A 57,671-nucleotide genomic window follows, 5' to 3' on the forward strand; every position below is an offset into this window, starting at 1 on the left:
ATTTTTCGTCCGAGGACGTCAAGAATCCGTATCTTCGAGTGCCCACACAGATTGTCTGATAAATTGTTAAAGAGCAGTGCCGCTTCGCTTTTTCTCAGCGGCGCGGGGTGTGCATATTACGCTTTCCCGCTTCAGAGTCAAGCGTTTATTTTCGCTTTTCTCCGTGAGGTTCTGGTCTGAACCCCGCTGACCCGGCGGCCTGTGTGCCGTTGTTCCGTGTCAGTGGTGGCGCATTATAGGGAGTTATTTCTGCCTGACAAGAGGAAATTTAAAATAATTTCTCAAGTGCCTGGTATTTACCCAAAACGCCATTAAACCGGCAGTTTTTCGAGCGTTTCAAAGCCATAACGCTGTAAAACGGGTAATAATTGTTCAGCTCCTAGCGTCATTGCCATGCAATAAGCAATATTGGCATCGGTTGATTTCGCATCCGGCGCTTCATGTTCCAACAGCCAGGCTGTACGACGCGCTATCGCCGCGCCGGAATCCACTAACCGCGTCCCTTCGGGCAGGACTTGCAAAAGCTCGTCCCGTAATAGAGGGAAATGCGTACACCCCAGAACGACCGTGTCAGGCGGCTCCGGCATTCGTAGCCATGGGCGTAATATGCGGCGCAGCTCTTCCAGCGATACCGAGTCGCCATGTAGTTTAGCTTCCGCCAGTTCCACCAGTTCTGCCGACCCCAACATCGCTATCTGACATTCATTAGCGAAGCGCGCAATCAGCTCGTGAGTATAAGGACGTTTGACCGTGGCTCTCGTCGCCAGTAGCCCGACGACGCCATTGGCGGTCAGCCGCGCCGCTGGTTTAATCGCAGGCACAACGCCCACCACCGGGAAGGCAAACTTTTCACGTAATGCGGGAAGTGAGACCGTACTGGCGGTATTACAGGCAATCACCGCCAGTGAAAGGGGATAGCGCTGCTGTACCGCAGTCACAATCTCGACAACGCGCTCGACGATAAACGTTTCACTCTTTTCCCCGTAGGGGAAAGCCACGTTATCGAAAGCATATATATAGTGGAGATCCGGCAGGAGCCGCCGAATCTCATCATAGACCGACAATCCACCGACGCCGGAATCAAATACCAGCACGGTGGGACGTGGTTCAGAAGGTGTAGCTGCCAGACAAGGTGTATTCTCGTCCTGCAGTTTGGTAGCCATAAACTGTCTCGTAATCTTTGTCGAACAGGTTGGCTATTTTACCACGAACTGTCAGATGTGAGGTGACCGGATATGCAACCGTAAGATCCCATAAACTGACGCCGCCCATTTTTACTGTCCGGTATGGGTAAGCGGAGTAGTCCGAATCATAGCGGGAACCAAGGTATTGATATGTCACCCCCCAGTCAAAATCGTAAACGTCCCAGTCAAGTTGATATTTTGCCATCTGTTTGGAACGCCGCGGTAATGGCGTATCGGTAATCGCATTACGCGCATCAACGTAATCGTAACTGACCGTATGCGTTAACGGTCCGGTATCGAAATTCGCCGTCGCCTCAATACCTTTAATGCGCGCCTTACCTTCGTTGTAATATTTTTGCAGATGATCGTCATAATCGATCATGTCATTAATATCGTTACGATAACCTGAAATACGCCAGCTGACGCCAGCGGTTAGCCCTTCAAATGCGCCTTCCCACTGTTTACTCTTTTCAGGATTCAGGTTCGGATTACCGTAATAACCATACAGTTGGCCCAAATTAGGCGCTTTGTAGGAGGTTCCGTAGGAGGCAATAAAGCGATAACCTTCTATAAACTCCCATCCCGCGCTGGTTTGCCATGTACCATGACGACCAAACTGGGAGTTGTCATCACTGCGCGCCGCCGCTTCCAGAGTGAAGTCACCCAACTGTTGTAATCCTGTCAGGTAAACCCCGGTATTACGCTGGTCATATCCCTCGGGCACATAGCCGGTACCTGGCGTGGTAGTCTGTTTCTGCCAGTCTACGCCCGCCCCAACATTACCGTGCCCCACGACCACACTGTTGGTCCATTGAACATTGTACTGTTTCATCTCATCCAGCGTGGCGGAGGTATCATACCGGCCATAGTGCGGATCATAGTTGTAATCTTTACTGTGGCTATAGCTTGAAACCAGCTGAGACTGAATACGTTCGCCATTAAAGCGCAGCCCGGCGTCCCAGCTTTGGCTATAAAGTTTGCGTGTATCAATCAGCGGCGAGCCCGGCGAGTAATAGGCGTCGTAATCGGTACGGTTATCGTAGCCATAACCACGCACGAATCCGCTCCAGCGATCAGAAAAGGTATGCTCTAACGCGCCATAAAGCGTTTTACTCAAAAAGCCGTCCCGGTCAGGCTGCGCCTGCATCCCGGTACCGCCTTTCGCTACCACGTCAAACCCTTTGGTGTATTCGTAATCGCCGATCAACGTCGCCCGCGTGTTTTCGCCAAGTTGCTGTTGCGTCGAGATGTCGTAATTCTGGTAGCTATTGCTTCCCCATCCAGCGGTTAATTCTGTGCCTGGGTTATCGCGCGTCGTAATGATATTCACTACGCCGCCGATAGCATCGGAACCATAAATAGCGGAGCGCGGACCGCGAATATATTCAATGCGCTGTACCAGCGACACCGGGAACTGGCTGAGATCGGCGGACCCGCTCACGCCTGCTAAATTCAGACGCACGCCGTCAATCAATACCAGTACATGGCTGGAGTTGGTGCCGCGAATGAAAATGGAGGAGTTTTGTCCGGCGCCGCCGCTCTGCGCAATATCGACGCCAGGCAAACGGCGCAGAACATCATTTACGGAGGTCGATTGCCAGCGTTCAATATCCTGACGCGTCACGATGGTAACGGGCGCCAGAACCGCGCTGCGCGGCTGCTGAAAACGGTTGGCGGTGACAACCAGGGTATCCGGGCTAGTGTCCTGCGCCCAAGCGGAAAAGGCCGTGACGGAAAACGCCGTCAGCAGCGTAGCTTTTTTAATCATTGTAAAGCATCCACAATATAAGAAGGATGCCGCAGGCTTCATCGATAGTACGCGATGATGAAAAACCAGATGCGACGTTAGCCGGCAGGTCTTCGGGCTTGGAGGGTTATCCGTTGGCTGGATAGCAGAAATGATGACTTCCCGCCGGAGGCAGTGTCTGCTTACGCTCTCATCTCACCTTTCCTTACCGCTGCGCGTCAGCTCCAGATTTTCACTGGATTCCCTATTAACTCACAGGACCGGCCCACGGATGCTACCGTCTGTCACAACACCCTGTCCAGACCGCGCATCACAAATCAGAAATCATCAATAGCTGGACATCCACTGAGCAATCCCTACAATCCCCGCGTACTTTTATTATTCAGGATGCGATATGACCCCCGAACATCTTCCGACAGAACAGTATGAGGCGCAGCTAGCCGAAAAAGTGGCGCGCTTGCAGAGTATGATGGCGCCGTTTTCTGACCTGGTTCCGGAAGTATTTCGCTCGCCGGTCAGTCACTATCGTATGCGTGCGGAATTTCGCCTGTGGCATGACGGCGATGACCTGTACCACATTATGTTTGATCAGCAGACCAAAAGCCGGATTCGCGTTGACACCTTCCCGGCGGCCAGCCAACTGATTAATACCTTAATGAAGGCGATGATTGCCGGCGTGCGCGATAATCATGCACTGCGGCATAAGCTGTTCCAGATGGATTATCTCACGACCTTGAGCAACCAGGCGGTAGTGTCGTTGCTGTACCATAAGAAGCTGGACGAAGAGTGGCGTGAAGCTGCCACTGCGTTACGCGATGCTTTACGCGCGCAAGGTCTGAACGTACACCTGATTGGCCGGGCCACTAAAACCAAAATCGAATTGGATCAGGATTATATTGATGAGCGTCTGCCTGTGGCAGGTAAAGAGATGATCTACCGCCAGGTCGAAAACAGCTTTACGCAGCCAAACGCCGCCATGAATATTCAGATGTTAGAGTGGGCGCTGGAGGTGACGAAAGACTCAAAAGGCGATCTGCTTGAGTTGTATTGCGGCAACGGCAATTTTTCTTTAGCGCTGGCGCGCAATTTTAACCGCGTGCTGGCAACCGAAATCGCCAAACCGTCCGTCGCTGCCGCACAGTACAATATTGCCGCTAATCATATTGATAATGTGCAAATTATTCGCATGGCGGCGGAAGAGTTTACCCAGGCGATGAATGGCGTTCGTGAGTTTAACCGCCTGCAGGGGATCGACCTGAAGGGCTATCAGTGCGAAACCATTTTTGTCGATCCGCCGCGCAGCGGTCTGGACAGCGAAACGGAAAAAATGGTGCAGGCTTATCCACGTATTCTGTACATTTCCTGCAATCCGGAAACGTTGTGCAAAAACCTGGAAACGTTAAGCCAGACGCACACGGTGTCTCGCCTGGCGCTATTCGATCAGTTCCCGTATACACATCATATGGAATGCGGGGTATTACTCACCGCAAGGTAAAATGTACGTCGGATGGCCGGTTATACCGCCATCCGGCATTCGCACACTATTCCGCGGTGTCCTCCTTGCGGTTACGCAGTTTAAAGCCAATCCAGAATACCAGAATCACCGACAGCACCGCCGGGAAGAAATTAGAGCCAATATCCGGATATTCTGCACGCACGACGGTGCTATACAGTAAAACGCCAAGAATGAAACAAGCGGCGGCCAACCCCGGCAAACCTACCGGCATAGTACGATTTTGGTAGCGCTGATGCAGGCAATATATCGTCAGCACCAGCGAGATAACCGGGAATACGGAGAACGGCACAATAGCGCTAAACAGCGCTGCGAATGTGCCGTTAATCGATAAGCCAGCGATGAGCGCCAGCAACAGCGTACCTTTATCTTGACCTGACTGTTTCATTACTCGTCCTTCACGTTATTCGGAATGATGTGCTATTTTCTCTTGCTCACGGCGATACCAGTAATACGCCCCTTTCGCAATCATGCGCAGTTGCAATACCAGCCGCTCTTCTAATTGCCGACGCTGTTCAGCGCCGATGTCCAACGCCTCTGCGCCCGCGCTAAAGACAATAGTCACCATCGCTTCGGCCTGGGCTTCAGTAAACGCGCGCGGCATATGGTTTTCGAGTTCCAGATAGTCGGCAAGTTCCGCAATAAAATGCTGAATCTCCCGCGCGACGGCGGCACGAAACGCCGCTGAAGTGCCGGAACGCTCGCGCAACAACAGACGGAAGGCGTTGGGGTTGTTGCCGATAAACTCCATAAATGTGGAGACCGACGTGCGAATGACGCTGCCGCCTTTCGCGATGCGCTGTCGCGCCTGACGCATCAACTGACGCAGCATCAGACCGCTTTCATCCACCATCGTCAGACCGAGTTCATCGACATCGCGAAAATGACGGTAAAACGACGTTGGCGCAATGCCCGCTTCACGCGCCACCTCACGCAAACTCAGGCTGGCGAAACTCCGCTCAGCGCTCAGTTGGCTGAATGCGGCTTCCACCAGCGAACGCCGGGTTTTTTCTTTTTGTTGCGCTCTAACACCCATCACAATGTCTGAATCCTTCCATATGCCTTATTCGGCACTATACCAGAGAATAAAAGTAACGGGTTCACACTGGATTGTGAATGATTGTTTACAGACAGTTTGTGCTCCGGCTTCGCAAAAAAGCACAACGATAATTGGGTTAAAGCTGGGCAAATGTTATCATCGTGTTTATTTTATGTATAAAAACAGGTGAGTAATACCATGCCACATTCCTGGGATTATGATGCAGTCGTCATAGGGTCAGGCCCCGGCGGTGAAGGCGCTGCAATGGGTCTGGTTAAGCAAGGAGCACGCGTCGCGGTGATTGAGCGTTATCATAACGTTGGCGGCGGATGTACCCACTGGGGCACCATCCCATCCAAAGCCCTTCGCCACGCCGTCAGCCGCATTATTGAATTTAATCAAAACCCGCTCTATAGCGACCACTCCCGTCTCCTTCGTTCTTCTTTCGCCGACATCCTTAATCATGCCGATAACGTGATTAATCAACAAACGCGTATGCGTCAGGGGTTTTATGAGCGTAACCACTGTGAAATATTGCAGGGCAACGCCCATTTTATTGACGAACATACCCTGGCGCTGGAATGCCATGACGGCACGGTTGAAACCCTGACGGCAGAAAAATTTGTTATTGCCTGTGGTTCGCGTCCTTACCATCCCAGTGATGTGGATTTCTCGCATCCGCGCATTTATGACAGCGACTCAATCCTGAGTCTCCACCATGAACCGCGCCACGTTATTATTTACGGCGCCGGCGTTATCGGCTGCGAATATGCGTCCATCTTCCGCGGTATGGATGTGAAAGTGGATCTGATCAACACCCGCGATCGCCTGCTGGCCTTTCTCGATCAGGAGATGTCCGACTCTCTCTCTTACCATTTCTGGAATAGCGGCGTGGTTATTCGCCACAATGAAGAGTATGAGAAAATCGAAGGCTGCGATGATGGCGTCATCATGCACCTGAAATCCGGCAAAAAACTGAAGGCTGACTGCCTGCTCTATGCTAATGGCCGTACCGGTAACACCGATTCGCTGGCGCTGGAGAATATTGGTCTGGAAACAGACAGCCGTGGACAGCTCAAAGTCAACAGTATGTACCAGACCGCCCTGCCGCACGTCTATGCGGTGGGCGACGTGATTGGCTATCCCAGTCTGGCCTCCGCCGCTTACGATCAGGGGCGTATTGCAGCGCAGGCGCTGGTGAAAGGCGAAGCGACCGCGCATCTTATCGAAGATATCCCCACCGGGATTTATACCATTCCGGAAATCAGTTCTGTCGGCAAAACCGAGCAGCAGTTAACGGCAATGAAAGTGCCTTACGAAGTGGGCCGCGCGCAGTTTAAGCATCTGGCGCGAGCGCAAATCGTCGGCATGAACGTCGGCACGCTAAAAATTCTCTTCCACCGCGAAACCAAAGAAATTCTGGGGATTCACTGCTTTGGCGAACGCGCCGCCGAAATTATTCATATCGGCCAGGCGATCATGGAGCAGAAAGGTGGCGGTAACACCATCGAATACTTCGTTAACACCACCTTTAACTACCCAACCATGGCGGAAGCTTATCGGGTTGCGGCGTTGAACGGCTTAAACCGCCTGTTTTAACGCCTTGTCGAAATGGCCATCCATTGCGCCACGGATGGCCTCTGCCAGTTGCTCATAACGGCTACGCAGCGGCGATCCCGGGCGATAAACCAGCCCCACGGTACGACGCGGCTCCGGCTTAATGCATGGCAGATAAACCACGCCGTCGCGCTTACGCTCCTGCGGTACGGCCAGCGCCGGGAGTAGTGTAATACCACTGCCCGCCGCCACCATGTTGCGCAGCGTTTCCAGACTGGTCGCCCGGAAATGGGTATCTTCATCCGCTCCCGCTTCAAAACAAAACCCCATCGCCTGATCGCGCAGACAGTGGCCATCTTCCAGCATCAGCAATTTCTCGCCCGCCAGATCGGACATCGGCACGCGATCGCGATTCGCCCACGGATGATCCTCATAAATAGCCAGCATCATGGGCTCATCAAACAGCGGCACTTCGATAAACGCCTCGCTCTCTTTCACCAGCGCCAGAATAGCGCAGTCAAGCTTGCCGCTATCGAGTTGCGCTAACAGCTGATGCGTTTGCGCCTCATGCAGATACATTTCCAGCTTCGGGAAAGTCTGGTGCAACATTGGAATGATAAGCGGCAGCAAATAGGGACCAATCGTTGGGATTAAACCAATATGCAGCGGGCCGGACATCGTCTCGCCTTGTTGGCTTGCCATCTCCTTGAGCACCTTGACCTCACGCAGTACGGTACGCGCCTGATCCACCAGCAGTAAGCCCGCCTGGGTAAACAGCACCTTACGGCTCGTACGCTCCAGCAGCATAACGCCCAGCTCATCTTCCAGCTTACGTATTTGCCCACTAAGGGTTGGCTGGCTGACGTGACAGGAGTCCGCCGCTCGCCGGAAATGGCGATGTTCGGCTAACGCCACCAGATATTCAAGATCACGAATATTCATTATTCATCCTCCGTCGCCACGATAGTTCATGGCGATAGGTAGCATAGCAACGAACGATTATCCCTATCAACCTTTCTGATTAATAATACATCACAGAACGGAGCGGTTTCTCGTTTAACCCTTGAAGACACCGCCCGTTTAGAGGGTATCTCTCGAACCCGAAATAACTAAAGCCAACGTGAACTTTTGCGGACCTCTGGTCCGCTTTTTTTTTTGCGTAAAAAAGCCCGGCGTCGCTGATGCTCGGCCGGGCAGTATTGCCTGATGGCGCTACGCTTATAAGGCCTACAACGCGAGGCGCGCCCTGGCATCGTCGATGGCCTGCGCCACCTGCTGCGGAGAAACGCCGCCTTTTGCCGCCCGTTTATCCAGACACGACTGCAAAGACAATATCGGATACACATCGTCGCCAATCACGCGGCTGAATTTCTGTAAATCGGCCAGCGGCAACGCTTCCAGCGGCTTACCCTGGCGAATGGCTTCTACCACCGCTTCGCCGACAATATGGTGCGCTTCGCGGAACGGCACGCCTTTCGCGACCAGGTAATCCGCCAGCTCCGTGGCGTTGGCATACCCCTGTTGCGCCGCGTCCTGACAACATGGGCGTTTCACCTGAATACCGTCCAGCACCAACGCCGCCATATGCAGGCAGTCAAGCCAGGTATCGAGCGCATCGAACAGCCCTTCTTTGTCTTCCTGCATATCTTTGTTATACGCCAGCGGCAGACCTTTTAAAGTCATCATCATGCCGGTTAGCGCCCCTTGTACGCGACCGCACTTACCGCGAATCAGCTCCAGCGCGTCCGGGTTTTTCTTCTGCGGCATTAACGATGAACCGGAAGTCACGCGGTCAGAAAGCTCTACAAAGCCCGCTTCACCAGAATTAAAGAAAATCAGATCTTCCGCGAAGCGTGACAGATGCACCATGCCGATAGCCGCATCAGAAAGCAGTTCCAGTACGTGGTCACGATCGGACACGCTGTCCAGGCTGTTGCGAGTCGCAGACGTAAAGCCCAGCCAGCCTGCCAATTGTTCACGGTCAATTTCATAGGCCGTGCCCGCCAATGCGCCGCAGCCTAGCGGACTCACGTCCAAACGTTTAAGCGTGTCCTGCAGGCGGCTTTCATCGCGCGCCAGCATTTCGACATACGCGAGACACCAGTGGGCGAAAGTCACTGGCTGCGCGCGTTGCAGATGGGTATATCCCGGCATTACCGCGTCCTGGTTCGCCCGCGCGGTTTCCACCAGCGCGCTCTGTAGCTGGCGGTTAGCGGTAAGCAGTTCCCTCACCGTCTCTTTGCACCACAGTTTCAGGTCCGTCGCCACCTGATCGTTACGGCTGCGTCCGGTGTGCAGCTTTTTACCCAACTGACCCACTTTGTCGATGAGCTTACCTTCCACCCAGCTATGGATATCTTCCGCATCGCTTTGCAGGATTTGCTGCGGATTCGCGCGAACCTCTTCCAGCAACACGTTCAGCGCTTCTTCCAACTGTCGTTGCTCATCGGCAGTCAGTACGCCTACCGTGACCAATGCTTTAGACCAGGCCACAGAACCGACAATATCCTGCTCCGCCAGACGGTAATCGAAGCGCAACGAATCATTGAATTGTTTAAACCGCTGGTCTGCCGCCTGTGTAAAACGCCCACCCCAAAGTGCCATAATAGACTTCCTTAATTCTTCGAATTTCACTGCCGGATGGCGCTACGCTTATCCGGCCTATAATTTCTGTTCACGCAGGCCCGATAAGGCGCAGCCGCCATCGGGCGAACAAATAGTTAAGCCAGAATACGCGTGCCAATCGGCGTGCCGTTAAACAGCGCAGGCAGTTGCTCCGCATGACGCCAGGAAGCGATATCCACCGGGCGCCCCAGCGCCCGCGCAGCATCGAGAGCCGCATTCACTTTCACAATCATCCCGTCGGTAATAATGCCCTGGTCGATAAGCTGCTCGGCTTTGGACGCCGTCATTTCGGCGATACGCTGGCCTTTGCCGTCCAGAATACCGCTCACGTCGGAAAGCAGGATCAGATCGGCCCCCAGCGTCGCCGCCAGCGCGGTTGCCGCCTGATCGGCGTTGACGTTCATCAGTTGGCCGTCGTCTGTTACGCCAATGGAGCTGACCACCGGCAGAAAGCCGTTTTCCAGCAGCATGTTAATCAGCTTCGGCGACCCCGGCTGCGCCAGCCCGACGTGGCCTAACGCTTCATCGAGTTGAGTCACGTTTACGCTGTCGCCATCGCCCAGAAACAGACCAACAGAGGCGATATGGTGTTTCTTCGCCCAGGCCAGCAGAGTTTTGTTAGCGGTTCCCGCCAGCGCGCCGGTAATGATGCCAATCTGATCGGCAGGCGTCACGCGCAGGCCGTCTTTCTTTTTCACGGGCAAATTCAGCCCTTTCATCAGCTCATCCACCACGCAACCGCCGCCATGAACAATCACCAGCGGACGCTGATGGGACTCACGATAGTTGACCAGCGCGGTAAAAAGACGTTCCAGAGCCTCTTCGCTATCCAGTAATACGCCACCCAGCTTGATAATTAATGGATTCATCATTTCACCCTTAAATAAGAGACTGCGTTTCAGCGAAGCCAAAACGAATATTAGCGCACTGTACTGCTTGCGCCGCTGCGCCTTTCAACAAGTTGTCTTCGGCTGCCACCACAATCAGATGTTCGCCCTGGACGGCAAAACCAATATCGCAGAACGGCAGCCCGACGACGTTCTTTAACGCCGGAACGCCTTTGTCATACAGGCGCACCAGCGGTTTGTCGCCATAGGCTTTTTGCAACACGTCGGCGACCTGCGCATGGGTTACTCCCGCTTTCAGGCGGCAGGTAATGGTTTCCAGAATCCCGCGCGGAAAATTCCCCAGATGCGGGGTGAAGATGACCTCCGCGCCCAGATGGACGGCGATTTCCGGCTGATGACGATGCGTAAACACGCCATACGGTTGCAGACTCACTTCACAGAAACTGTTCGAAATTGCCGCTTTGCGCCCCGCGCCGCTCACCCCGCTGGTGGCATTAATTACCGGCCACTGCGTCAGATCCAGAAGCCCGCCGTCAATCAGCGGTTTTAGCGACAACTGCGCTGCGGTTGGATAGCAACCAGGAACCGCAATCAGATTCGCCGTGTTCAGTTTATCGGCATTCCACTCCGCCAGACCGTACACCGCCTGCTCCAGCAGCTCAGGATACTGATGAGTAAATCCGTAATATTTTTCATAGAAGGCGCGATCGTTTACCCGAAACGCGCCGGAAAGATCGAATACGACGCATCCGGCCTGTAAAAACTGCGGTGCCAGATCGTGGCTCACTTCATGCGCTGTCGCCAGGAACACCACATCAACATCTGCGCTAAAGTCACGTACATCCGACATCGGTTGCAATGGCAGGTCGACAATCCCTTTTAACTGCGGATGTAAATCAGAAATTAACTTTCCTGCATCATTGCTTTGCGCTGAGACGGTCAAAGCGGTTATGGTCATATGTGGGTGGCGATTTACGTAGCTTACAAGCTCTGCGCCCGCATAACCGCTAGCGCCTACAATCAGCGTATTCAACATCGGGTTCCTTTATGCTCAACGTTAATGTATTTTTATTCATAATTAATGCATGAATATTGATACTATCATGACCTGAGGTGTGTCAACAATGAAAAACGTTTTACCGCCATTTATCGAGATTTACCGCGCTTTGATTGCCACACCGTCGATAAGCGCAACCGAAGAATCCCTGGATCAAAGTAATGCGTCTTTAATCACTTTGCTTGCAGGCTGGTTCAGCGATCTTGGTTTCAACGTAGAGGTTCAACCGGTTCCAGGAACGCGAAACAAATTTAATATGCTCGCCAGCACCGGACATGGCGCGGGCGGTTTGCTGCTGACCGGCCATACCGACACGGTTCCCTTTGATGACGGACGCTGGACGCGCGACCCGTTCACGCTGACCGAGCATGACAATAAGCTCTATGGCCTGGGCACTGCGGATATGAAAGGCTTCTTCGCTTTTATTCTGGACGCGCTACGTGACGTTGACGTCACAAAGTTGAAAAAGCCGCTCTACATTCTGGCGACCGCCGATGAAGAGACCAGCATGGCGGGGGCGCGTTATTTTTCCGAAACCACGGCATTACGTCCGGACTGCGCGATCATTGGCGAACCGACGTCGTTGCAACCGATACGCGCGCACAAAGGGCATATCTCTAATGTCGTTCGCGTCCTGGGGCAGTCCGGTCATTCCAGCGACCCGGCGCGTGGGGTTAACGCCATTGAACTGATGCACGATGCGATTGGCCATATCATGCAACTGCGTGACTCGCTGAAAGCGCGGTATCACTACGAGGCGTTTACCGTTCCGTATCCAACGCTGAATCTGGGCCATATTCACGGCGGCGATGCCTCAAACCGTATCTGCGCCTGCTGCGAATTGCATATGGATATTCGTCCACTGCCGGGCATGACGTTAAACGACCTTAATGGACTGCTTAACGACGCGCTGGCCCCGGTAAGCGAACGCTGGCCGGGCCGCCTGACGGTGGCGGAATTACATCCGCCGATTCCAGGTTATGAGTGTCCACCGGACCACCAACTGGTTGAAGTAGTAGAAAAACTGTTGGGAACGAAAACCGACGTGGTGAACTACTGTACTGAAGCGCCGTTTATGCAGACATTATGCCCAACGCTGGTGCTTGGTCCGGGCTCAATTAATCAGGCGCATCAGCCGGATGAATATCTCGAAACGCGTTTTATTAAGCCAACCCGGGAATTGATTACCCAGGTAGTACACCATTTTTGCTGGCATTAATGCATATTGCCCGGTGACGTGATGTTTACCGGGCCTACCCCGTCTTGTAGGCCGGATAAGCGCAGCGCCATCCGGCGTCTCTACGCCACATGTTCATAAGCATTTCTTATTTGGCACGATGCGAATTAACTTTAATAAATTACCGCCATTTTTTCGTTTGCTGAACCGATTTCGCAGTAATTGACGCCACGGGTTTTACGTGGCTTTATAAAAGACGGCTAAAAAGCAAAGTCCGAAAAATTTCACGTCACAGCAAGGCGGCAAACGAGCCCATTCCGGAGAGCTGGCATACGGGCGAGCGCAGCCACTGCCGCTGTGGCATGAAAGAGACAGGGCAATTACATTAAAGATGGGGTGTCTGGGGTCATATGAACGAACAATATTCCGCGTTGCGTAGTAATGTCAGTATGCTCGGCAAGGTGCTGGGAGAAACCATCAAGGATGCGCTGGGAGAACACATTCTTGATCGCGTAGAAACAATCCGTAAGCTATCCAAATCTTCACGCGCCGGCAATGAAGCTAATCGCCAGGAGCTGCTCACCACGCTACAAAATTTGTCTAATGACGAGCTGCTGCCAGTTGCGCGCGCGTTTAGTCAGTTCCTGAACCTGGCCAATACTGCCGAGCAATACCACAGCATTTCGCCAAAAGGCGAAGCCGCCAGCAACCCGGAAGTGATTGCCCGTACTCTGCGTAAACTGAAAAACCAACCGGACCTCAACGACGCAACCATCAAAAAAGCGGTAGAGTCGCTGTCTCTGGAGTTGGTGCTAACCGCCCACCCGACAGAAATTACCCGCCGTACGCTTATTCACAAGATGGGTGAAATCAACAACTGTCTGAAACAGCTTGATAATACCGATATCGCCGACTACGAACGCCACCAGGTAATGCGTCGCCTGCGCCAGTTGATTGCCCAATCCTGGCATACGGATGAGATCCGCAAGCAGCGTCCAAGCCCGGTGGATGAAGCCAAATGGGGCTTCGCCGTGGTTGAGAACAGCCTGTGGCAGGGCGTACCTAACTATCTGCGTGAACTGAACGAACAGCTGGAAGAAAATCTCGGCTACAAATTGCCGGTGGATTTTGTGCCGGTACGTTTTACCTCCTGGATGGGCGGCGACCGTGACGGCAACCCGAACGTGACGGCGGATATCACCCGCCACGTGCTCTTGTTAAGCCGCTGGAAAGCCACCGATCTGTTCCTGAAAGACATTCATGTTCTGGTATCAGAACTGTCGATGGTCGACGCCACGCCGGAGCTGCTGGCGTTAGTGGGCGAAGAAGGCGCGTCTGAGCCGTATCGCTACCTGATGAAAAAATTGCGCGCCCGTCTGATGGCGACCCAGTCCTGGCTGGAAGCGCGTCTGAAAGGCGAGAAGCTGCCCAAACCGGCTGGCCTGCTGACGCAAAACGAACAGCTCTGGGAACCTCTGTACGCCTGCTACCAGTCGTTACAGGCCTGCGGCATGGGCATTATCGCCAACGGCGAGTTACTCGACACGCTCCGCCGCGTGAAGTGTTTCGGCGTACCGCTGGTGCGTATTGATATCCGTCAGGAGAGCACCCGCCATACCGAAGCGCTGGGCGAAATTACCCGCTACCTTGGTATTGGCGACTACGAAAGCTGGTCGGAAGCCGACAAGCAGGCCTTCCTGATCCGCGAGCTGAACTCCAAACGTCCGCTGCTGCCGCGTAACTGGGAGCCGAGCAACGATACCCGCGAAGTGCTTGAAACCTGCAAGGTTATTGCCGAAGCGCCAAAAGGATCGATCGCCGCCTACGTAATTTCAATGGCGAAAACGCCGTCTGATGTGCTGGCTGTGCATCTGTTGCTGAAAGAGGCAGGTATCGGCTTTGCCATGCCGGTCGCGCCGCTGTTTGAAACCCTCGACGACCTGAACAATGCCGACGACGTGATGACCCAGTTGTTGAATATCGACTGGTATCGCGGGCTGATTCAGGGTAAGCAGATGGTCATGATCGGCTACTCCGACTCGGCGAAAGACGCCGGCGTTATGGCCGCGTCATGGGCGCAGTATCAGGCGCAGGACGCCCTGATCAAAACTTGTGAAAAAGCTGGCATCGAGCTTACCCTCTTCCACGGCCGCGGCGGCTCTATTGGCCGTGGCGGCGCGCCAGCCCACGCGGCGCTGCTTTCGCAACCGCCAGGCAGTCTGAAAGGCGGTCTGCGCGTGACCGAGCAGGGCGAGATGATCCGCTTCAAATACGGCCTGCCGGAAGTCACCGTCAGCAGCCTGTCGCTCTACACCAGCGCAATTCTGGAAGCAAACCTGCTGCCGCCGCCGGAACCGAAAGACAGCTGGCGTCATATTATGGATGAGCTTTCCGTCATCTCCTGTGAAACCTACCGCGGTTACGTGCGCGAAAATAAAGACTTTGTACCGTACTTCCGCTCCGCGACGCCGGAACAAGAGCTGGGCAAATTGCCGCTCGGCTCACGTCCGGCGAAACGTCGTCCAACTGGCGGCGTCGAATCGCTGCGCGCGATTCCGTGGATCTTCGCCTGGACGCAAAACCGCCTGATGCTGCCAGCCTGGCTGGGCGCGGGTACTGCGCTGCAAAAAGTGGTGGAAGACGGTAAACAAAGCGAACTGGAAGCCATGTGCCGCGACTGGCCGTTCTTCTCCACGCGTCTTGGGATGCTGGAAATGGTATTCTCGAAAGCCGACCTGTGGCTGGCCGACTATTACGATCAGCGTCTGGTGGCGAAAACGCTATGGCCGCTGGGCAAAGAGCTACGAGACCTGCTGGAAGAAGACATTAAAGTGGTGCTGGCGATTGCCAACGATTCGCACCTGATGGCCGACTTACCGTGGATTGCGGAGTCCATTCAGTTAAGAAACGTTTATACCGATCCATTAAACGTGTTGCAGGCCGAGTTGCTGTATCGTTCCCGTCTGACTGAAGAGCAGGGCAAATCGCCCGATCCTCGCGTCGAACAGGCGTTGATGGTCACGATTGCGGGCGTCGCCGCCGGTATGCGCAACACCGGCTAACGCCAAAAGAAAGCCGCCCTCACGCAGTTATGTGGGGGCGGCATGAAATACTGCTGTCATCCTCGTCATTTTTTCAATATATTCCTGTCTGCATTTTATGCATTTATAAATCTTTCTTAGCAAAACGTGCGGCATAAAGCAGGTTTGCTTCAGATTCTTTTAAGGTTCAGGCGTTACGTTTGGCGCTACGATTAAAGACAGGCTCTCATTATGCAATCCACATTACTCCAGACTAAACCCGCGTTTAGCTGGAAAGCCCTGGGCTGGGCACTGCTCTACTTTTGGTTCTTTTCCACCCTCCTGCAGGCCATTATTTATCTCACCGGATACAGCGGGACAAACGGTCTGCGGGATTCGCTACTGTACAGCTCACTGTGGCTGATCCCGGTCTTTCTGTTTCCAGGCCGCATCCGGGTTATTGCTGCCGTTATTGGCGTCGTACTCTGGGCCGCCTCGCTGGCGGCGCTGAGCTATTACGTAATCTACGGGCAGGAGTTCTCGCAAAGCGTGCTGTTTGTGATGTTTGAAACCAACGCCAATGAAGCCAGCGAATATTTAAGCCAATATTTCAGTCTGAAAATTGTTCTTGTCGCGCTGGCTTATACGGTGGCGGCGATTTTGCTGTGGACACGTCTGCGCCCGGTTTATATTCCATCCCCCTGGCGTTATCTGGTGTCGTTTGCCCTGCTGTACGGGCTGATCCTCCATCCCATCGCGATGAATACCTTTATCAAGCATAAGTCGATGGAGAAAACGCTGGATAGCCTGGCGTCACGAATGGAACCCGCCGCGCCGTGGCAATTTATTACTGGCTACTATCAGTACCGTTTACAGCTCGCCTCGCTGAATAAACTGCTGAATGAAAACGATGCCCTGCCGCCGCTGGCTAACTTCCAGGACCACTCCGGTGATGCGCCGCGCACACTGGTACTGGTGATTGGCGAATCGACCCAGCGTGGCCGTATGAGTCTGTACGGTTATCCGCGCGAAACCACGCCGGAACTGGACGCGCTGCATAAAACCGACCCCGGGCTGACCGTGTTTAATAATGTGGTAACTTCGCGACCGTACACCATTGAGATCCTGCAACAGGCGCTAACGTTCGCGGACGAAAAGAACCCGGACTGGTATCTGACGAAGCCATCGCTGATGAATATGATGAAACAGGCCGGGTATAAAACCTTCTGGATCACTAACCAGCAGACGATGACGGCGCGTAATACCATGCTGACCGTGTTCTCTAAGCAGACTGATAAGCAGTTCTATATGAACCAGCAGCGCACTCAAAGCGCGCGCGAATATGACAGCAACGTGCTGGCGCCGTTTAAAGCGGTGTTAGCCGACCCGGCGCCGAAAAAATTCATTATTGTGCATCTGCTGGGAACGCATATTAAATACAAGTTCCGCTATCCAGAAAACCAGGGCAAGTTTGATGGTAAAACCGACCATGTTCCGCCGGGATTAAGCAGCGACGAACTGGAGTCGTATAACGATTACGACAACGCGAACCTGTATAACGACTATGTTGTCGCCAGCCTGATTAAGGACTATAAAGCGACCGATCCGAACGGTTTCCTGCTTTACTTCTCCGATCACGGTGAAGAAGTGTATGACACGCCGCCGCATAAGACGCAGGGACGAAACGAAGATTCGCCAACCCGTCATATGTATACGGTGCCGTTCCTGCTGTGGACCTCAGAGAAATGGCAGGCAGCGCATCCGCGCGACTTCTCACAGGATGTCGATCGTAAGTACAGCAGTTCCGAGCTTATCCACACCTGGTCGGACTTAGCGGGCCTGACCTATGATGGCTACGACCCGACGCGTTCCATCACCAACCCGCAGTTCAAAGAGACCACGCGCTGGATTGGCAACCCGTATAAGAAAAACGCGCTGATTGATTATGATACGTTGCCGTATGGCGATCAGGTCGGTAATCAATAGCCTGTATGTTGCCCGATAACGCTAACGCTTATCGGGCCTGGCGTGCTTCTCTCCCGTAGTCCGGATAAGGCGCAAAGCGCCGCTATCCGGCAATAATCGCTTGAGGACATCGGTTTTCGACGTTACTGTTTCCTCTGTTTGCGATCGGCAGGGGATTATCATGTATCACGACGTCAGCCACCTTCTCTCCCGTCTCATCAACGGCCCGCTGCCGCTGCGCCAGATTTATTTTGCCAGCGCCAGCGGCCCAGCGCCGGAACTGGCGTACCAGGTGGATTTTCCGCGGCTGGAGATTGTGCTGGAGGGCGAGCTTACTGACATGAGCATTACCGCCCCGCTCATTCCTTGCGATGTTCTCTACGTTCCGGCTGGCGGCTGGAACATCCCGCAATGGCAAACGCCCGTCACCACCCTGAGCATTCTGTTTGGCAAACAGCAGTTAGGTTTCAGCGTAGTCCACTGGGATGGTCAGCAGCATCAAAACCTCACGAAACAGCACGTTGCGCGCCGCGGCCCGCGTATCGGCTCGTTCCTGTTACAAACGCTTAATGAGATGCAGATGCAGCCGCAAGAGCAGCAAACGGCCAGATTGATTGTCGCCAGCCTGCTAAGCCATTGCCGCGATCTGCTCGGCAGCCAAATCCAGACCGCCTCCCGCAGCCGCGCGCTTTTTGAAGCCATTCGGGAGTATATTGATGAACGCTACGCCGCGCCGTTGACGCGCGAATCGGTAGCACAGGCGTTTTATATCTCGCCAAATTACCTCTCGCACCTGTTCCAGAAAACGGGGGCCATCGGCTTTAACGAATACCTGAACCATACGCGACTGGAACACGCCAAAACGTTGCTGAAGGGTTATGACCTGAAAGTGAAAGAGGTGGCGCACCGCTGCGGCTTTGTCGACAGTAACTATTTCTGCCGCCTGTTTCGCAAAAATACGGAACGCTCGCCGTCGGAGTATCGCCGCCAGTATCACAGCCAGCTAACGGAAAAGCAGATTACTCCAGGATAAGGTGGGTATGTTGCGGCGCGGAAAGGAGTTTACGCACAGCGCTCATTACCCGCTGTGGCTCCCGCAAAAAAGCGCTGATCCCCGACTGGACATAGCGACTCCGGGTAAATCGCTCTACGCCCGCCAGCTCGATATCGGTAATGAGCAACACGACATCGGCACGGCGGATATCCTCTTCCATTAAGCGGTTCTCTGTACCGAGTGCCCCTTGGGTTTCAATCTTGATGCTCCACTTCTCCTGCTGGCAAAGTTTTTCCAGCCGTTCAGCAGCCATATAGGTATGCGCTACACCACTCACGCAGGCGGTCACTGCCACCAGATGCCGTACAGGTACTGCCATATTAACCTCCTGTGGTGACCTGAAATCCTGCTTGCTCCGCCATCTCCCGAAACAGAGCGATCTCTTGCACCGACGGCGCGGGAATATCTTTCATCATCCATGATTTTCCAAGCAGCCGGTATTTCGGCTCGCCGTACTGATGAAACGGTAGCAGGTGAACCTGCTTTATTCCTAATGATCTCAACAATGTTAACGCGCACTGCAGATTCTCTGCGTTAAGCGTAAAGCCAGGAATCAACGGCAAACGAGGGATCACCGTGATTCCCTCGCTAACCAGTAACCGTAAATTCTCCAGTACGCGCGGCAGATTCATGTTGATCACCTCGCGCGCCCGCTCCGCATCCATAATTTTCAGATCAAACAATACCTCATCACACGCCCTTGCCAACGGCAGTAGACGGCTGGCCGACGTATCGCCAGCCGTTTCAATAGCACAAGGAACGCCCCAACGCCGCAATCGCTGTAAGAAGCGCGTGGCGAACGGCGCCTGCATCAGCACTTCGCCGCCAGAAAGCGTCACCCCGCCGCCGGAAGTACGAAAGAAGATGTCGTCTTTCAGCACTTCGCGTTCCAGTTCATCCAGCGTAATATCACGCCCAATACGCTCAAACGCGCCGGAAGGACATTCGTCGGCATCCCGCAGACACGGCGTGCAACGCAGGCATTTATTTTCCCGGCGCACCGTTTCAATGCGCGGCGAGATAGATTCCGGATTAGCGCACCACGGACAGGTATGCGGACAGCCCTTAAAAAAGACCACCGTACGAATCCCCTGCCCGTCATTCAGCGAATAGCGCTGGATATTGAAGATACGCGCGGTCTCCTCATCGCGCGCCCCCACAACCTCACAACTGATGCGCGGTGCGGCGAATAATGTCATCCTGAATCTCCTTCGACAGCTCGACAAAGAAGGCGCTGTAGCCCGCCACGCGCACCACCAGCCCAGCGAAATCCTGAGGCCGTAGCTGCGCTTCGCGCAATGTGTCGGCATTCACCACATTAAACTGGATGTGCTGCAGTTTGAGCTGGGTAAACGCGCGCAGGAAATCCGCCAGCTTGCGCAGTCCCGCCTCTCCTTCCAGAGTCGCAGGAGTAAACTTCACGTTCAGCAACGTACCGTTCGACAGCAGCGTGTTATCCAACTTACTTACTGATTTTAGTACCGCCGGCGGCCCTTGCATATCCTGTCCGAGCATCGGCGACAGGCCGCCATCCGCCAGCTGTTCTCCGGCAAAACGCCCGTCCGGTGTCGCGCCGACCACCGCTCCCAGCGGCACATGCGCGGAAACCGTGTATGAACCCGGCGTAAACTGGCCGCCGCGCGGATTCTGGTATTTTTCCACCTCTTTGCAGTAATACCGCAGCAGTTCGGCGCTGATGTTATCGACATTATCAATGTCGTTGCCATATTTTTCGAAGCGGTTGATAAGCCTGGCGCGGATCTTTTCCCCTTCTGGCGTGGCGAAGTTGTTTTTCAGGATCGACAGCAGCGCATCAAAACTCAGGCGCTGCTGATCGAATACCAGCCCATTGAGCGCATGAAGGGAATCACTCAGGTTGGCGATACCGATGCCCTGTACGCCCGAAAAGTTATAGCGCGCGCCGCCGTCGGTGATGTCTCGCCCTTTCTCCAGGCAGTCGCTGATAAACGAAGAGAGCAGCGGCACCGGCGCCCAGTCACGATGGCCGATATCGCAAATATTGCTGCCTTCTACCATTAGTGTAATGTAGTGACTGATTTTGGCGCGAATATGCGCCAGCAACGCCTCATAAGTAAGAGTGTCGTTGCCCTCATTTTCATACAAGCTGATTTCCATCACTTTCAGCAGATTAAACATGGCGATGTCATGCAGCCCGTAGGTTCTGCCCGGAATCGACAGCTCAACACATCCCACCACCGCATAATCGCGCGCATCCTCCAACGACACGCCACGGTTAAGGAACGCGGGAACCACCACTTCGTCATTGAAAATCTGTGGAATGCCGGTACCGAGGCGAATGGTCTCGGCGGTCTTGAGCAGGAACGGCGTATCAATCAGCGCGTTAGTGCGCACGCCGAGATTCGGCTGCGGCAACTGCACGCTCTGGTAGGCATCCAGGCAGAGAAAAGAGAGCACGTTTACCGCGCTGCGTCCGCTTTCCGTCAATCCGCCCAGCAGCGCGGTGTAACCCGTCGGGAAACCGGCAAAATAGCGCGCGCTACTGGTGGAACGCAGCAGCACGATATCGTTGCATTTCACCCACAGCGACTCGAGCAACTCTTTCAGGAACGCCGGATCGTCGCCCTGAGTGAGCGAAGTCTGATAAAACGGCAGCATGTACTGGTCGAAACGCCCGAGCGACAGCGAACTGGCGTTGGACTCGTACTGCAAAATAATGTTCATGTACCAGAACAGCTGACATGCTTGCCAGAACGTCTGTGGTTTGTGCTGCGCGTTATGCCGCGAATTGGCGGCAATGGTGAGCAGTTCCTGACGACGACGAGCGTCCGGGCAGCGCTCCGCCTGCTGTTCCGCCAGCACGGCATAACGCAGGATGTGGCGTTGCGATGCCTCAAGTAACAACAGAGCGGCCTGATAAAAGTCGTTTTCCGGCTGTTGCTCGCAGCGCGCGCGTATCTGCGCCGCCAGTTCACCCAGCCCGTTATTGAGCAAGCGTGGATAATCAATAATGATATGCCCCTGCCCTTTATCCGTCTGGTTAATGCTAAAAATCTGGGTGCTGACGGCGGCTTTCACCTCATCGGTCATCTGCCCGTTAATAAAATCTTTCATCGACCGTTTTTCCCAGTACGGGAATAGAACCTCACGATAGAGGCGCTTATCCTCTTCGCTGATATCAAAACGGTCCTGCGGACGCGTCGGGAACCGATCCAGCTCGTTAAGCAGCCAATACGGGTCCATTTCCGGCGACATAATACCCGCGCGCGGCTTAACGGTTCGGTTTCCGGCAATCAGCTCCTCGTCACGAATCGAAATTTCAACATGTTCAAGGATATACGCCGTCGCTTTGGCGCGGCGCAAAATGACCGGTTCGCCCTCCGTCTGCTGATGGCTGGCGGTATAAAGCAGCGCGCGCTCCAGAGAAATTTCACGGTGATTCTGAAACAGAGCGGCTTTGAGGCGTTGAATACGATGGGTCATGAGGAGCTCCTGTGGACACGAGCGCCGGATGGCGGCATAAATCTCTTATCGGGCCTGTGAGCAGGCCCGATAAACTTGCGCCATCGGGCATTTTAACGTTACGCGGTTTGCGAAAGATGGGCGTCAATCTTGTTCATAATGGCGTCGGCGCGTTTTACCGCGTCGCTGATATTGACGCGAACGATAGTTTTACCCGCAAACCGCTCTTCGAACTTGATGCCGATATCTTTAGTCAAAATCACCATATCGGCGCTCGCCACATCCTCTGCCGTCAGTTCATTTTCCAGCCCAATCGAGCCCTGAGTCTCCACTTTCACATCCCAACCTTTCGCTTTGGCTGCGCTTTCCAGCGCTTCAGCCGCCATATAGGTATGCGCAACACCAGAAGGACACGCGGTTACTGCAATAATTTTAGTCATGGCTTATTCCTCGCTTAATTCATCTCAAAATCTAAATCCAGGTCGTCTTCTTTTTCGTCAACTTGCGACACATTCTTACGCGTCAGGCTTTTCAGCACGTTAACGCAGACTGCCGTTACCACCGCGCCCACGGCGACTGCCGCGACATAACCCAGCTTGCCTTCCACGACTGGCAGAACAATTAAACCGCCCCAACCGGCATAACACTGCGCGCCAAACAGCGCGGCCATTACCGCACCGCAAGCGGAGCCCACCATAATGGATGGGATCACGCGCAGCGGATCGGCAGCGGCGAAAGGAATCGCCCCTTCCGTTACGCCCACGCAGCCCATGACCAGCGCGGCTTTACCGGCTTCGCGCTCTTCAACAGAAAAATTCTTGCGGCCAATCAGCGTCGCCAGCCCCAGTCCCAGTGGCGGTACGCAGATGCTCACCGCGGCGATAGCCACCACGGTATATACGCCCTGCGCCACGCAAATCAGCATGAACGCATAAGCGACTTTGTTAACCGGGCCGCCCATATCAAAAGCCAGCATCAGCCCCATGATCACCGCCAGCAGCACGATGCTGCCCTGCTGCATCCCTTGCAGCCATTGGGTCAGGCTGCTTGTCAGCGCACCGATCGGTTCGCCCAGCCCCCACATCATGATGCCCGCGGTGATAAAAGTGCCAACGATGGGAATCACAAAAATAGGCATCACAGAACGCAGCACCTTATGCACCGGGATTTTCTTCAAGTAATGCACCACGATCCCGCCGATAAGTCCGGCGATAAGTGCCCCGAAAAAACCCGCGCCGAAGCTGTTACCCACCCAGGCACCAATTGCGCAAGGAGCCAGCGCGGAGCGTTCGGCAATGGAGTAACCGATGTATGCGGCGAGGAAAGGCACCATCAGCGTCAGCCCGGCGACACCGATATCAAACAGTTTTTTAAGATTCGGATCGGTGGCGGCATCGGGTACGGCGCCCTTGCCATATAGCATGACGGAGACTGCCAGCAAAATTCCGCCAGCCACCACAAAGGGGATCATATGCGAAACACCGGTCATCAGGTGCTGGCGGGTATTTTTCAGGATCTGTACCAACTCTTTCATAAGTCGCTCCCGGGCTGGATAAAGCCCATGTCCATAAAGTTACTGCGGAAAACAATAGGCAATCCATTGCCGCGCAGACAGTGGATAAAAAGGCCATTTACTGGATTTTTGTAATATCAGTATAAAAATGCGATCCGCTTCATAACTTCTGAAAAAGGTAAAACCCGCGCTACCACGCTAAGTTGTGAGACAACTCGCACTTTTTGCGCTACATTACATTTATCCAGCTTTTGACAGATTTGTCACATGGCGTATTCCGGCTACCTCCTTTTATGCTGTAGCGAGAGAATCGTTATGGGAGAGAGGCAATGCCCCTGATTGTGGAATTTACCTGTGAACTGCCGAATGGCGTACATGCGCGCCCGGCAAGCCACGTAGAAACGCTGTGTAATACCTTCACGTCGCAAATTGAGTGGCACAACCTGCGCACCGATCGCAAAGGCAGCGCCAAAAGCGCGCTGGCGCTGATTGGCACCGACACGCTGGCTGGCGACCACTGTCAGCTGGTGATTTCCGGTGCCGATGAACAGGTTGCCTGTCAGCGTCTGAGTCAATGGCTGCGCGATGAATTCCCACTCTGCGACGCGCCGCTGGCGGAGATTAAAAACAGCGAACTGGAGCCGCTTCCGGCGTCGTTGACCCAGCTGAATCCGCAGATTTACCGCGCCCGTAGCGTGTGTAGCGGCAGCGCGGGCGGCGTACTGACGCCACTCTCTTCCCTGGATCTCAATGCGCTCGGCGAACTCCCGACCGCCAACGACACAGAGACGGAACAAGCCGCGCTGGACAATGGCTTAGCGATGTTGATAAAGCATATTGAGTTTCGTCAGCTCGACAGTGACGGTGCCGCCAGCGCGATTCTGGAAGCCCATCGTTCGCTGGCAGGCGACGCTTCACTGCGTCAGCATTTACTGGACGGCGTTCTGCGCGGTTTAAGCTGCGCGCAGGCAATCGTGGAAAGCGCGAACCATTTCTGCAATGAGTTCGCTCGCGCCAGCAGCAGCTATTTACAGGAACGCGCGCTGGATGTTCGTGACGTTTGCTTCCAGTTACTGCAACACATTTACGGTGAGCAGCGCTTTCCGGCGCCGGGCCAGTTGACCCGGCCATCTATCTGTATGGCGGAAGAGTTGACGCCAAGCCAGTTCCTCGAACTGGATAAAACCTTTCTCAAAGGTCTGCTGTTAAAAAGCGGCGGCACCACTTCGCACACGGTGATTCTCGCCCGCTCATTCAACATTCCCACCCTGGTTGGCGTGGAGATTGAGGCCTTAACACCGTGGCGTCAGCAGACGGTTTATATTGACGGCAACGCAGGCGCGATTGTCGTTGCGCCTGACGAGCCTGTCACTCGTTACTATCAGCAGGAAGCCCGCGTGCAAGACGCCCTGCGCGAACAGCAGCGCATCTGGCTGACCCAGGAAGCGCGCACCGCTGACGGCATCCGCATGGAGGTCGCCGCCAACATCGCGCACTCCGTCGAGGCGCAAGCGGCCTTTAGTAACGGCGCGGAAGCGGTTGGCCTGTTCCGCACAGAAATGCTGTATATGGACCGCGCCTGCGCGCCGGACGAAAACGAGCTGTACAATATTTTTTGCCAGGCTCTGGAGTCCGCAAAGGGACGCAGCATTATTGTGCGCACAATGGATATAGGCGGCGATAAGCCCGTTGATTATCTGAATATTCCTGCCGAAGCCAACCCATTCCTCGGCTATCGCGCCGTCCGTATTTATGAAGAGTACGCTTCTCTGTTTACCACCCAGCTACGCTCGATCCTCCGCGCGTCCGCCCACGGCAACCTGAAAATCATGATCCCGATGATCTCCTCTATGGAAGAGATTCTGTGGGTCAAAGAGAAGCTGGCGGAAGCCAAACAGCAGCTGCGTAATGAACATATCCCGTTCGATGAGAAGATCCCACTCGGCATTATGCTGGAAGTGCCGTCGGTGATGTTCATCATCGATCAATGCTGTGAAGAGATTGATTTCTTTAGTATTGGTAGTAACGATCTAACACAATACCTGCTGGCGGTAGACCGTGATAACGCCAAAGTCACTCGTCACTACAACAGCCTGAATCCCGCCTTCCTGCGCGCGTTGGATTTCGCGGTGCAGGCGGTACATCGTCAGGGCAAATGGATTGGTCTGTGCGGCGAACTGGGGGCCAAAGGTTCGGTTCTGCCATTGCTGGTAGGTCTGGGGCTGGACGAGATCAGCATGGGCGCGCCGTCGATTCCCGCCGCCAAAGCGCGGATGGCACAACTCGACAGCCGAGCCTGCCGCCAGTTGTTGAATCAGGCGATGGCCTGCCGCACCTCGCTGGAGGTGGAGCATCTGCTGGCGCAGTTCCGCATGTCGCAGCAGGATGCCCCGCTGGTTACCGCCCAATGCATAACGCTTGATAGCGACTGGCGCAGCAAAGAGGAAGTGATTAAAGGCATGACCGACAATCTGCTGCTGGCGGGCCGCTGCCGCTACCCGCGCAAACTGGAAGCCGATCTATGGGCGCGCGAGGCGGTATTCTCCACCGGACTGGGCTTTAGCTTTGCCATTCCGCACAGCAAATCGGAACATATCGAACAGTCCACCATCAGCGTGGCGCGCCTGAACGCGCCGGTACGCTGGGGAGATGACGAGGCGCAGTTCATCATTATGCTGACGCTTAACAAACACGCCGCGGGCGACCAGCATATGCGTATTTTCTCGCGCCTGGCCCGCCGCATCATGCACGAAGAATTCCGCAACACGCTGGTTAACGCCGCTTCCGCCGACGCTATCGCCAGCCTGCTGCAACATGAACTTGAACTGTAAAGGAAAGACTATGGAACTCTATCTGGATACCGCTAACGTGGCGGAAGTTGAACGTCTGGCGCGCATTTTCCCGATTGCCGGCGTCACCACCAATCCAAGCATTGTGGCAGCCAGCAAAGAATCTATCTGGGATGTGCTGCCCAGGCTGCAAAACGCCATCGGCGAAGAAGGCACTTTATTTGCGCAGACCATGAGCCGCGACGCGAAAGGGATGGTGGAAGAAGCCAAACGACTGAATAACGCCATCCCCGGCATTGTGGTGAAAATTCCGGTGACCGCCGAAGGTCTTGCAGCGATTAAATTGCTGAAAAAAGAAGGCATCGTGACGCTGGGCACCGCCGTCTACAGCGCATCGCAGGGCCTGCTGGCGGCGCTGGCGGGCGCAAAATATGTCGCTCCCTACGTCAACCGCGTTGATGCGCAGGGCGGCGATGGTATTCGTATGGTTCAGGAGCTGCAAACGCTACTGGAACATCACGCGCCCGACAGCATGGTACTGGCGGCCAGCTTTAAAACGCCGCGGCAGGCGCTGGATTGCTTACTGGCAGGTTGCCAGGCGATTACCCTTCCTTTAGATGTAGCGCAACAAATGCTCAATACGCCTGCGGTAGAGTCGGCAATAGAGAAGTTTGAGCAAGACTGGAAAAACGCTTTTGGTAATCTGAACCTGTAGGAGAGAAATGTATGGATCGCATTATTCAGTCACCAGGTAAGTATATTCAGGGTGCAAACGTCATCGCGCGTCTTGGCGATTATTTAAAACCAATGGCGAACAACTGGCTGGTTGTGGGCGATAAATTCGTGCTGGGATTTGCCGAAGAGACGCTGCGCAAAAGCCTGACGGGTGCCGGTTTGTCAGTAGAAATCGCCCCGTTTGGCGGCGAATGTTCGCAAAATGAGATCGACAGGCTGCGCGCCGTCGCCGAGAAAAGTCAGTGTGGCGCCGTACTGGGTATCGGCGGCGGTAAAACGCTGGATACCGCCAAAGCGCTGGCGCATTTTATGAACGTCCCGGTCGCTATCGCGCCGACTATCGCCTCTACCGACGCACCGTGCAGCGCACTCTCGGTTATTTATACCGATGCCGGTGAGTTTGACCGTTATCTGCTGCTGCCGCATAACCCGAATATGGTTATTGTCGATACGCAGATAGTGGCGGGCGCGCCGGCGCGTCTGCTGGCAGCCGGTATCGGCGATGCGCTGGCGACCTGGTTTGAAGCGCGCGCCTGCTCACGCAGCGGCGCCACCACAATGGCGGGCGGCAAGTGTACACAGGCCGCGCTGGCGCTGGCGGAGCTATGCTATAACACGCTGATCGAAGAAGGCGAAAAAGCCATGTTGGCCGCCGAACAGCACGTCGTCACGCCAGCGCTGGAACGCGTCATCGAAGCCAACACCTACCTGAGCGGGGTCGGTTTTGAAAGCGGCGGTCTGGCCGCAGCGCACGCGATTCATAACGGTTTAACGGCGATTCCGGATGCGCACCACTATTATCACGGTGAGAAGGTCGCTTTCGGTACGCTGACGCAACTGGTGCTGGAAAACGCGCCGGTCGAAGAAATCGAAACCGTTGCGGCGCTGTGCCATTCCGTTGGCCTGCCGATTACGCTGGCGCAACTGGATATTAAACAGGATATCCCGGCCAAAATGCGCACCGTCGCGGAAGCCTCCTGCGCAGAAGGTGAAACTATTCATAACATGCCTGGCGGCGCAACGCCGGATGAAGTGTACGCCGCGCTGCTGGTCGCCGACCAGTATGGTCAACGCTTCTTGCAGGAATGGGAATAAGGTCTGAGCAATACTCCTGACAATAGTCAGGAGTATTTCAGCTTGCTGACACAACAGAATTCATTTGCCGAATGTCGACACAGGCACCTTATCTGGCCTTGTTATCCAATCATCCAGGCCGGGTAAGCGAAGCGCCATCATCAGGTATTCCATAGCCTGGAATCAGTCCATTTTGTCCTGAAATAGACTTTTTTATCACGCACCATTCTCTCCGCGGAAAGTCAAATGACGTACTGACACACTTCACGGACGAAGAAGATGAAATTCGCACAGGCGCTTATCGGTATTCTTGCTGCTTTTTTTATTAGCCATATCTCTCATCATTCGCCACGCTCTGATACCAGACCAATAACCGTTCAGGCGCAAACTAATGCTGCAATCGCCCAAAGTGCCGGGACGCAAATAGGTAAGACGCTATTTTATGATGCTGCCTATGTTCGTCTGGATTATCCGAATGGCGATCTTCCGCTGGAGCGTGGCGTATGTGCAGATGTCGTCATCCGCGCGCTGCGCAGTCAGCAGGTTGATTTACAGAAACGGGTACATGAAGACATACAGGCGCATTTCTCTGCCTACCCGAATAACTGGAAGCTGAAACGCCCGGACAGCAATATCGACCATCGCCGCGTTCCGAATCTGGAAACCTGGTTCCAGCGTCACAACAAAGCGTTACCGGTGACAGATAAATATAGCGATTATCAACCGGGAGATATTGTCTCCTGGCGACTGGATAACGGCCTTGCGCATATTGGCGTGGTATCCCTGAACGTCACGCCTGAAGGGGTGCCGCTGGTTGTGCATAACATAGGCGCGGGAGCACAGGAGGAAGATGTATTATTTAACTGGAAAGTCACGGGGCATTTTCGTTATTTTTCGCATTAAACGCGGAAAACGTCAGCGACTACCGAATAGCAGCCGCTGACGAATTAACCCATCAGATTATTGCAGATCGAAACGGTCCAGGTTCATCACTTTCACCCATGCCGCGACGAAGTCCTTCACAAACTTCTCGTGCGCATCGCTACACGCGTAAACTTCCGCCAGCGCGCGCAGTACGGAGTTGGAACCAAACACCAGATCGGCGCGGGTCGCCGTGTATTTCACCTCGCCAGTCAGACGATCCCGGCCTTCGAACAGCTCATTAGATTCGTCGGTCGGTTTCCACTCGTAACGCATATCCAGCAGATTAGCGAAGAAGTCAGTGCTGAGCACGCCCGGTCTGTCAGTAAAGACACCGTTCTGGCTGCCGTCAAAGTTGGTTTCCAGCACACGCATCCCGCCAACCAGTACCGTCATTTCCGGTGCGGTCAACGTTAACTGCTGCGCTTTATCAATCAACAGCGATTCGGTCGTCGACACATCCAGACGCGCACGATAGTTACGGAATCCATCGGCAATCGGTTCAAGCAGCGAGAACATCTCGATGTCGGTCTGATCCTGACGCGCATCCACCCGGCCCGGCGCAAAAGGTACGCTGATGCTGACACCCGCAGCAGCGGCCGCCTGCTCGATACCGACCACGCCCGCCAGCACAATAATATCGGCCAGCGAAGCTTTATTCGTCGTTTTCTGGAGCGCTTCTAATACCGGCAGAACGCGAGCCGCAACGGCGTTGACATCCCAGTCGCGCTGAGGCGCTAATGCCAGACGCGCGCCGTTAGCGCCGCCACGCTTATCGCCGCCGCGGAAAGTAGACGCGGATGCCCAGGCAACCGAAACCATCTCGCTAATAGAAAGCCCGGATGCAGCGATCGCCGCTTTCAGGTTGATAATGTCTTCCTGCGTTGGCTGGTAGAGCGGTTGCGGCAACGGGTCCTGCCAGATCAGATCTTCTTTCGGCACTTCCGGTCCGATGTAACGCGCTTTTGGTCCCATATCTCTGTGCGTCAGTTTGAACCAGGCACGAGCAAAGGCTTCATTAAAGGCCTGCGGATCGTTAAGGAAACGACGGGAAATCTTCTCGAACTCCGGATCAAAACGCAGCGTCAGGTCGGTGACCAGCATGGTTGGCTTACGTTTTTTCGACGGATCGAACGGGTCCGGGATGATGTCCGGCGCGTCTACCGCTTCAAACTGGATAGCGCCAGCCGGACTACGGGTTTGTACCCACTCATATTTGAACAGGTTCTCGAAGAAATAGTTGCTCCACTGGGTCGGCGTCTGCGTCCAGACCACTTCCAGCCCGGAGGTGATAGCATCGGCGCCAACGCCACTACCATAGCTGCTGGCCCAACCTAAGCCCTGCGCTTCAATCGGCGCGGCTTCCGGATCGGCCCCTACATGGGATGCCGCTGCCGCGCCGTGGGTTTTACCGAGGGTATGCCCGCCAGCGATCAACGCCACGGTTTCTTCGTCGTTCATCCCCATATTGCCAAAGGTGGCGCGAATGGCGGCGGCGGCAGAAAGTGGTTCGCCGCTGTGATCCGGCCCTTCCGGGTTAACGTAGATAAGGCCCATCTCGGTCGCGCCCAGCGGCGCTTTTGCCAGCGCTTCAGGGTGTCGGTGAGTCAACCAGGCTTTTTCATCGCCCCAGTTCACATCCAGATCCGGTTCCCAGACATCTTCACGCCCGGCGCCAAAACCGAAGGTACGGAAGCCGGAGTTTTCCAGCGCCACGTTACCCGCCAGAATAAACAGGTCGGCCCAGGAAATTTTCTGGCCATATTTCTGCTTAATCGGCCACAACAAACGACGCGCCTTATCCAGGCTGACGTTATCCGGCCAGGAGTTAAGCGGCGCAAAACGCTGTTGACCACGACCCGCGCCACCACGACCATCAATAGAACGGTAGGTGCCAGCGCCATGCCAGGCCATACGAATAAACAAACCGACATAGCTGCCCCAGTCGGCGGGCCACCATGGTTGTGAATCGGTCAGCAGCGCCTTGAGATCCCCTTTCAGGGCGGAGTAGTCTAACTTGCTAAACTCTTTGCGGTAGTCAAAGTCTTCACCCAGCGGGTTAGAACGGTTGGAATGTTGATTCAAAAGATCCACGCGAAGCTGGTTCGGCCACCAGTCGCGGCTGGCAGTCCCTGCGCCTGCGCTTCGGTCATGCCCCCCCTGATGGAAAGGACATTTTCCAGTGGATAACGTGTTATGGGTATCGTCGGTCGTGCTCATATCTCAGCTCCCTTTTAAAGTGTTACCGTTACGATATACACCAGGAGCAAATAGATATAGTTGAATTAATCCACAGATTCGATAGCTAATACCTTTTATATTTTTAGTTACAGAGATGTAGATCAATATGAGGTGTAATAAAGCTCCCGGCAGGGAGCTGGAGGTTATAAACCCGGTCTTACGCCCAGTGTGTGGCAAATGGCATAACTCATTTCCGCACGATTCAACGTGTAGAAGTGGAAATCCTTTACTCCTTCGCGACTTAAAATTTTCACCATGTCCATCGCAATGTTAGCGCCCACCAGCTTGCGGGTTTCTGCGTCATCATCCAGCCCCTCAAACATCAGTGACATCCAGGACGGAATGCGGACATTGGTCATATCGGCAAATTTTTTCGCCTGTTTAAAGTTAGACACCGGTAAAATGCCGGGAATAATTTCTACGTCGATACCGGCAGAAACACAGCGGTCGCGAAAACGCAGGTAGCTTTCCACATCGAAGAAAAATTGGGTTATCGCGCGGTTAGCGCCAGCATCCACTTTACGCTTCAGATTAAGCAGATCGGCCTGCGCGCTTTTCGCTTCCGGATGTACCTCCGGATAGGCCGCTACTGAAATATCGAAATCGGCCACCTCTTTGAGCAAACCAACCAGATCGGCGGCGTACATCTCCGGCTTACCGCTGTCCGGCGGCAAATCACCGCGCAAAGCGACAATGTGGCGGATACCGTTATTCCAGTAGTCGCGGGCGATGGTGCGCAGTTCATCGCGCGTGGCGTCAATACAGGTAAGGTGCGGCGCGGCCTCAAGCCCAGTACGCTCTTTAATGCCTTTAATAACGCTATGGGTGCGGTCGCGTTCCCCGGAGTTGGCGCCATACGTTACCGAAACAAACTTCGGTTTCAGACTGCTCAGGCGATCGATGGAGTTCCACAGGGTTTGCTCCATTTCACTGGTGCGCGGCGGGAAAAATTCAAACGAAACGTTAATCTGACCCTGTACTTCCGCCAGGCTCTGATTCAGGGCTTCCCGCTGGTTGGCGTGAAAAAAGCTCATACCTTACCTCATCAATCGCATGTTATTATTTGTTGTGTTGTAAACATCTATCCGTTTAGACGTCCAGATGTAAAAATGACGGAAAAGCGGAAGGACGTCAACTGAAAAATCACGCCAAAGAATGAGGAATATTCAGCAAAGTTGAATTTTCTTCATGTCACGCCGCGACACTGAACGCGCCGCGGCAGGGGAAATTACTTCTTCACATCCGCAACGCGCATCCCTTTGAGCTGCTCATCCGTGATGGTGTTGCCCGCCTTAAAGTAATCAACTATCGCATTCGACACATAGTAGCCGCCGGAGGTGTTCCGCGCCTGGCCTTCCGTGAATGCCGCAAAACCATCGCCGCCGTCGGCAAGGAAGCTGTTGGTAGCGATGTGATAAACCGCCGCATCATCAATCGGCTTGCCATTGAGCGTCAGCACGGTAACCCGCTGGCCGACAGGTTTGCTGCTGTCATACTTCATCTCCAGCCCTTTAGACACCTGCAATACGCCGTTGCTTAAGCCAGCGCCATGCTCCATCAGGCTGCGCAATTGTTTACCGGTTAAATCCATCGTGACCAGTTCATTAGGGAACGGGAAGGTACTGATTACCGCCCCCATCGTCACCGCGCCAGCCGGGATTTCGTTGCGGATACCGCCAGAGTTAGTAAGCGCTAACTGGGTGTCTTTCCCCGCCGTAAAAAGCAGCGCATCCGCCGCCAGATTCCCCAGCGACGACGATTCGCCATACGCGCGGGTCAGCTCAACCGGCGACTGCGCCACCGTTTGCTGCACGACTTTATCGAGCTTTTTGTTCCAGCCGTCGATCACCTGTTTCGTTTGCGGATCTGGCTTCCACTCATCAGCAAAAATGGTCTTCAGCTCGAAGTTCTTCACGGTAAACTGATGCGGCTTTTCCTGGTAGTCCAGCACCAGTTTGCCGACATCAATACCGCCGCTGTCCGTTGAGAGGATCAGCGTATTACCGACTTTAATCGGTTCCGGCGTACCGACATGCGCGTGGCCGGTAATCAAAATATCCAGCCCTTTTACCTGACTTGCGGTCTGAATATCTTTATCCAGCGCGCGTCGCACATCGGTATTCCCCATGCTGGACTGGCGGGCCGGGGTGCCTTCGTGGATCAGCGCGACGGTCAGATCGACTTTACCTTTAAGTTCATCAATGTAACGTTGCAGCCACTTAATCTCATCGCGTGCCTCAATGCCCACGCGCGTCGCGGCGGATACCGTATCATTAAAAGCAAAGACACCGTGTAAGCCGATTACGCCAATCTTGACGCCATCTTTTTCAACAATGGTGTACGGCTTATCCCAGAAGGATTTACTGCTGTCCTCATAAAAAATATTGCCCTGCACGATAGGGAATTTTGCCCGGCTCAGTTGCAACAATGTATTGTCCCAGCCATGATCGAACTCATGATTACCGATAGTGGCAGCGTCATACTGCATGGTATTCAAAATATCGATAATCGCTTTACCCTTCGTCAGGCTGCTGATATACGGTCCGGTAAAGTAATCTCCGGCATCAAAAAACCACGTCGCCTTATTTTTGGCTTTTTCCTGCTTCACCAGCGTAGTGATATTGGCCCAACCGCCAATATCGCGTTTACCGTCAGCAATCCACGGCACTTTATAAGGCTCCACATGGGCGTGTAGATCGTTGGTGTAAATAATGGTGACATCTTTGGCGCAGGCCCAGAACGGCAGCGTGAACAAAATACCGGCAGCAAGCAGTTTTACTTTCATAAATAAGTCCCTTTCAGTCATATAAAGATTCGCTACGTTACGTTCTGAAAGGTTTTTTTATGTGAGAGTCCTCACACCCTCGTACCGTTTTATGAAGGCAGAATCAACGACCTGCCAAAATCGTTGGTAAAATGTATGCCGCCTCTGTTCACCATTAATGCCTGCAAAAGCGCTGGTTGTCGCAATCTTGGACTGCCTGACTCGCCGGATTATGTGTGGCCAGACTATCGCCTGGGTTATCCGGCATTGCATTGTCGAGCCTGCGGCAGTTATCCGCCGCTCTTCAACGAGGGGGAATTTCGCCGCTGGGCGTCTGCTTATATCGCGCAATATGCCAAAGAGCATGGTCACTTTTGCCCCGACTGCTATCAAAAAACATGGATTCGTTATGGACGTAATCCCGGCGGAACGCAGCGACTTCAGTGCCAGTACTGTAAGAAAGTCTGGACGCCAAAACAGCACGCGCTGAATGTCGCCGAAACGCCGGAACAGATTTGCAGTATTCCGCTGCTCGTACCGTTTCAGGGAGCGAATGCCTTCCAGCAATTGTACTTTTTATTCAGTTTTGATGCTGTTCGCGGCAATATTCTTCACCTTTCCAGCAATTTCACGTTACTGTCTGCCGGAAAAAGTTTGCATTACCACTGGAAAGGAATTGCGCCGCCCGAGGGCGAGAAGGGCGATATTATTCACCGTATCGCCATTAAAGAACGGCAATTTTTACAGCGCAGTCAGTTCGATGAGATTCAGTATGGCCCGGCGGCGCTTAAACGTAACGCGCAAGGAACAATACTTCGCCCGGTCATTACGGCGCATGGTCATTTTCGGGTGCTGAAAAACCGCTTTCCTGATGTCGCGACACACATCATTGCCCATGAGTGTTTTTTGCGCGGCGCGGTCATTACGGCATGGGCGGAGCGGTTTCGCCAGCGTCTCTCCTCGCTGTGGTTCGTTGAGGAAGAGATAAACGATGACGATTGCCGCGCAGAGTGGCAACTGTTAGGCAAAACATGGCAGGGATGGTGGCAAAATCAGTGGCAACTCTGGGGGCAAGGTCACAACCGCAAAATGGTCTGTTCGTTAACCGGTTCCCACTTAGAACAAGGTGTCGCCGTTAATCTGGCGGCCAGTCGCCGCTTTGTTACCTGGCTATGGCAACAACCTGAATTCCAGCAAAGCGCCCACTATTCCGCCAAACGCGTCACGCAAATTCTGTATTTGCTGACGGAAAAATATAACTCACAATGGAATCACATTTAACCCAATGATGTAATGCCACGCATAAAAAATCACAGATTATCATTCAGAAGGCGCTATAGATTTAATCACCTCACATCCTGCTTTTACACGCTGAAAAAGAATAGAACTATTTGATAAAATGGCCCTTCGTTTTAAGTTAAGATCGGCTATAAACGTTATTCACATAATCAATATTTATTATCAATTTAAATAGTTCTATACATTCTTATTTTCTATGGAAAACAAGGGATAAATATGGAAATTACTTTACCGTCAATGTCAGATAAAAAATGGACCTGCGCCGATCTCCTGAGTAGCTATCGATTCTGGGGGATCACTTTTTTCTTTTTGGTGCTCTCTTTTATCGGTTCGCTGGGATCGTCGTATGGTGTTTATTTTTGGAGTAAATCTCTGTCTATTCCAGCCGATCGTATTGGCGCCATTCTCGTTGGCGGCCAACTGGGATACCTCCTGGGTATGGTTGCCAGCTGGTTTGTCTGCCGTATAAAAAATTGTTACCCCTTCTACTTTGTTGCGCTCCTGTTAATCATTGGCGTGGTCTGTTCCTTCTGCATAAATGGCCCGTCTGGCGTAGTCAGGCTTATCATAGCGCAGTTTTTAATTAATCTGGGTGTGGGGATCATAACACTGTTAGTCCCCATGCTGCTTTTCAGCGCTATCGGCAGTGCTCAGACATTTGTTATTTTATTTAGCCTCTGCTTACTGTTCAAATTTATCATCGCTGGCTATCTGTCTATATTTATATACTCAATTCCTTATATAGGAATAATCGTAATTACTTTAGCGGTTATCGCGCTTTTGCTACTATTACCGCTCAAAAAAGAACTTTTCTATATTGCACCGCCCAAAAGGTTCTCATCAACCCAGCGACCTGAGTGCGCAGAACCCGTTGTCGTCGCATTATTGGCCTTTTTCATTCCATTTTATATTATTTATTGGTTCTTCAGAATTCACCGGGAAATGCAATTTGTGGCGCCTTCGCCCCGACTCATGACCGCATGTGGCGCGGGATGGCTGTCAGCCATTATGCCGTTTGGCACAGCCATATTGTGTCTGACGCTTAGCGACGAAATCCGCGATCTGCTGGCGAATAAAAACGAAGATGGCGGAATACGAACCGGCTGGACACTATTCTGGGCGTTACTGCTACCACCCGTCGGCGCGGCGATTATCCAGGCAAAAATGAACCGTTTTATTACCGCTAATACCGCGGATACTGCTGACAGAGGATAAACATGGAAGGTTTTGAGTTATTTCCAAAAATTAAAGGCGCGATCAAATGGATGGCCGAGCACAGTGACTCGGTAATTCATTTTGGCTGGAATGTTGTTGCCGCCATTATTCTACTTTTCATCGGTAAGTTAATAGCTCGCTTACTATCGAGGGGGCTGGAAAAATTACTTCTCAGGCGGGAAGTGGATGCCACTATTGTCCACTTTTTCTCCGCGCTGGTTCGCTACATCACGATAGCTTTCACGGCAGTAGCCGCTCTTGGCCGTGTCGGTATAGAAACCTCCTCAATTATTGCCGTTATCGGCGCGGCGGGTTTAGCCATTGGTCTGGCGCTGCAAGGGTCACTTTCCAACTTTGCCGCAGGCGTACTGCTTGTCTCCCTGCGTCCTTTCCGCGCCGGGGAAATTGTGCAAATTGGCCTGGTTATCGGCACAGTAGAAAAGGTCCATATTTTCTCCACCACTCTGCTCACTGCGGATAGCAAAGAAGTTGTCATCCCGAATGGTAAAATTATTGCTGATAATATTATCAACTATTCACGACACCCCTATCGACGTATTGATCTGATTATTGGCGTGGATTACCAAAGCCGTATTGCTGACGTAAAAAGCGTGATACATCGTATTATTGAGCAAGATCATCGCATTGATAAAACCCGCGATATTACGGTCCGCCTGGGCGAACTTGCGCCCTCTAGCCTGAATTTCTATGTTCGCGTATGGGTGCCCAACACTCAGTACTGGAGTACTTACTACGATCTTCTGGAAAATATCAAGGAAGCAATGGATGAAAACGGCATCAATATTCCTTACCCCCGGATGGATGTCCGGGTTGAGAATGTAAAAAGCATCACGCCATAATGTTTCGTCAGCAATCGGATGGCGCTTCGTATATCAGTATCTACAGAATGACTGCATAACGTATTGATGAGGGAGCGAAGCGCAACCCGGCGCTTCGCTCACGAACTTGCCTTTATTACAGCAACTGCGCCAGGCGGTTGATATCCGACTGAATCGCCCCGGCGGTCACATCGCGACCCGCGCCCGGCCCACGGATCACCAGCGGGTTATCGCGATACCAGCGGCTTTCAATAGCAAAGACATTATCGCACGGCAGCAGCGCCGCCAGCGGATGTTCCGGACGCACCGCTTCAACGCCGACGCGCGCTTTGCCATTGGCGTCGAAACGCGCCACGTAACGCAACACCAGCCCCAGTTCGCGGGCTGCCTCCAGACGCTGCACCATCTGTTCATTCAGCGCGTCGCCGTTTTCGAAAAAGTGATCGATAGACCCTTCTTCACAATGCGCCGGCACCAACGATTCTACACGCACCTGATCCGGCTCGATGTCGTATCCCGCCTCGCGCGCCAGAATCACCAGCTTACGCATGACATCTTTTCCGGAAAGATCGACGCGCGGATCGGGTTCGGTCAGCCCCTGCTGCCAGGCCTGATCCACCAGATCGGTAAACGGCACCGTACCGTCAAATTGCAGGAACAGCCAGGATAGCGTCCCGGAGAAGATCCCGCTGATCGAGAGAATCGTATCGCCGCTGTCAATCAGATCCCGCACCGTGTGGTTGATCGGCAACCCCGCGCCCACGGTGGCGTTATACAGCCAGTAACGCCCGGTTTTTTCAAACGCGTCATGAATCTGGCGATACTTATCGCTGGCGCTTGCGCCCGCCAGTTTATTGGCGCTAATCACATGAAAACCGTGGCTGGCGAAATCAAGATACTGATCGGCCAGTTGCTCGCTTGCTGTCACATCCAGCACCACTAAATCATCATACGGATGCGCACGCATCCACAGGAATAGCGACTCTTCGTCCTGCTCAACGGCTTCATCATCAAAGAATGCCAGCGCGCGGCTGGCATCCAGCCCTTCATAATTCAGCAGGCTACGGCGGCTATCCACCACGCCCGCCAGCACAAATTCAAAGCCAGTACGCGCGGAAAGCGTGCTTTGTTCACGGGCAAACAGTTCCAGCCAACGGGAGCCGATGTTCCCCTTACCGAACAGCATCAGGCCAATGCGTTTTTCGGCGCGGAAAACCGACTGATGCAGCCCCTGAATCAGGCTCTCAGTTGGGCCGGTACGCAGCACCGCCACCAGACTGATGCCCTCCTCCGACTGCCAGGTAAATTCCACTGGCTGACCTTTAAGCTGCTGCCAGAAGCGATGGCAGTGTAGCGGATTGCGAGTAACGCCCGCACCGACCATCGCCACCAGCGCCAGCCCCTGCCGCAGGCGCAATTCGCCCGGCAGCCCGACATCGTCGAGGAGTTTCAGTACGCTATCCGCTACCTCGGCGGTATAGCAGAACTGCAATAGCTGGCGATCGCGATGCACGCCCACCGCCAGCGGACGCGCCTGCGCCCGTTTTAAAATTTGGTCGAGCTCTTTGTGCGCAAGCCTGAAATCCTGGCTGGCTGGCACCTGAAACTCAATCAGACAGATATCGTCGTGACTGGTCACGATACGCGCGCCCGTCCCGGAAGCCAGCACCCGTTCAATTCGGGTTGACCCTTGATCCGGCGTGTAGCTACAGCGCAACTGCAAATCGATATCGCTGCCGGACACTGGCTGTAGCGTACGGGCGTGCAGAACAGGCGCCGCCAGACGCGCCAGCTCGCTGGCTTCGTCCAGACGCAGCAACGGCAGCAGGCAGGCATCTTTCACTTTGCGCGGGTCGGCACTATAAACGCCCGCGACATCGCTCCAGATGGTCACGCGGGAAACGCCCGCCAGCGCGCCGATTTGCGTGGCGGAATAGTCGGAACCGTTCCGGCCTAACAGGACTGTTTCGCCGTCATGATTGCGGCTGATAAAGCCGGTCACGACCAGACGTTTGCCCGGATGCTGCGCCAGTAGCTGCTGCAATAAAGGATAAGATAGCCCTTCATCAACCTGCGGCTGTGCGGCGCGTTCGGCGCGTAAAAATGCGCGCGCGTCCAGCCAGGCGGCATCCAGCCCCTGCTGATTCAGGACGGCGGACATCAATCTCGCCGACCAAATTTCGCCGTGTCCGACGATCTCAGCATAGACGGCATCCGTTACGCCGCCGTCGAGCAAGGCGGCAAGACGTTCCAGATCGCTAATAAAAGCGCTGGTTAAATCATCTGCCGCGTCGGCGGGAAGCAGCCCGCTAATCAGATCGCACTGGTAGCGGCGTAACGTCTGTAATACCTGATGCGCAGAAAGGCGATCGGTCTGGCTTAACTTGAGCCAGCTAATCAACTGGTTGGTGGTACTGCCTGCGGCGGACACTACCATCATATCGTCAGGCTGCGAATACTCCGCCATAATGCCTGCGACACGCAGGTAACACTTCACATCCGCCAGACTACTGCCGCCAAATTTATGCAGTTGACGACCTTTCGCCCCTGCCTGCGCAATCACACTCATGTTTACCCCTTGTTTGCAGCCCGGAAGCCATTTTCCAGGTCGGCAATTAAATCTTCGCCATCTTCAATACCGGTGGAGATACGCAGTAGCGTTTCGGAGATCCCGGCGGCGGCACGCGCCTGCGGCGACATACCGGCATGCGTCATGGTGGCGGCGTGAGAGATCAAACTTTCCACTCCCCCTAAAGATTCCGCCAGCGTAAACAGCGACAGCCCGCCCAGAAAACGACGCAGCGTCTCCTCATCCCCATCCAGTTCAAAACTCAACATTGCGCCAAAGCCTTTTTGCTGGCGCGCGGCAATTTCATGCCCCTGATTTTCCGGCAGCGACGGGTGATACAGTTTTTTCACCAACGGCTGGGTTTGCAGATATTTCACAATCGCCTGCGCGTTGCGCTGCGCCAGCTCCATACGCGGCACCAGAGTTCGCAAACCGCGCAGCAGCAGATAGCTATCAAACGCCCCGCCGGTCACGCCAATATTATTCGCCCACCACGCCAGTTCAGTGACCACTTCCGGATCTTTCGCAATCACCACGCCGGCCACGACATCCGAATGACCGTTGAGATATTTCGTGCATGAATGCAACACCAGATCGGCACCCAACGCCAACGGATTTTGCAGCGCCGGGCTTAAAAACGTGTTATCAACGACGCTCACTGCGCCCGCCTCGCGCGCCAGCCGACAGATTTTCGCAATATCCACCACGCGTAACAATGGATTACTTGGACTTTCTACCAGTACCAGCTTCGGTTTTTCTTCCAGCGCCGCCTGTAAGGCGCGTTCATCGCCCTGATCGACAAACCGCACACGATAACAGCCGCGTGTCGCCAGACTGTCAAACAGACGATAACTGCCGCCATAGCAATCATGCGGCGCGACCAGCAGATCGCCCGGCTTGAGGAAAACGGTGGTGACCAGATGAATCGCCGACATGCCGGTATTCGTCAATACCGCGCCCGCGCCGCCTTCCAGTTCCGCTAATGCGCGCTGAACAACATCACGCGTGGGATTACCGCGGCGGGAATAATCATGCGCGCGCGGCTCATTGAAACCGGTAAAGTTATAAGTACTGGAGAGATGGATTGGCGGCACAACGCAGCCGTATTGTTCGTCATCGTTTAATCCGCTACGCACTGCGATAGTGGCCTGTTTACGCGTCATATGAAGATATTCCTGGCTGAGTCGGTGAAAGTCAGGCCACAGATTAACCACTACCACAACAGACGTCAATACATCTGGACATCTAAACTTCTTTGCGTATAGATTGAGCAAACCGCAAATAGCCGTTAAAATTATATGCATTAGCGCACATCTGCGACCGCTAACTTCGTGTCAGGGCCGCGCCACTACGGTAAACTACGCGCGATTATGGTCCGGGCTCAGGTTCAGACCTCAATATTAATGACGAAGAGGATTAAGTATCTCATGGCTGAATGGAGCGGCGAATATATCAGCCCATACGCTGAGCACGGTAAGAAGAGTGAGCAAGTCAAAAAAATTACGGTTTCCATTCCTCTGAAGGTGTTAAAAATCCTCACCGATGAACGTACGCGTCGTCAGGTGAACAACCTGCGCCACGCCACCAACAGCGAGCTGTTGTGTGAAGCATTTCTGCACGCCTTTACCGGGCAACCCTTGCCGGATGATGCCGATCTGCGAAAAGAGCGCAGCGATGAAATCCCGGAAGCGGCAAAAGAGATCATGCGTGAGATGGGGATTGACCCGGAAACGTGGGAATACTGATAGCAAAGCATGCGGTCAGAACGCCTCTGGCCGCGCTTTTTTAACGATTCCCCCTGTACGCGGCTATCTCCGACATTGTTCTAAATGTTCATCTTCCCCAATAGCCCTCGGTGGATAAATTTGTCAGACATGATAAGTTTCTCTTCGTTATTTTCCTGAAAAAAATTCCCGACATGCCATAACCGATATAATTTTATTATATTTAAACTTCCAATATTTATTTAATGTTTCACGTAGCAAAGCGTACATTAATAATAATACATCGCCATATATTTACTGAACAAATAGTATAACGATGAGTATTGTTAAAAAGACCATGGACACCTCATATTTGTGACCAACATCATTATTCCCCTCCGCGGATTGTTTTACTTTTTTAAATGTTTTTTCATCTCCGATAAATAAGAAGGTTAATATACATTCATTTTATCGATAATATCGAATGGGGAAATAAATATGTTATTTACAAGGAAAGTCTTACCTGTATTATGCTGCCTATGTTTGAGCGGCAGCGTTTTGGCCTCAGGCGTTTTAGACCCAAACAGGCCAATGGTCGCATCAGCAGATGTCATTCCAGTACATGAGGGGCCATTAGGTATGGTCGATGTCGCTCCCTACGGCGGCGTTTTCCCATTAACAGCAATCATTAATAAAGCCAATCATAATGTACAGGACGTGAAGGTTACTGTTTTAGGGAAAGGGGAAAAAGGTATCCCGATCAGTTATGATGTCGGCCCGCAGGCTATAAATACCCATGACGGCATACCTGTATTTGGCTTGTATCCAGATTATGTCAATAAGGTTAAAGTTGACTGGACTGAAGAAGGTAAAAAACAAACTTATACGTGGTCCATTTACGCCGCACCGGTATCATTACCCTCTACTACCGGGCAAACTGCCGTTCTTCCTACGGTAGAACCGGTTAAAGTCGATAGCTCGCTTAAAAATCGCTTATATCTTTTTAACCATATAACGGGGATGCCAAGAGCCGGCCACATTATGCATGTCGCAGGCGGCGCGGCGAACTGGGATTATACCGGTATCAACTGGATTAGCGATACGAATGGCGATGTTCGCGGCTATATGAATATTGATAAATTCCGTAACCAGGATGATATAACGCGCTTTGGTTCCATGATGAGCTTCCATCAGGTTAACGATGGCAATCTTATTTTTGGCCAGGGTCAACGTTACTTTAAATATGATTTCTTAGGCCGCGTTATTTCCGATAAACGACTGCCAAAAGGATTTATTGATTTTTCGCACGCCATTACCGAAACGCCGAAAGGCACCTACCTGCTGCGTGTCGCAAAAGAAAATTATCCATTAAATGGTAAATACACCATCAATACGGTGCGTGATCATATTCTTGAAGTTGACCAGAACGGCGATACCGTCGATTACTGGGATCTGCCAAAAATCCTCGACCCCTATCGTGACGACGTTATTCTGGCGATGGATCAGGGAGCGGTATGTTTGAGCGTCGATGCCGAACATTCCGGTCAGGTCATGACCAAAGAGCAGCTTGCAAAACAACCCTTCGGCGATATCGCGGGCTCCGGCCCGGGCCGCAACTGGGCGCATGTTAACTCCGTCAGCTACGATCCTCGCGACGACAGCATTATCATTAGCTCGCGCCACCAGTCTGCCATCATCAAAATTGGTCGCGATAAAAAAGTGAAATGGATACTTTCCGATCCATCCGGCTGGAAAGGCGAACTGGCGAAAAAAGTGCTGAAACCCGTAGACAGCAACGGTAAACCGCTAACCTGCGAAGCTCACCACTGCGACGGTGGATTTGACTGGACATGGACACAACATACCGGTTGGTTAGTGCCATCCAAAAGCACCGGAGGTAAAACCGTCGTGACCGCCTTTGATAACGGCGATGCGCGCGGCATGGAACAACCGGCCATGCCGTCAATGAAATATTCCCGCGGCGTGGAATATCAGATTGACGAAAAAAATATGACGGTTTCCCAAATGTGGGAATATGGTAAAGAGCGCGGTTTTGACTGGTACAGCGCCATTACTTCCGTCACGGAATATCGCCCGGAAACCAAAACGATGTTCATGTACTCGGCCACAGCGGGAATGAGCGGTACAAAACCGATCGTTTCCGTTCTGGATGAAGTCAAAGACGGTACTCAGGATGTGATGCTGGAGCTAAAAGTACACAGTAACCGTGCCGGTATGCTGGGTTATCGGGCGCTGATTATCGATCCAGAGCAGATGTTTAAAAAATAAAGCGAGATAGTAAAAGTAAAACAGGCGGAAGCTAACTTCCGCCTGAATGGTTAAAACGTATTGTAGTTATGACATTCGCCTTATTGCCCTCGAAGAGGAATGCAAAAATATCAATGAATTACCAATCCGGCACCGACCCGATAAGCGCAGCGTCATTAGACAAACGCCACAACATACCGCGCCTTTGCTGGTGATATGTCATGAAAAATCTCTTTATCGCCTGGTTAAGTTTATTGCTATATGGCTGCACAACCTTTCCACAAGCCGTAAAACCTACGACAGGCGGACAGCCCTACCCGACGGAAATCTATATCGTCAGTCATGGCTGGCACACGGGAATTATTGCGCCGGCCCATGATGTTAATACCGTTCTGCCACAGCTTAAAAAACGGTTCGCTCAGGAGGCGCAGTGGTATGAAATCGGCTGGGGCGATAAGGGCTTTTATCAGTCACAAGAAATAACCACCGCGCTTACGCTCCAGGCCATGTTCTGGTCATCCGGCGCGGTTATGCACATCGTCGCCTTTTCCGGTAAACCAGAACGCTATTTCGCCGGTAGCGAGATAAAATCACTGCTCCTGCACACAAACCAGCGTAACAGTCTGATGCGTTATCTGGGCCGCAGCTTTGCGCGTGACGCAGAGGGTAATCTGATTCCGTTAAAACAAGGAATTTACGGCGATAGCCAGTTTTACGCCGCGAATGGCCGCTACGGCATACTCAATACCTGCAATAAATGGACAGCGAAGGGGCTGGAAAGCGCGGGACTGACTATAAATCCTTCGTTAAAACTCACGGCAGGAAGCGTAATGAAAGCGATTACGGATCACAGAATGTGTCTGAACAAATACTGTTATCCCTAGAAAACAAAAAAAGCGCCCTGCGGCGCTTTTTTTTCTGGCGGTAACTTATTTGCTGCCAGGGATGCTGAAGCGCTTGTTGAAGCGCTCAACACGACCACCGGTATCAACAACACGCTGCTTACCAGTGAAGAACGGGTGGCATTTGCCGCACACGTCCAGGTTCAGGTCGTGACCCACGGTAGAGTGGGTTTTGATAACATTACCGCAAGAACAGGTTGCAGTAATTTCTACGTAATTCGGGTGAATACCTTTTTTCATGGGGAACCTCAGTGTAAGGCCGCGTCGCTCTTCCAGCCCTAACGCCAGACACCACGCGAAGTTAATAGTAAAGGGTTTGATGCTCACAACACGCACCAAAGGCGGCGAATCATACAGAATTTGACCACCGTATGCAAACTGATCCGCGCTCCCTTATCGTAATGTGTATACTACCCGACGAAATTTCAAGTCAGGAAGATGCTATGTCCGTCGCGCACGTTGCCTTGCCCGTTCCGCTTCCCCGAACCTTTGATTACCTGCTGCCGGAAGGCGGGGTCGCCAAAGCCGGGTGCCGCGTGCGCGTGCCATTCGGCAAGCAGCAAGAGCGCGTGGGCATTGTCGTCTCGGTTAGCGACCACAGCGAATTGCCGCTCGATGAATTAAAATCGGTCATTGAAATCCTGGATAACGAGCCAATCTTTTCTCCCTCCATCTGGCGCTTACTCCTCTGGGCGGCGGATTACTACCACCATCCCCTCGGCGACGTTCTGTTTCACGCTCTGCCGGTTTTATTGCGTCAGGGAAAACCAGCCAGCAACGCGCCCCTATGGTATTGGTTCGCCACCGAAGAGGGGCAAGCCGTCGATATCAACAGCCTGAAACGCTCCGCCAAACAACAACAGGCGCTGGCGGCGCTACGGCAAGGAAAGATCTGGCGCTATCAGGTAGCCGAGCTTGATTTTACTGACGCCACGCTGCAAACGCTGCGGCGTAAGGGACTTTGTGAGCTTGCCAGTGAAACGCCCGCGTTTACCGACTGGCGGGAGCGTTATGCCGTCGCAGGAGAGCGCCTGCGGCTGAATACCGAACAGGCGACAGCAGTCGGCGCGATTCACAGCGCGTCGGACGGTTTCTCCGCCTGGTTGCTGGCAGGCGTAACCGGTTCCGGCAAGACCGAAGTGTATCTGAGCGTGCTGGAAAACGTCCTCGCCCAGGGCAAACAGGCGCTGGTGATGGTGCCGGAAATCGGCCTGACGCCGCAAACGATCGCCCGTTTTCGCGAACGTTTTAACGCGCCGGTGGAAGTGCTGCATTCCGGGCTAAACGACAGCGAGCGTCTTTCGGCATGGCTGAAAGCGAAAAACGGCGAAGCGGCGATTGTCATCGGCACGCGCTCCTCGCTGTTTACGCCGTTTAAAAATCTTGGCGTGATTGTCATCGACGAAGAGCACGACAGCTCTTATAAACAGCAGGAAGGGTGGCGCTACCATGCCCGCGATTTGGCAGTGTATCGCGCCCATAGCGAGCAGATCCCGATTATTCTCGGCTCCGCCACCCCAGCCCTGGAAACGCTATGCAACGTGCGGCAGAAAAAATACCGGATGCTGCGTCTGACGCGGCGCGCAGGCAACGCCCGCCCAGCTCTGCAGCATGTGCTGGATTTAAAAGGCCAGCGTCTTCAGGCGGGACTGGCGCCCGCCCTTATCGCCCGTATGCGCCAACATCTCCAGGCCGACAATCAGGTAATTTTATTTCTTAACCGCCGGGGATTCGCGCCCGCGCTGCTTTGCCACGACTGCGGCTGGATTGCGGAGTGCCCGCGTTGCGATCACTACTACACGCTGCACCAGGCGCAGCATCATTTACGCTGTCATCACTGCGACAGCCAGCGTCCGGTACCGCGTCAGTGTCCCTCCTGCGGATCCACACATATGCTACCGGTTGGGTTAGGGACGGAACAGCTGGAGCAGGTGCTGGTTCCCTTCTTCCCCGGCGTGCCGATCTCACGAATCGACCGTGATACCACCAGTCGCAAAGGCGCGCTGGAGCAGCATTTAGCGGAGGTTAACCGCGGCGGAGCACGCATTCTGATAGGCACACAAATGCTGGCGAAAGGTCATCACTTCCCGGACGTCACTCTGGTGGCGTTGCTGGACGTCGATGGCGCGCTTTTTTCCGCAGATTTTCGTTCGGCGGAACGCTTCGCCCAGCTCTACACTCAGGTTTCCGGCCGCGCCGGGCGCGCGGGCAAACAGGGCGAAGTGGTGCTCCAAACGCACCATCCTGAGCATCCCCTGCTGCAAACGTTACTGTATAAAGGCTATGATGCGTTTGCGGAACAGGCGCTGGCGGAACGGCAAACGCTCCAGCTTCCGCCGTGGACCAGCCACGTCATTATTCGCGCAGAGGATCACAACAATCAGCAGGCGCCCGTCTTTCTCCAGCAGTTGCGTAATCTGATTCAGGCCAGCCCGCTATCAGACGATAAGCTGTGGATCTTAGGTCCGGTTCCGGCCCTCGCGCCAAAACGCGGCGGCCGCTATCGCTGGCAAATTTTACTTCAGCATCCTTCACGGATTCGCCTGCAACACATCATCAGCGGCACGCTGGCGTTGATCAATACGCTCCCGGAAGCGCGGAAAGTTAAATGGGTTCTGGACGTCGATCCGATTGAAGGATAGTCCTCACGATGCGAGGCGGATCGTAAAATTAAAGATCCATCACACTTTTTATGAAAATTCTGTAACCGCTTCCACGCACTATCTGATAAAAATGTTTTCGATGAGTGTTACCAGGGATAGATCTGCGCCAGCAGTTCCCAGGCGAGGAGAAAGAGTGAAATCGAACAAGCAGGTTACTGCCGCTACGATGAAGGATGTTGCGTTGAAGGCGAAAGTCTCTACGGCAACCGTATCCCGCGCGTTAATGAACCCCGATAAAGTCTCCCAGTCGACCCGTAGCCGGGTTGAACAGGCCGCGCTTGAAGTGGGTTATTTCCCGCAGTCGATGGGGCGAAATGTAAAACGCAATGAATCCCGTACGATTTTGGTGATTGTCCCGGATATTTGCGATCCCTTCTTCAGTGAAATTATCCGCGGTATCGAAGTGACCGCGGCAGAACAGGGGTATCTGGTGCTGATTGGCGATTGCGCCCATCAAAACCAGAAAGAAAAAACCTTTCTTAATCTCATCATCACCAAACAGATCGACGGCATGGTACTTCTCAGTTCCCGACTGCCCTTTGACGCCAGCGTTGAGGAGCAGCGCAATTTGCCTCCGATGGTGATGTCGAATGAGTTTGCGCCTGAGCTTGAACTGCCGACGGTACATATTGATAACCTGACCGCCGCGTTCAACGCCATGAATTACCTGTTGGATTTGGGCCACAAGCGGATTGGTTGTATTGCGGGGCCGGAAGATATGCCGCTCTGTCACTATCGCTTACAAGGTTACGTACAGGCATTAAGACGCAGTGGCATTGTGGTCGATCCGCATTACATCGCCCGTGGCGACTTTACCTTTGAAGCCGGGGCAAACGCATTAAAGCAGTTGCTTGAGCAACCGTTGCCGCCTACCGCCGTCTTTTGTCATAGCGACGTAATGGCGCTGGGCGCCCTCTCCTGGGCCAAGCGCCAGGGTCTGAAAGTACCTGACGATCTGTCGATTATCGGCTTTGACAATATCGCGCTGGCCGAGTTTTGCGACCCTCCGTTAACAACCGTGGCACAGCCGCGTTTTGACATTGGTCGCGAGGCGATGCTGCTGTTGCTCGATCAGATGCAGGGGCAAAATGTGAGCAGCGGCTCGCGTTTAATGGATTGCGAGCTGATTATTCGCGGTTCTACACGCGCTTTACCCTAAAGTAAATAGCTTTAAGACTCACCTGTCTGGTCAAAGGCCCGCCGCTTCAGTAACATGACGGGCTGACGAACGAATAAATACAGCGAAACGATAGTGGCACAACGAGATTATGTACGTCGCGGCCAACCGGCTCCTTCGCGGCGCAAAAAGAGCACCTCACGGAACTCACGGAAGAAGCAAAGCAACATGCCTGCCGTCTCGCCGGCAATGGTCGCGATTGCGGCAGCCGTCCTTGTGACCTTTATCGGCGGTCTGTACTTCATTACTCACCATAAGAAAGAAGAGTCCGAAACGCTACAAAACCAGAAAGTCACCGGCAATGGGCTTCCGCCAAAACCGGAAGAGCGCTGGCGTTACATCAAAGAGCTGGAAAGTCGCCAGCCGGGCGTGCGTACGCCAACGGAACCGTCCGCCGGCGGCGAAGTCATGAACCCGAATCAGCTCACCAGCGAGCAGCGTCAACTCCTGGAACAGATGCAGGCGGATATGCGTCAGCAGCCGACGCAACTTAACGAAGTGCCGTGGAACGAGCAGACGCCAGAACAACGCCAGCAAACGCTACAGCGCCAGCGTCAGGCGCAGCAGCAGCAGCAGCAGCAGCAGCAGTGGACTCAAACGCAGCCTGTTCAGCAACCACGCACGCAGCCGCGGGTAAACGAACAGCCGCAAACGCGCACGGTACAATCCGCCCCAGCGCAACCTGCGCGCCAAAGTCAGCCGCCGAAGCAGACGGCCTCGCAGCAACCTTATCAGGATTTGCTGCAAACGCCGGCGCATACCAGCGCGGCAGCGCCGAAAGCCGCGCCAATTACGCGCGCGCCTGAAGCGCCGAAGGCGACAGCAGAGAAAAAAGATGAACGTCGCTGGATGGTGCAATGCGGTTCATTCAAAGGCGCCGAGCAGGCAGAAAGCGTCCGCGCTCAGCTGGCGTTTGAAGGCTTTGACTCCAAAATTACCACCAATAACGGCTGGAATCGCGTGGTTATCGGGCCGGTTAAGGGTAAAGAAAATGCCGACAGCACCATTAACCGTCTGAAGATGGCGGGCCATACAAACTGCATTCGACTCGCCACCGGGGGTTGAAACCCTCAAAATCTCCCCCATCTATACTTGCATTATGCCCCGTACGCCGTACGGGGCCGCAATTCAGCATTAGTAACCAAGGGGTCTGCTCGTGACAACAATAGTAAGCGTACGCCGTAACGGCCACGTGGTAATCGCCGGTGATGGTCAGGCCACACTGGGTAACACAGTAATGAAAGGCAACGTGAAGAAAGTCCGCCGCCTCTACAACGACAAGGTCATTGCGGGCTTTGCGGGCGGTACTGCTGATGCATTCACGCTGTTCGAGCTGTTTGAACGTAAACTGGAAATGCATCAGGGGCACCTGGTCAAAGCCGCCGTTGAACTGGCGAAAGACTGGCGTACCGACCGTATGCTACGCAAACTGGAAGCGTTGCTGGCCGTCGCGGATGAAACCGCCTCGCTCATCATCACGGGTAACGGCGATGTCGTGCAACCTGAAAACGATTTAATTGCTATCGGCTCCGGCGGTCCTTATGCCCAGGCTGCCGCTCGCGCTCTGTTGGAAAATACCGAGCTCGGCGCGCGCGAAATTGCTGAAAAGGCGTTGGATATTGCAGGCGATATCTGCATTTACACCAACCATTTCCACACCATTGAAGAATTGACCGCCAAAGCGTAAGGACCTCTCATGTCTGAAATGACCCCACGCGAAATTGTCAGCGAACTGAACAAACACATTATCGGCCAGGATAACGCAAAGCGTTCCGTGGCGATTGCATTGCGTAACCGCTGGCGTCGTATGCAGCTTGATGAAGAGCTGCGCCACGAAGTAACGCCGAAAAATATTCTGATGATTGGCCCGACCGGCGTCGGTAAAACCGAAATCGCCCGTCGTCTGGCAAAACTCGCCAACGCGCCGTTCATTAAAGTCGAAGCCACCAAATTCACCGAAGTGGGCTATGTCGGGAAAGAAGTGGACTCTATCATCCGCGATCTGACCGATGCCGCGGTGAAAATGGTTCGCGTACAGGCTATCGAGAAAAACCGCTATCGTGCGGAAGAGTTGGCGGAAGAGCGTATTCTCGACGTACTGATCCCACCCGCAAAAAATAACTGGGGCCAGGCCGAACAGCAGCAGGAGCCTTCTGCCGCCCGTCAAACGTTCCGCAAAAAACTGCGCGAAGGCCAGCTCGACGATAAAGAGATCGAGATTAACCTCGCCGCCGCGCCGATGGGCGTAGAGATTATGGCGCCTCCGGGCATGGAAGAGATGACCAGCCAGTTGCAGTCTATGTTCCAGAACCTGGGCGGTCAGAAACAGAAACCGCGTAAGCTGAAAATTAAAGACGCGATGAAACTGTTGGTTGAAGAAGAAGCGGCTAAGCTGGTCAACCCGGAAGAGCTGAAACAGGACGCTATCGACGCGGTTGAACAGCACGGCATCGTGTTTATCGATGAAATTGACAAAATTTGTAAGCGTGGCGAAACCTCCGGCCCGGATGTTTCACGCGAAGGCGTACAGCGCGACTTACTGCCGCTGGTAGAAGGCTGCACGGTTTCGACCAAACACGGGATGGTCAAAACGGATCATATTCTGTTTATCGCCTCTGGCGCGTTCCAGGTGGCGAAGCCGTCTGATCTGATCCCGGAACTGCAGGGCCGCCTGCCGATTCGCGTTGAGCTTCAGGCGCTGACCACCAGCGATTTCGAACGCATTTTGACCGAGCCAAACGCGTCCGTCACCGTGCAGTATAAAGCGCTGATGGCAACTGAAGGCGTCAATATCGAGTTCACCGATTCCGGTATTAAACGTATTGCCGAAGCCGCCTGGCAGGTTAACGAAACCACCGAAAACATCGGCGCGCGCCGTCTGCATACCGTACTGGAGCGTCTGATGGAAGAGATTTCCTATAACGCCAGCGATCTGCACGGCCAAAACATCACAATTGATGCGGAATATGTGAGCAAACATCTGGATGCGCTGGTCGCAGATGAAGATCTAAGCCGTTTTATCTTATAATCGCGTCCAATGCATTTTCATCACTGTTGATGGGGCTGAAAAGCCCCATTTTTATTGGCGCTAAATATGACTGAACAACAACAAATTAGCCGCACCCAGGCCTGGCTGGAAAGCTTACGACCCAAAACCTTACCCCTCGCCTTCGCGGCGATTATCGTCGGTACGGCCCTGGCATGGTGGCAAGGCTATTTCGATCCTCTGGTCGCACTGCTGGCCCTTATCACCGCCGGGCTGTTGCAAATTTTATCCAACCTCGCCAACGATTATGGCGACGCTGTCAAAGGCAGCGATAAACCGGATCGCATCGGGCCGCTGCGGGGGATGCAAAAAGGCGTCATCACCCGACAGGAGATGAAGCGGGCGTTAATCATTACCGTCGTGCTGATCTGTATCTCCGGACTGGCGCTGGTGGCGGTCGCGTGCCATACGTTAACCGATTTTGTCGGCTTCCTGATTTTGGGCGGGCTGTCGATTATCGCCGCCATCACCTACACCGTGGGTAATCGGCCCTACGGCTATATCGGGCTGGGTGATATCTCTGTCCTGGTATTCTTTGGCTGGCTAAGTGTCATGGGGAGCTGGTATCTCCAGGCGCATACGCTGATTCCGGCGCTGATTCTCCCGGCCACCGCCTGCGGTTTACTGGCGACGGCGGTGCTGAATATTAATAACCTGCGCGATATTAATAGCGACAGAGAAAACGGCAAAAACACCCTTGTAGTACGACTGGGCGATGTCAACGCGCGTCGTTATCACGCCTGCCTGTTGCTAGGCGCGCTGCTCTGTCTGGCGCTGTTTAATCTGCTCTCGCTACACAGTCCGTGGGGATGGTTGTTTATTCTGGCCGCGCCCTTGCTCATTAAACAAGCGCGCTACGTAATGCGCGAAAGGGAGCCTGCGGCAATGCGCCCGATGCTTGAACGTACCGTTAAAGGCGCGTTGTTAACCAACCTGTTATTTGTGATTGGGATACTCTTAAGTCAGTGGGCCGTTTAACTGACAAATATCAATTAACAATTGATGATTTTGCCAACAGTATACTTAGCGCGATATACTAAAAATTCTCGCAGCAACTGAACGTTAAGCCTATGAAATACGATACTTCCGAGCTTTGTGACATCTATCAGGAAGATGTCAACGTCGTGGAACCGCTGTTCTCTAATTTTGGAGGGCGGTCGTCGTTTGGCGGACAAATCATCACGGTAAAATGTTTCGAGGACAACGGGTTGCTGTACGATCTGCTCGAACAAAATGGCCGTGGTCGGGTTCTGCTGGTCGATGGCGGCGGTTCTGTCCGTCGTGCATTAGTCGATGCGGAGCTGGCGCGTCTGGCCACGCAAAATGAATGGGAAGGGCTGGTTATCTATGGCGCGGTGCGTCAGGTGGACGATCTGGAAGAGCTGGATATCGGCATTCAGGCGATCGCCGCCATTCCGGTTGGCGCCGCAGGTGAAGGCATTGGGGAAAGCGATGTGCGCGTCAATTTCGGCGGCGTGACGTTCTTCTCCGGCGATCATCTCTATGCCGACAACACCGGGATTATCCTTTCCGAAGACCCTCTTGATATCGAGTGATCAAAAAAGGCGCCGTAAGGCGCCTTTTTTATGCGTTGTCGCTGATTGCCGGATGGCAGCTTACGCCTTATCCGGCCCACCGGTGTCCGCATTCTAAATCCTCTATAGATTTCGCGTCAGGGCAAGGCGGCAAGTAAGTGAATCCCCAGGAGCATAGGCCACTATGTGACTGGGGTGAACGCACGCAGCCAACGCAGCCATAACGTGAAATATGACGAGGATTAGACTTCTTCCATACGACCAAGCAGCGCCTGCAAACGTTCCTGCCAGCCGCTCTGCTGTTCCTTCAGAGAATTATTTTCACGCTCGAGTTCTTCACGCTGATGCTGTGCAGACTGCACTTCCTGCGTCAGGCTGTTGTTTTTTTCTTTCAGCTCTTCAATTTCCATCTGTAACAGGGTGATGGTGTCAATCGCCTGCTGTACTTTTGCTTCCAGTTTCTCAAACACTTCTAAAGACATGATCTTACCTCTCCTGAATTGCAAGGCGACGCTTCACGTAAACGCGCACAATATATAGTGTCGATTGTATGAAGCCCCGCTCTCGCTGTCCAGCGACATACCGCGTAGATCGCGGTTTGCAGCAATTTTCATCCATCTCCTGGTAACATTCATTCAATAACTTAAAAGTGTTAACATATTGGTTAATGAAATGATTCAATTCACTCTCTTCTGCTGTCTCAAAATGCGCTTCATGGCGCGATAACGCTCATTTTATTGACGCAGTACACACATTTTGATTTCGATATTTCTCGTTTTTGCTCGTTAACGATAAATTAACAGTGTGCCTACAGGGCATCGTGGATGTCCATGACCTCCTCGCATACCAATAATCATTACATACTCTTCAGGATCCGATTATGAGTCAAACATCAACCTTAAAAGGCCAGTGCATTGCTGAATTCCTCGGTACCGGGTTGTTGATTTTTTTCGGTGTGGGTTGTGTCGCTGCGCTTAAAGTTGCCGGAGCTACTTTTGGACAGTGGGAAATCAGCGTCATCTGGGGTCTGGGGGTAGCGATGGCTATCTACCTGACGGCAGGTGTTTCTGGCGCACACCTGAACCCGGCAGTGACCATCGCACTCTGGCTATTTGCCTGTTTCGACAAACGTAAAGTTGTTCCTTTTATTATTTCTCAAGTTGCCGGCGCCTTTTGCGCAGCGGCGTTAGTTTACGGGCTTTATTACAATCTTTTTGTGGACTTCGAACAAACCCACCATATCGTCCGTGGCAGCGTTGAAAGTCTCGATCTCGCAGGCATTTTCTCAACTTACCCGAATCCTCATATCAATTTTGTGCAGGCCTTCGCGGTTGAAATGGTGATTACCGCTATTCTGATGGGGCTGATTCTGGCGCTGACCGACGACGGTAACGGCGTACCTCGCGGTCCGCTTGCGCCACTGCTCATTGGTTTACTGATCGCCGTTATCGGTGCCTCTATGGGGCCGTTGACCGGGTTTGCGATGAATCCGGCGCGTGACTTTGGCCCCAAAATGTTCGCCGGGCTTGCCGGCTGGGGTGAAATTGCGTTTACCGGCGGTAGAGACATTCCTTACTTCCTGGTGCCGCTGTTTGGCCCCATCGTCGGCGCCATTCTGGGCGCGTTTGCTTATCGCAAATTTATTGGCCGTCATTTGCCGTGCGATACCTGCGTCGTGGAAGAGAAGGACTCCACCGCGACCACACAACAAAATGCTTCGCTGTAATCTGATTACGGGACAAAATTATGACTGAAAAAAAATATATCGTTGCGCTCGACCAGGGTACCACCAGCTCCCGCGCGGTCGTTATGGATCATGACGCGAATATCGTCAGCGTATCACAGCGTGAATTTGAGCAAATTTATCCTAAGCCAGGCTGGGTAGAACACGACCCGATGGAAATTTGGGCGTCCCAAAGCTCAACGCTGGTAGAAGTGCTGGCTAAGGCCGATATCAGTTCCGATCAGATTGCCACTATCGGTATCACCAACCAACGTGAAACCGTGATCGTCTGGGAACGTGAAACCGGCAAACCGATATACAACGCTATTGTCTGGCAGTGCCGTCGTACCGCCGATATTTGCGAACAGCTTAAACGCGACGGCCTGGAAGATTACATCCGCGACAATACTGGTCTGGTCGTCGACCCGTACTTCTCTGGCACTAAAGTGAAATGGATCCTTGACCATGTGGAAGGTTCGCGCGAACGCGCGAAGCGTGGCGAGCTGCTGTTCGGTACGGTGGATACTTGGCTTATCTGGAAGATGACGCAGGGCCGCGTCCACGTTACGGATTACACCAACGCCTCACGAACCATGCTGTTCAACATCCATGATTTGGACTGGGACGATAAGATGCTGGACGTGCTGGATATCCCACGCGCGATGCTGCCCCAGGTACGTAAGTCCTCCGAAGTCTACGGCCAGACCAATATTGGCGGTAAAGGCGGTACACGTATTCCTATCGCCGGGATTGCCGGGGATCAGCAGGCCGCGTTATTCGGCCAACTGTGCGTAAAGGAAGGAATGGCAAAGAATACCTACGGCACCGGCTGCTTTATGCTGATGAACACCGGCGAGAAAGCGGTAAAATCGGAAAACGGCCTGCTGACCACCATCGCCTGCGGCCCAAGCGGCGAAGTCAACTATGCGCTGGAAGGCGCGGTGTTTATGGCGGGAGCGTCCATTCAATGGCTGCGTGATGAAATGAAGCTCATCAGCGACGCGTTCGACTCCGAATATTTCGCCACGAAAGTGAAAGATACCAACGGTGTCTACGTGGTTCCGGCCTTCACCGGTCTGGGCGCGCCGTACTGGGACCCGTATGCCCGCGGCGCCATTTTTGGCCTGACTCGCGGCGTGAACTCTAATCACATTATCCGCGCGACGCTCGAATCCATCGCTTACCAGACCCGCGACGTACTGGAAGCGATGCAGGCCGACTCCGGCATCCGCCTGCACGCTCTGCGTGTGGACGGCGGCGCAGTGGCCAACAACTTCCTGATGCAGTTCCAGTCAGATATTCTCGGCACGCGGGTGGAACGCCCGGAAGTGCGCGAAGTGACCGCGCTGGGCGCCGCCTATCTGGCTGGTCTGGCCGTCGGTTACTGGCAGAACCTGGACGAGCTGCAGGAAAAAGCCGTCATCGAGCGAGAATTCCGCCCCGGCATTGAAACCACCGAGCGTAACTACCGTTATAGCGGCTGGAAGAAAGCGGTTAAACGCGCAATGGCGTGGGAAGAACACGACAAGTAAGGTCGCCATCCGGCAAAATCTTTGTGCGGGGGCAACTCCGCACACACATCAATTATTCCCTCCTTCCCCTGTGCTACACTGCGCGCCACTCCTTTTTGCTACGAGTTTGTTATGAGACGAGAACTTGCCATCGAATTTTCCCGTGTGACCGAAGCGGCGGCGCTGGCTGGCTACAAATGGCTGGGACGCGGCGATAAAAATACCGCGGACGGCGCGGCGGTCAACGCCATGCGTATCATGCTCAACCAGGTCAACATTGACGGCACCATCGTGATTGGCGAAGGCGAAATCGACGAGGCCCCGATGCTCTATATCGGCGAGAAAGTCGGTACCGGCCACGGCGATGCGGTAGATATCGCCGTCGATCCGATTGAGGGCACGCGCATGACGGCGATGGGTCAGGCGAACGCGCTGGCGGTGCTGGCGGTCGGCGATAAAGGCTGTTTCCTGAATGCGCCCGATATGTATATGGAAAAACTGATTGTCGGTCCGGGCGCCAAAGGGGCAATTGATCTCAATCTGCCGCTGGCGGATAACCTGCGCAACATCGCGGATGCGCTGGGTAAACCGCTTGGCGATCTGACCGTGACCATTCTGGCAAAACCGCGTCATGACGAGGTCATCGCAGAGATGGCCAAACTGGGCGTACGCGTGTTTGCCATTCCTGACGGCGACGTCGCGGCCTCAATTCTGACCTGTATGCCGGATAGCGAAGTCGACGTGCTGTACGGGATTGGCGGCGCGCCAGAAGGCGTGGTATCCGCAGCGGTGATCCGCGCGCTGGACGGCGATATGCAGGGACGTCTGCTGGCGCGCCATGACGTGAAAGGCGACAGCGAAGAAAACCGCCGCATTGGCGAACAGGAACTGGCGCGCTGCAAAGCAATGGGCATTGAAGCGGGCAAGGCGTTATGCCTGGGCGATATGGCGCGTAGC

46 protein-coding genes and 1 riboswitch (1 of these 47 running past the window's edge) are annotated in these 57,671 nt (G+C 53.7%); of the genes, 26 read left to right on the forward strand and 20 right to left on the reverse strand.

The genetic code is table 11. The annotated features are described in order from the left end of the window. Window positions 1-311: 311 nt before the first annotated feature. Both murI and btuB read right to left on the reverse strand, forming a co-directional pair. Window positions 312-1,163, reverse strand: coding sequence for a glutamate racemase (gene murI, locus ACLJNW_RS20160; RefSeq protein ID WP_038803909.1), 852 nt, complete (start codon window positions 1,161-1,163; stop codon window positions 312-314). Then, window positions 1,108-2,952, reverse strand: a complete 1,845-nt coding sequence (gene btuB, locus ACLJNW_RS20165; RefSeq protein ID WP_000591403.1) for a TonB-dependent vitamin B12 receptor BtuB — start codon at window positions 2,950-2,952, stop codon at window positions 1,108-1,110. The genes murI and btuB overlap by 56 nt, the downstream gene beginning before the upstream one ends. A 65-nt stretch (window positions 2,953-3,017) precedes the next feature. Then, window positions 3,018-3,211: riboswitch (cobalamin riboswitch) on the reverse strand. A 114-nt stretch (window positions 3,212-3,325) separates the two neighbouring features. On the opposite strand from btuB, the gene trmA reads away from it, so the two are divergent. Continuing rightward, window positions 3,326-4,426: a tRNA (uridine(54)-C5)-methyltransferase TrmA gene (gene trmA, locus ACLJNW_RS20170; RefSeq protein ID WP_000186971.1), complete on the forward strand. Its 1,101-nt coding sequence runs from the start codon at window positions 3,326-3,328 to the stop codon at window positions 4,424-4,426. A 46-nt stretch (window positions 4,427-4,472) separates the two neighbouring features. Here the strand turns inward: trmA and ACLJNW_RS20175 are convergent, their stop codons facing one another. Beyond that, complete coding sequence (locus ACLJNW_RS20175) at window positions 4,473-4,832, reverse strand: YijD family membrane protein (protein WP_023204378.1); 360 nt, start codon at window positions 4,830-4,832, stop codon at window positions 4,473-4,475. A 15-nt stretch (window positions 4,833-4,847) separates the two neighbouring features. Then, window positions 4,848-5,483: an HTH-type transcriptional repressor FabR gene (fabR, locus tag ACLJNW_RS20180; protein WP_000971958.1), complete on the reverse strand. Its 636-nt coding sequence runs from the start codon at window positions 5,481-5,483 to the stop codon at window positions 4,848-4,850. 198 nt (window positions 5,484-5,681) lie between these two features. On the opposite strand from fabR, the gene sthA reads away from it, so the two are divergent. Beyond that, window positions 5,682-7,082 carry a Si-specific NAD(P)(+) transhydrogenase gene (gene sthA / locus ACLJNW_RS20185; RefSeq protein ID WP_001120791.1) on the forward strand — a complete coding sequence of 467 codons (1,401 nt, stop codon included), beginning with the start codon at window positions 5,682-5,684 and terminating at the stop codon, window positions 7,080-7,082. Here sthA and oxyR read toward each other — a convergent pair. The 4 genes from oxyR to argC all read right to left on the reverse strand — a co-directional run bounded on the left by oxyR (window position 7,065) and on the right by argC (window position 11,549). After that, on the reverse strand, window positions 7,065-7,982 hold the full coding sequence (gene oxyR / locus ACLJNW_RS20190; RefSeq protein WP_001025919.1) for a DNA-binding transcriptional regulator OxyR: 918 nt from the start codon (window positions 7,980-7,982) through the stop codon (window positions 7,065-7,067). The genes sthA and oxyR overlap by 18 nt on opposite strands. Before the next feature lie 285 nt (window positions 7,983-8,267). Beyond that, the gene (argH, locus tag ACLJNW_RS20195) at window positions 8,268-9,644 is read right to left on the reverse strand and encodes an argininosuccinate lyase (RefSeq protein WP_023204377.1); all 1,377 of its coding nucleotides are present in this window, start codon (window positions 9,642-9,644) and stop codon (window positions 8,268-8,270) included. Between the two features lie 116 nt (window positions 9,645-9,760). After that, window positions 9,761-10,537 (reverse strand): acetylglutamate kinase, encoded by a 777-nt coding sequence (gene argB / locus ACLJNW_RS20200; RefSeq protein WP_001575262.1) that lies wholly within the window; start codon window positions 10,535-10,537, stop codon window positions 9,761-9,763. Between the two features lie 7 nt (window positions 10,538-10,544). Then, the gene (argC, locus tag ACLJNW_RS20205) at window positions 10,545-11,549 is read right to left on the reverse strand and encodes an N-acetyl-gamma-glutamyl-phosphate reductase (RefSeq protein ID WP_000935335.1); all 1,005 of its coding nucleotides are present in this window, start codon (window positions 11,547-11,549) and stop codon (window positions 10,545-10,547) included. A gap of 88 nt (window positions 11,550-11,637) precedes the next feature. On the opposite strand from argC, the gene argE reads away from it, so the two are divergent. The 4 genes from argE to ACLJNW_RS20225 all read left to right on the forward strand — a co-directional run bounded on the left by argE (window position 11,638) and on the right by ACLJNW_RS20225 (window position 18,765). After that, window positions 11,638-12,789 carry an acetylornithine deacetylase gene (gene argE / locus ACLJNW_RS20210; protein WP_000800208.1) on the forward strand — a complete coding sequence of 384 codons (1,152 nt, stop codon included), beginning with the start codon at window positions 11,638-11,640 and terminating at the stop codon, window positions 12,787-12,789. Between the two features lie 368 nt (window positions 12,790-13,157). Beyond that, window positions 13,158-15,809 carry a phosphoenolpyruvate carboxylase gene (ppc, locus tag ACLJNW_RS20215; protein ID WP_001005548.1) on the forward strand — a complete coding sequence of 884 codons (2,652 nt, stop codon included), beginning with the start codon at window positions 13,158-13,160 and terminating at the stop codon, window positions 15,807-15,809. Between the two features lie 210 nt (window positions 15,810-16,019). Beyond that, window positions 16,020-17,753 carry a phosphoethanolamine transferase CptA gene (locus tag ACLJNW_RS20220; RefSeq protein ID WP_001192092.1) on the forward strand — a complete coding sequence of 578 codons (1,734 nt, stop codon included), beginning with the start codon at window positions 16,020-16,022 and terminating at the stop codon, window positions 17,751-17,753. Window positions 17,754-17,913: 160 nt separating this feature from the next. Then, on the forward strand, window positions 17,914-18,765 hold the full coding sequence (locus ACLJNW_RS20225; protein ID WP_000274596.1) for a helix-turn-helix transcriptional regulator: 852 nt from the start codon (window positions 17,914-17,916) through the stop codon (window positions 18,763-18,765). Here ACLJNW_RS20225 and ACLJNW_RS20230 read toward each other — a convergent pair. From ACLJNW_RS20230 to ACLJNW_RS20250, 5 genes are all read right to left on the reverse strand, one after another. After that, window positions 18,752-19,105: a PTS fructose-like transporter subunit IIB gene (locus ACLJNW_RS20230; RefSeq protein ID WP_023204375.1), complete on the reverse strand. Its 354-nt coding sequence runs from the start codon at window positions 19,103-19,105 to the stop codon at window positions 18,752-18,754. The genes ACLJNW_RS20225 and ACLJNW_RS20230 overlap by 14 nt on opposite strands. A gap of 1 nt (window position 19,106) precedes the next feature. Beyond that, the gene (locus ACLJNW_RS20235; RefSeq protein WP_000171724.1) at window positions 19,107-19,985 is read right to left on the reverse strand and encodes a [formate-C-acetyltransferase]-activating enzyme; all 879 of its coding nucleotides are present in this window, start codon (window positions 19,983-19,985) and stop codon (window positions 19,107-19,109) included. Next, entirely contained in the window at window positions 19,951-22,248 is a 2,298-nt protein-coding gene (locus ACLJNW_RS20240) for a formate C-acetyltransferase (protein WP_023204374.1), read from the reverse strand. The genes ACLJNW_RS20235 and ACLJNW_RS20240 overlap by 35 nt, the downstream gene beginning before the upstream one ends. A gap of 98 nt (window positions 22,249-22,346) precedes the next feature. Then, the gene (locus tag ACLJNW_RS20245; protein ID WP_000161258.1) at window positions 22,347-22,667 is read right to left on the reverse strand and encodes a PTS fructose-like transporter subunit IIB; all 321 of its coding nucleotides are present in this window, start codon (window positions 22,665-22,667) and stop codon (window positions 22,347-22,349) included. A gap of 14 nt (window positions 22,668-22,681) precedes the next feature. After that, window positions 22,682-23,761: a PTS fructose transporter subunit EIIC gene (locus tag ACLJNW_RS20250; protein WP_000661597.1), complete on the reverse strand. Its 1,080-nt coding sequence runs from the start codon at window positions 23,759-23,761 to the stop codon at window positions 22,682-22,684. A 308-nt stretch (window positions 23,762-24,069) separates the two neighbouring features. Here ACLJNW_RS20250 and ptsP point away from each other — a divergent pair, with 308 nt between their 5' ends. From ptsP to ACLJNW_RS20270, 4 genes are all read left to right on the forward strand, one after another. Beyond that, window positions 24,070-26,571, forward strand: coding sequence for a phosphoenolpyruvate--protein phosphotransferase (gene ptsP, locus ACLJNW_RS20255; RefSeq protein WP_001128491.1), 2,502 nt, complete (start codon window positions 24,070-24,072; stop codon window positions 26,569-26,571). Window positions 26,572-26,581: 10 nt separating this feature from the next. Continuing rightward, complete coding sequence (fsa, locus tag ACLJNW_RS20260) at window positions 26,582-27,244, forward strand: fructose-6-phosphate aldolase (protein WP_000424866.1); 663 nt, start codon at window positions 26,582-26,584, stop codon at window positions 27,242-27,244. Window positions 27,245-27,255: 11 nt separating this feature from the next. Continuing rightward, window positions 27,256-28,359, forward strand: coding sequence for a glycerol dehydrogenase (locus ACLJNW_RS20265; RefSeq protein WP_000374041.1), 1,104 nt, complete (start codon window positions 27,256-27,258; stop codon window positions 28,357-28,359). Between the two features lie 258 nt (window positions 28,360-28,617). Beyond that, on the forward strand, window positions 28,618-29,241 hold the full coding sequence (locus ACLJNW_RS20270) for a DUF1287 domain-containing protein (protein ID WP_024154539.1): 624 nt from the start codon (window positions 28,618-28,620) through the stop codon (window positions 29,239-29,241). Window positions 29,242-29,298: 57 nt separating this feature from the next. Here the strand turns inward: ACLJNW_RS20270 and katG are convergent, their stop codons facing one another. The 3 genes from katG to ACLJNW_RS20285 form a co-directional block, all read right to left on the reverse strand. Next, window positions 29,299-31,479, reverse strand: coding sequence for a catalase/peroxidase HPI (katG, locus tag ACLJNW_RS20275; RefSeq protein ID WP_058663609.1), 2,181 nt, complete (start codon window positions 31,477-31,479; stop codon window positions 29,299-29,301). A 164-nt stretch (window positions 31,480-31,643) separates the two neighbouring features. After that, window positions 31,644-32,534 (reverse strand): methylenetetrahydrofolate reductase, encoded by an 891-nt coding sequence (gene metF, locus ACLJNW_RS20280; protein WP_000007504.1) that lies wholly within the window; start codon window positions 32,532-32,534, stop codon window positions 31,644-31,646. Between the two features lie 194 nt (window positions 32,535-32,728). After that, the gene (locus ACLJNW_RS20285) at window positions 32,729-34,285 is read right to left on the reverse strand and encodes a bifunctional metallophosphatase/5'-nucleotidase (protein ID WP_000865260.1); all 1,557 of its coding nucleotides are present in this window, start codon (window positions 34,283-34,285) and stop codon (window positions 32,729-32,731) included. Window positions 34,286-34,420: 135 nt separating this feature from the next. Here ACLJNW_RS20285 and ACLJNW_RS20290 point away from each other — a divergent pair, with 135 nt between their 5' ends. The 3 genes from ACLJNW_RS20290 to mscS all read left to right on the forward strand — a co-directional run bounded on the left by ACLJNW_RS20290 (window position 34,421) and on the right by mscS (window position 37,638). Next, window positions 34,421-35,545: a hypothetical protein gene (locus ACLJNW_RS20290; RefSeq protein ID WP_001134808.1), complete on the forward strand. Its 1,125-nt coding sequence runs from the start codon at window positions 34,421-34,423 to the stop codon at window positions 35,543-35,545. Between the two features lie 234 nt (window positions 35,546-35,779). Continuing rightward, window positions 35,780-36,778, forward strand: coding sequence for a hypothetical protein (locus tag ACLJNW_RS20295; protein WP_023204373.1), 999 nt, complete (start codon window positions 35,780-35,782; stop codon window positions 36,776-36,778). A 2-nt stretch (window positions 36,779-36,780) separates the two neighbouring features. Then, window positions 36,781-37,638 carry a small-conductance mechanosensitive channel MscS gene (gene mscS, locus ACLJNW_RS20300; RefSeq protein WP_023204372.1) on the forward strand — a complete coding sequence of 286 codons (858 nt, stop codon included), beginning with the start codon at window positions 36,781-36,783 and terminating at the stop codon, window positions 37,636-37,638. A gap of 115 nt (window positions 37,639-37,753) precedes the next feature. Here mscS and metL read toward each other — a convergent pair whose 3' ends face one another. Continuing rightward, window positions 37,754-40,186, reverse strand: coding sequence for a bifunctional aspartate kinase/homoserine dehydrogenase II (gene metL / locus ACLJNW_RS20305; protein WP_000110811.1), 2,433 nt, complete (start codon window positions 40,184-40,186; stop codon window positions 37,754-37,756). Between the two features lie 2 nt (window positions 40,187-40,188). Continuing rightward, complete coding sequence (metB, locus tag ACLJNW_RS20310) at window positions 40,189-41,349, reverse strand: cystathionine gamma-synthase (protein WP_000197216.1); 1,161 nt, start codon at window positions 41,347-41,349, stop codon at window positions 40,189-40,191. Window positions 41,350-41,613: 264 nt separating this feature from the next. Between metB and metJ the strand changes: the two genes are divergently transcribed. The 3 genes from metJ (at window position 41,614) to ACLJNW_RS20325 (ending at window position 45,041) form a co-directional block, all read left to right on the forward strand. Further along, window positions 41,614-41,931: a met regulon transcriptional regulator MetJ gene (gene metJ / locus ACLJNW_RS20315; protein ID WP_000852811.1), complete on the forward strand. Its 318-nt coding sequence runs from the start codon at window positions 41,614-41,616 to the stop codon at window positions 41,929-41,931. A gap of 456 nt (window positions 41,932-42,387) precedes the next feature. After that, a complete protein-coding gene (locus tag ACLJNW_RS20320; protein ID WP_000899639.1) occupies window positions 42,388-44,178 on the forward strand; it encodes an aryl-sulfate sulfotransferase in 1,791 nt (596 codons plus the stop codon). A gap of 200 nt (window positions 44,179-44,378) precedes the next feature. Next, a complete protein-coding gene (locus ACLJNW_RS20325; RefSeq protein WP_000792801.1) occupies window positions 44,379-45,041 on the forward strand; it encodes a TIGR02117 family protein in 663 nt (220 codons plus the stop codon). 45 nt (window positions 45,042-45,086) lie between these two features. On the opposite strand, the gene rpmE is transcribed toward ACLJNW_RS20325, so the two are convergent. Then, a complete protein-coding gene (rpmE, locus tag ACLJNW_RS20330) occupies window positions 45,087-45,299 on the reverse strand; it encodes a 50S ribosomal protein L31 (RefSeq protein ID WP_000715284.1) in 213 nt (70 codons plus the stop codon). A gap of 203 nt (window positions 45,300-45,502) precedes the next feature. Between rpmE and priA the strand changes: the two genes are divergently transcribed. The 7 genes from priA (at window position 45,503) to rraA (ending at window position 53,501) form a co-directional block, all read left to right on the forward strand. Continuing rightward, window positions 45,503-47,701 carry a primosomal protein N' gene (gene priA / locus ACLJNW_RS20335; protein WP_023204371.1) on the forward strand — a complete coding sequence of 733 codons (2,199 nt, stop codon included), beginning with the start codon at window positions 45,503-45,505 and terminating at the stop codon, window positions 47,699-47,701. A gap of 154 nt (window positions 47,702-47,855) precedes the next feature. After that, entirely contained in the window at window positions 47,856-48,881 is a 1,026-nt protein-coding gene (cytR, locus tag ACLJNW_RS20340) for a DNA-binding transcriptional regulator CytR (RefSeq protein WP_000841337.1), read from the forward strand. A 93-nt stretch (window positions 48,882-48,974) separates the two neighbouring features. Then, window positions 48,975-49,964: a cell division protein FtsN gene (gene ftsN, locus ACLJNW_RS20345; protein WP_000068801.1), complete on the forward strand. Its 990-nt coding sequence runs from the start codon at window positions 48,975-48,977 to the stop codon at window positions 49,962-49,964. A 91-nt stretch (window positions 49,965-50,055) separates the two neighbouring features. Continuing rightward, a complete protein-coding gene (hslV, locus tag ACLJNW_RS20350; protein WP_000208240.1) occupies window positions 50,056-50,586 on the forward strand; it encodes an ATP-dependent protease subunit HslV in 531 nt (176 codons plus the stop codon). Between the two features lie 9 nt (window positions 50,587-50,595). Beyond that, window positions 50,596-51,927, forward strand: coding sequence for an HslU--HslV peptidase ATPase subunit (gene hslU, locus ACLJNW_RS20355; protein ID WP_001293360.1), 1,332 nt, complete (start codon window positions 50,596-50,598; stop codon window positions 51,925-51,927). A gap of 66 nt (window positions 51,928-51,993) precedes the next feature. Beyond that, a complete protein-coding gene (gene menA / locus ACLJNW_RS20360; protein ID WP_000139639.1) occupies window positions 51,994-52,923 on the forward strand; it encodes a 1,4-dihydroxy-2-naphthoate polyprenyltransferase in 930 nt (309 codons plus the stop codon). 92 nt (window positions 52,924-53,015) lie between these two features. After that, window positions 53,016-53,501, forward strand: a complete 486-nt coding sequence (rraA, locus tag ACLJNW_RS20365) for a ribonuclease E activity regulator RraA (protein ID WP_000872918.1) — start codon at window positions 53,016-53,018, stop codon at window positions 53,499-53,501. Window positions 53,502-53,722: 221 nt separating this feature from the next. Here the strand turns inward: rraA and zapB are convergent, their stop codons facing one another. Continuing rightward, complete coding sequence (gene zapB, locus ACLJNW_RS20370; RefSeq protein ID WP_000051370.1) at window positions 53,723-53,962, reverse strand: septal ring assembly protein ZapB; 240 nt, start codon at window positions 53,960-53,962, stop codon at window positions 53,723-53,725. 398 nt (window positions 53,963-54,360) lie between these two features. Between zapB and ACLJNW_RS20375 the strand changes: the two genes are divergently transcribed. The 3 genes from ACLJNW_RS20375 to glpX form a co-directional block, all read left to right on the forward strand. Next, a complete protein-coding gene (locus ACLJNW_RS20375) occupies window positions 54,361-55,206 on the forward strand; it encodes an MIP/aquaporin family protein (RefSeq protein WP_000084285.1) in 846 nt (281 codons plus the stop codon). Window positions 55,207-55,226: 20 nt separating this feature from the next. Continuing rightward, window positions 55,227-56,735 carry a glycerol kinase GlpK gene (gene glpK, locus ACLJNW_RS20380; RefSeq protein ID WP_023204370.1) on the forward strand — a complete coding sequence of 503 codons (1,509 nt, stop codon included), beginning with the start codon at window positions 55,227-55,229 and terminating at the stop codon, window positions 56,733-56,735. Between the two features lie 111 nt (window positions 56,736-56,846). Further along, window positions 56,847-57,671 carry the 5' portion of a class II fructose-bisphosphatase gene (gene glpX, locus ACLJNW_RS20385; RefSeq protein ID WP_001250624.1) on the forward strand. Its footprint extends 186 nt past the window's final position, so only the first 825 of its 1,011 coding nucleotides appear in the window; the start codon lies at window positions 56,847-56,849; the stop codon falls past the right edge of the window.

It is taken from the genome of Salmonella sp. SAL4457 (genome assembly GCF_046548235.1).
Taxonomy (GTDB): Bacteria; Pseudomonadota; Gammaproteobacteria; order Enterobacterales; family Enterobacteriaceae; genus Salmonella; species Salmonella enterica.

What these genes read in the sequence shown, in the direction of transcription:
- murI (WP_038803909.1), bottom strand. Translation starts at nt 1,163, where the DNA reads ATGGCTACCAAACTGCAGGACGAGAATACACCTTGTCTGGCAGCTACA.
- btuB (WP_000591403.1), bottom strand. Translation starts at nt 2,952, where the DNA reads ATGATTAAAAAAGCTACGCTGCTGACGGCGTTTTCCGTCACGGCCTTT.
- trmA (WP_000186971.1), top strand. Translation starts at nt 3,326, where the DNA reads ATGACCCCCGAACATCTTCCGACAGAACAGTATGAGGCGCAGCTAGCC.
- ACLJNW_RS20175 (WP_023204378.1), bottom strand. Translation starts at nt 4,832, where the DNA reads ATGAAACAGTCAGGTCAAGATAAAGGTACGCTGTTGCTGGCGCTCATC.
- sthA (WP_001120791.1), top strand. Translation starts at nt 5,682, where the DNA reads ATGCCACATTCCTGGGATTATGATGCAGTCGTCATAGGGTCAGGCCCC.
- oxyR (WP_001025919.1), bottom strand. Translation starts at nt 7,982, where the DNA reads ATGAATATTCGTGATCTTGAATATCTGGTGGCGTTAGCCGAACATCGC.
- argH (WP_023204377.1), bottom strand. Translation starts at nt 9,644, where the DNA reads ATGGCACTTTGGGGTGGGCGTTTTACACAGGCGGCAGACCAGCGGTTT.
- argB (WP_001575262.1), bottom strand. Translation starts at nt 10,537, where the DNA reads ATGATGAATCCATTAATTATCAAGCTGGGTGGCGTATTACTGGATAGC.
- argC (WP_000935335.1), bottom strand. Translation starts at nt 11,549, where the DNA reads ATGTTGAATACGCTGATTGTAGGCGCTAGCGGTTATGCGGGCGCAGAG.
- argE (WP_000800208.1), top strand. Translation starts at nt 11,638, where the DNA reads ATGAAAAACGTTTTACCGCCATTTATCGAGATTTACCGCGCTTTGATT.
- ppc (WP_001005548.1), top strand. Translation starts at nt 13,158, where the DNA reads ATGAACGAACAATATTCCGCGTTGCGTAGTAATGTCAGTATGCTCGGC.
- ACLJNW_RS20220 (WP_001192092.1), top strand. Translation starts at nt 16,020, where the DNA reads ATGCAATCCACATTACTCCAGACTAAACCCGCGTTTAGCTGGAAAGCC.
- ACLJNW_RS20225 (WP_000274596.1), top strand. Translation starts at nt 17,914, where the DNA reads ATGTATCACGACGTCAGCCACCTTCTCTCCCGTCTCATCAACGGCCCG.
- ACLJNW_RS20230 (WP_023204375.1), bottom strand. Translation starts at nt 19,105, where the DNA reads ATGGCAGTACCTGTACGGCATCTGGTGGCAGTGACCGCCTGCGTGAGT.
- ACLJNW_RS20235 (WP_000171724.1), bottom strand. Translation starts at nt 19,985, where the DNA reads ATGACATTATTCGCCGCACCGCGCATCAGTTGTGAGGTTGTGGGGGCG.
- ACLJNW_RS20240 (WP_023204374.1), bottom strand. Translation starts at nt 22,248, where the DNA reads ATGACCCATCGTATTCAACGCCTCAAAGCCGCTCTGTTTCAGAATCAC.
- ACLJNW_RS20245 (WP_000161258.1), bottom strand. Translation starts at nt 22,667, where the DNA reads ATGACTAAAATTATTGCAGTAACCGCGTGTCCTTCTGGTGTTGCGCAT.
- ACLJNW_RS20250 (WP_000661597.1), bottom strand. Translation starts at nt 23,761, where the DNA reads ATGAAAGAGTTGGTACAGATCCTGAAAAATACCCGCCAGCACCTGATG.
- ptsP (WP_001128491.1), top strand. Translation starts at nt 24,070, where the DNA reads ATGCCCCTGATTGTGGAATTTACCTGTGAACTGCCGAATGGCGTACAT.
- fsa (WP_000424866.1), top strand. Translation starts at nt 26,582, where the DNA reads ATGGAACTCTATCTGGATACCGCTAACGTGGCGGAAGTTGAACGTCTG.
- ACLJNW_RS20265 (WP_000374041.1), top strand. Translation starts at nt 27,256, where the DNA reads ATGGATCGCATTATTCAGTCACCAGGTAAGTATATTCAGGGTGCAAAC.
- ACLJNW_RS20270 (WP_024154539.1), top strand. Translation starts at nt 28,618, where the DNA reads ATGAAATTCGCACAGGCGCTTATCGGTATTCTTGCTGCTTTTTTTATT.
- katG (WP_058663609.1), bottom strand. Translation starts at nt 31,479, where the DNA reads ATGAGCACGACCGACGATACCCATAACACGTTATCCACTGGAAAATGT.
- metF (WP_000007504.1), bottom strand. Translation starts at nt 32,534, where the DNA reads ATGAGCTTTTTTCACGCCAACCAGCGGGAAGCCCTGAATCAGAGCCTG.
- ACLJNW_RS20285 (WP_000865260.1), bottom strand. Translation starts at nt 34,285, where the DNA reads ATGAAAGTAAAACTGCTTGCTGCCGGTATTTTGTTCACGCTGCCGTTC.
- ACLJNW_RS20290 (WP_001134808.1), top strand. Translation starts at nt 34,421, where the DNA reads ATGCCGCCTCTGTTCACCATTAATGCCTGCAAAAGCGCTGGTTGTCGC.
- ACLJNW_RS20295 (WP_023204373.1), top strand. Translation starts at nt 35,780, where the DNA reads ATGGAAATTACTTTACCGTCAATGTCAGATAAAAAATGGACCTGCGCC.
- mscS (WP_023204372.1), top strand. Translation starts at nt 36,781, where the DNA reads ATGGAAGGTTTTGAGTTATTTCCAAAAATTAAAGGCGCGATCAAATGG.
- metL (WP_000110811.1), bottom strand. Translation starts at nt 40,186, where the DNA reads ATGAGTGTGATTGCGCAGGCAGGGGCGAAAGGTCGTCAACTGCATAAA.
- metB (WP_000197216.1), bottom strand. Translation starts at nt 41,349, where the DNA reads ATGACGCGTAAACAGGCCACTATCGCAGTGCGTAGCGGATTAAACGAT.
- metJ (WP_000852811.1), top strand. Translation starts at nt 41,614, where the DNA reads ATGGCTGAATGGAGCGGCGAATATATCAGCCCATACGCTGAGCACGGT.
- ACLJNW_RS20320 (WP_000899639.1), top strand. Translation starts at nt 42,388, where the DNA reads ATGTTATTTACAAGGAAAGTCTTACCTGTATTATGCTGCCTATGTTTG.
- ACLJNW_RS20325 (WP_000792801.1), top strand. Translation starts at nt 44,379, where the DNA reads ATGAAAAATCTCTTTATCGCCTGGTTAAGTTTATTGCTATATGGCTGC.
- rpmE (WP_000715284.1), bottom strand. Translation starts at nt 45,299, where the DNA reads ATGAAAAAAGGTATTCACCCGAATTACGTAGAAATTACTGCAACCTGT.
- priA (WP_023204371.1), top strand. Translation starts at nt 45,503, where the DNA reads ATGTCCGTCGCGCACGTTGCCTTGCCCGTTCCGCTTCCCCGAACCTTT.
- hslU (WP_001293360.1), top strand. Translation starts at nt 50,596, where the DNA reads ATGTCTGAAATGACCCCACGCGAAATTGTCAGCGAACTGAACAAACAC.
- menA (WP_000139639.1), top strand. Translation starts at nt 51,994, where the DNA reads ATGACTGAACAACAACAAATTAGCCGCACCCAGGCCTGGCTGGAAAGC.
- rraA (WP_000872918.1), top strand. Translation starts at nt 53,016, where the DNA reads ATGAAATACGATACTTCCGAGCTTTGTGACATCTATCAGGAAGATGTC.
- zapB (WP_000051370.1), bottom strand. Translation starts at nt 53,962, where the DNA reads ATGTCTTTAGAAGTGTTTGAGAAACTGGAAGCAAAAGTACAGCAGGCG.
- ACLJNW_RS20375 (WP_000084285.1), top strand. Translation starts at nt 54,361, where the DNA reads ATGAGTCAAACATCAACCTTAAAAGGCCAGTGCATTGCTGAATTCCTC.
- glpK (WP_023204370.1), top strand. Translation starts at nt 55,227, where the DNA reads ATGACTGAAAAAAAATATATCGTTGCGCTCGACCAGGGTACCACCAGC.